This is a genomic window from Achromobacter ruhlandii (assembly GCF_002082135.1).
GTDB classification, from domain to species: domain Bacteria; phylum Pseudomonadota; class Gammaproteobacteria; order Burkholderiales; family Burkholderiaceae_B; genus Achromobacter; species Achromobacter ruhlandii.
Genome location: NZ_CP017433.1, coordinates 175,318 through 218,249, shown reverse-complemented (window position 1 = coordinate 218,249; position 42,932 = coordinate 175,318). Strand labels below are relative to the sequence as shown.

The window sequence follows — 42,932 nt, the reverse complement described above, 5'->3', positions numbered from 1 at the left end:
CAACCGGCGCCGGCGCCCGGCGCCCCGGCCGCCAGCGAGACCCCGCCGGCCAACAAGCCCGCCACGCCCTCCGGAACGACAACGTGACCCAGGACGCCTCCCAAGAAGACGGCCAGCAGGAAAGCTTCATCTCCCACCTGGTCGAACTGCGCACCCGCCTGCTGCGCGCCGTCGGCGCGGTGGTGGCGGTGTTCATCATCCTGTTCATCTACCCCGGCGCGTCCGCCATCTATGACGTGCTGGCCCAGCCCATGCTGGCCTCGTTGCCGCAAGGCACCCGCATGATCGCCACCGGCGTCATCACGCCCTTCATGGTGCCGGTCAAGGTCACCATGATGGCCGCCTTCATCGTCGCGTTGCCGGTGGTGCTGTACCAGGCCTGGGCCTTCGTCGCGCCCGGCCTGTACAAGCACGAGAAGCGCCTGGCGCTGCCGCTCATCATCTCCAGCACGCTGCTGTTCATAGCGGGCATGGCGTTCTGCTATTTCGTGGTGTTCCGCACGGTCTTCCACTTCATCGCCACCTTCGCGCCGCAATCGATCACGCCGGCGCCGGACATCGAGGCCTACCTGAGCTTCGTCATGACCATGTTCATGGCGTTCGGCATCACCTTCGAGGTGCCAGTGGCCGTGGTGCTGCTGGTGCGCATGGGCGTGGTGGAACTGTCCAAGCTCAAGAGCGCGCGCGGCTACGTGGTGGTCGGCGCCTTCATCATCGCCGCGGTGGTGACGCCGCCCGACGTGGTCAGCCAGTTCATGCTGGCGGTGCCGCTGTGCCTGCTGTACGAGCTGGGACTGATCTGCGCGCGCATGGTCACGCCCAAGCCGGGCGCCGACGAAGCCGTGAACGACGGCTCGCTGACCGAGCGCCACTGATCCCTCGCTGCCGACCCTGACGGGGCCCCTTGCGGGCCCCGTTGTCATTGCATTAACGGACCGTTTCCGCTTGTCCGGTGGCGACTGCAAACTTACATTGCAGCCATGTCGCTCGCCCTACGCCTGCGCACCCTGATGCGGTGGCGCGGCATCAAAAGCCAGAACCAGCTTGCCCGCATCTCCGGCGTGCCGCAGTCCTGCATCCACCGCATCCTCACCCGCGATGAACACTACGCGCCCACCCGCGCCACGCTGCAACGGCTGGCGCGGGCGCTGGATACGCAGATCCCCTGGCTGGCCGATGGCATGGTGGCGCAGGCCGCCGCCATGCCCGAGCCGCGCGAAGAAGAACGAACCGATGCCTATTGCGCCGAAATCTGCGCGCTGCTGCGGCACCAGCCCGAAACCACCCGCAAGCGCGTGCTGCAGGTCGTGCGCCTGGTGCTCGACACTCCATGCCGGCCACGCCGTCCCGGGCCGTCTCGGCAGTCCCGTTAGCCCTGCTATCCCGAAGCCCTGCTATCCCGAAGCCCTGCGGTCCCGTAGCGCGGCAGCGCCGTTAGCGCGGCAGCCCCGGCCGCGTTCCCACCATCACCGTCACCTCGGTCACCTTGCCGCCACGCAGCACGCCCAGCGTCGCGCGCTGGCCCGGCGTCAACTGCGCGATCGCGGCCAGCAGCCCGGAAGTATCCATCATCGGTTTGCCATTCACCGTCTGCACGATGTCGCCAACCCGCAGGCCGCCCTTGGCGGCGGGCCCGTCGCGCAGCACGCCGGCGATGATCACGCCGCGGGCTTCGCGGTCCATCTGGAAGGCGCGCGCCAGCTCCGGCGTCAGGTCCTGCGGCTCCACCCCCAGCCAGCCGCGCTTGACGCCGCCGGTCTTGACGATCTCGTCCATTACCTTGCGCGCGATGTCGATCGGCGTGGCGAAACCGATGCCCATCGAGCCGCCCGACTCGGAATAGATGGCCGTGTTGATGCCCACCAGGTTGCCCTGCGCGTCCACCAGCGCGCCGCCCGAATTGCCTGGATTGATCGCGGCATCGGTCTGGATGAAGTTCTCGTACGTATTCAGGCCCAGCCCGTTGCGGCCCAGCGCCGACACGATCCCCTGCGTGGTGGTCTGCCCCACGCCGAATGGATTGCCGATGGCCAGCACCACATCGCCCACCCGCAGGCCGCGGTCCGGCGCCAGCGTGGCCGCCGGCAGGTTGCGCAGCGTCGCCAGTTTCAGCACCGCCAGGTCGGTGTCCGGGTCCGCCCCCACCACCTTGGCCGAGTCCTTGCGCCCATCCGCCAGCACCACCTCGATGGCATCCGCGGCTTGCACCACGTGATAATTGGTCAGCACGTAGCCATCATGATTGACCACCACGCCCGAGCCCAGGCTGGTGCTGGCCTGCCGCCGGCTCACGCCCGGCACCTGGCCGAACAGCTGGCGCAGGATCGGATCGTCCGGCAGCGGCACCAGCGGCACATCCACGTGCTTGGTGGTGTAGACGTTGACTACCGACGGCGCGGCGCGCGCCACGCCATCGGCATAGGACACCGCCCCCGCCAGCGGCCTGGCGGGGGCCAGGACCGCCTGCGGCGTCGCCGCCGGCGCGGCGTCCGGCCCGACCAGCCGCAGCAGATCCGGCCGCAAGGTGGTGACGACGAATAGAATAGCCAGGCAGACCGTGACGGCCTGAGCGAAGATCAGCCAATATCGGCGCATGTTTCTGATAGGACTAGCAATGAGTAAAGTGGACTCCCACGTCCTGGCCGCCTGGCTGGACGACACCCTGCAAGCCGCCCGTTTCAAGGACTACTGCCCCAACGGGCTGCAGGTGGAAGGCCGATCCGAAGTCGGACACATTATCACCGGTGTCACCGCCAGCGAAGCGCTGTTGCGCATCGCCGTCGAACGCGGCGCCGACGCGGTGCTGGTCCACCACGGCTGGATGTGGCGCAACGAGGACCGCCGCGTCATCGGCACACGCCGCACCCGCATGGCGCTGGCGCTGAAAAATGACCTCAACCTTTTCGCCTACCACCTGCCCCTGGACGCCCATCCCACCCTGGGCAACAACGCCCAGCTGGCCCGCGTCCTCGGCCTCGAACCCGAACGCCGCGACGACGGCGCCCCGCGCACCTGTGGCCCCGACAACCTGGTCTGGCTCGGCGCCGCCCCCGACCTCGCCACGCTCGGCCAACTCGCCGCCCGCATCCAGCAACGCCTGGGCCGTCAGCCCCTGGTCGTCGGCAACCCCGACCAGCCCGTCGCCCGCATCGCCTGGTGCACCGGCGGCGCCCAGGGCATGCTCGCCGACGCCATTGACGCCGGCGCCACCGCCTACATCACCGGCGAAGCCTCCGAATCCACCTTCCACCTGGCGCAGGAAACCGGCGTCGCCTTCCTCGGCGCCGGCCACCACGCCACCGAACGCTACGGCGTCCAGGCCCTGGGCCAGGCCGTGGCCGAACGCTTCGGCATCAAGGTCGAATTCGTGGACCTGGACAACCCGGTGTGACGGCAGAAAACAGGGCATGGCCGCAACACTGATCCCGGGCGAACCCTTGCCCGCCGACGCGCGACGCCTGAACGCCCACGGCGGCCACCCACAACACCCACCGCCAGCGCGCAGCGTACACCCCCTCGCTCCCCAGAAGCACGTATGCCAAAACCGGCTGCCCGCGCAGCCGGTTTTGGCGGGCAACCCAAGCCTCTCCCATGCCCCTCGGTCCAGCAGCGCATGAAACCTCGAAACCGGTAGCCCGGCGCGGGTGGTCGCGGGCGGGGCGCGCCGTCAGATGCGCCCGGCGGAAGCCGAAGGCAGCCGCCGACAGGCGGCAACGAGGTTGACCTCGGGGCAGTCCGGAGCGAACGCTCCGGACCGCAATCGCAGGCGCGCCCCGCCCGCGACCACCCGCGCCGGGCGGCCTACGAAGCCCCCCCCGCAAGCAAACAACCCCACTGAACCAATAAAAAAGCGCCCCGCAGGGCGCTCTTCCATTCACCTCAAGGCTGCTTCTTCAGCAAATCCCGAATCTCGCGCAACAACGCCACATCCTCGGGCGTCGCGGCCGGAGCGGCCGGGGCCGGCGCTTCCTCGGCCTTGGTGCGCGCCTTGTAGATCGCCTTCACCATCCAGAAGATCACAAACGCCAGCAACACGAAGTTGATGATGATCGTGACGAAGTTCCCCCAGGCGAAAACGTTGGCCCCCGCCTTGGTCAGATCGGCATACGTCATCGGCCCGTTGTAACCGGCCGGCATCGACAGCACCAGGAACTTGTTCGAAAAATCGACGGATCCGCCAAGCACGAAGTTCACCAGCGGCATGACGATATCCTTGACCAGCGAGTCGACAATCTTCCCGAATGCCGCGCCGATGATCACACCAACCGCCAAATCAACCGCATTGCCTTTGACAGCGAAATCTCGGAATTCTTTGACGAAACCAGTCGCTTTGCTCATAAAAGCACTCCCTTCGTGATACGCCCACCAGTAGGCTGGCGCTATAATACGCGGTTGCTATGTTGTTACATATTCCCGCGAAGCCGATGCCGCAGAAGTGATGCTACTCGTAGAGCGGGCGCATCAACAAGGATAGGAAGATGAGTCAGGATACGCTGGTGCATGATGATGACGGTGCGGTTGATCCAAATCTGCCGCCCGATCCTTCGCGACGTTTCTGGGTAACCACCGCCTGTGCTGTGGGTGGCGTAGCAGGTGTCGCAACGGCAATACCGCTTGTGAGCACGTTTTCCCCTTCTGAAAAAGCCCGCGCGGCCGGCGCCCCCGTCGAAGTCGACATCGGCGATATTCCGGTCGGCACCATGAAAACCGTGGAATGGCGTGGCAAGCCGGTCTGGATCATCCACCGGTCTCCTGAACAGATCGCCGGCCTCAAGACCCAGGACGCGCTCCTGGCGGACCCTCAATCCAAACGCCCCGGCTTCACTCCCAAATACGCAGAAAACGAAGGTCGCTCGCGCAAGCCCGAGATCTTCGTCTGTGTTGGCATCTGTACCCATCTGGGCTGCTCGCCCACCTCGCACTTCGAAACAGGCGGCGGTGGCGGCATGGGCGCCTCCTGGCAAGGCGGATTCCTCTGTCCGTGCCATGGCTCCACGTTCGACCTGGCAGGCCGGGTCTACAAGAACAAGCCCGCTCCCGATAATCTCGAAGTCCCGCCGTACCAGTATCTCACCGACTCCCGCATCATCGTGGGCGTCGATGAAGACAACAAGGCCTGACGCTCGCGTCGCGCTTTTTTCCCGAATTACGTAAGTAAAACAAATACGCCACGTATTAGAGAAGGAGCCGTTACATGGCTGGCGAGAAAACCGTCGAGACGACAGGCCTGTTGGGCTGGCTGGATCGGCGCTTCCCGGTGACCTCCACCTGGAAAGCGCATCTGTCCGAATACTACGCACCGAAAAACTTCAACTTCTGGTATTTCTTCGGCTCACTGGCGCTGTTGGTGCTGGTGCTGCAGATCGTGACCGGCATCTTCCTGGTCATGCACTACAAGCCGGACGCCGAACGCGCGTTCCAATCCGTCGAATACATCATGCGCGAAGTCCCGTGGGGCTGGCTGGTGCGCTACATGCACTCGACCGGCGCCTCGATGTTCTTCGTCGTCGTCTACCTGCACATGCTGCGCGGCCTGCTCTACGGCTCGTACCGCAAGCCGCGTGAACTGGTCTGGATCTTCGGCGTCGCGATCTTCCTCTGTCTGATGGCCGAAGCATTCTTCGGCTACCTCCTGCCGTGGGGCCAGATGTCCTACTGGGGCGCACAGGTGATCGTGAACCTGTTCGCGGCCATCCCGTTCATCGGCCCCGAGCTGTCGATCTGGATCCGCGGCGACTACGTCGTCTCCGACGCCACGCTGAACCGCTTCTTCGCCTTCCACGTCATCGCCATTCCGCTGGTGCTGGTGGGCCTGGTGGCGGCCCACCTGGTGGCGCTGCACGAAGTCGGCTCGAACAACCCGGACGGCATCGAGATCAAGGAAGGCCCGAAGGACAAGTACGGTCGCCCGAAGGACGGCATTCCGTTCCATCCGTTCTACACGGTGCACGACCTGGTCGGCGTCGCGGGCTTCCTGCTGGTGTTCGCCTTCATCGTGTTCTTCGCGCCGGAAATGGGCGGGTACTTCCTGGAGTTCAACAACTTCATCCCGGCCGACTCGCTCAAGACGCCGCCGCACATCGCCCCGGTCTGGTACTTCACGCCGTTCTACTCGATGCTGCGCGCCACCACCGACGAGTTCACGTGGGTGCTGGCCGGCGCTTCGGTGCTGGGCGCCATCGCGCTGCTCGTCAAGAGCAACCTGAAGGGCTTCATGCGCATCGCCGTGCCCGGCATCCTGATCGTCGTGGCCGTGCTGCTGCGCGTGATCGACGCCAAGTTCTGGGGCGTGGTCGCCATGGGCGGCACCGTGGTCATCCTGTTCTTCCTGCCGTGGCTGGACCATTCCCCGGTCAAGTCGATCCGCTACCGCCCCACCTGGCACAAGTGGATCTACGGCATCTTCATGGTCAACTTCCTGGTGCTCGGCTACATCGGTACGCAGCCGCCCAGTCCGCCGTTGAACATCACGTCGCAGATCGGCACGCTGCTGTACCTGGCATTCTTCTTCCTGATGCCGGTCTGGAGCCGCCTGGGCACTTTCAAGAAAGTGCCTGACCGCGTGACGTTCCACGCCCACTGAGCCCCACGAAAATAACGGACTGACCATGATCAAGAAGCTGATTGGTGCCGTGGCGTTGATGCTGCTCACGTGTACCGCCACGTTCGCCGCCGAGGGCGGCTATCCGCTGGACAAGGCGCCTTACCGCGTCAACGACATGGCGTCGCTGCAAAACGGCGCCAAGCTGTTCGTCAACTACTGCCTGAACTGTCACAGCGCATCGTCGATGCGCTACAACAAGCTCAAGGACATTGGCCTGACCGACCAGCAAATCAAGGAAAGCCTGCTGTTCACCGGCGAGAAGGTCGGCGACATGATGAATGTCGCCATGACGCCCAAGGACGCCAAGAAGTGGTTTGGCACCACGCCCCCGGACCTGTCCGTGATCGCGCGCGCCAAATCCGTCAACGCCGGCCCCTCGGGTTCCGACTACATCTACACCTACCTGCGCACGTTCTACCGCGACACCTCGCGTGCCACGGGCTGGAACAACCTGGTGTTCCCGGCCGTCGGCATGCCGCACGCGCTGTGGGAACGGCAGGGTCCGCGCGAGCTGACCACGGTGGCGATGCACGAGGTCGAAGGCAAGGACGGCGCGCCGAAGTCGTGGGAACGGGTCACGACGGTGTACGATGCGCAAGGTTTTGCCACGGTCAAGGCCGAGCCGGTAGCCAGCTACCACGGCCATGCCACCTTCGAGGCCAAATTCAAGGCCGCCAACCCGGCCCAAACCGCAACATACGACAACGACGTCGCCGACCTGACCGCGTTCATGTCCTGGATGGCCGAGCCCGTCCAGACTTTCCGCGTCCAGCTGGGCGTCGGTGTCATGTTGTTCCTGCTCTTGTTCTTCCTGGTGATGTGGCGCCTGAACGCCTCTTACTGGAAACACGTGCGCTAACCGCAACGCCCCGCCAGGCTTATCCGCCCCCATTTTCTCCAGGGTGGATAATGGCGGGTTAGGGCTGTATGCCTACCCCCCGCCTGGCAATCGGGGCCAGCGCCTGCTAGATTAGGGCGCTGGCCTTTCGTTTTTCATAAAGGATTTTTCGCCATGATGGTGCTCTATTCCGGAACCACGTGTCCGTTTTCGCAACGCTGCCGCTTCGTGTTGTTCGAAAAGGGCATGGATTTCGAGATCCGCGACATCGACCTGTACAACAAGCCCGAAGACATCTCGGTGATGAATCCGTACGGTCAAGTGCCCATTCTGGTCGAGCGCGACCTGGTCCTGTACGAGTCGAACATCATCAACGAGTACATCGACGAGCGCTTCCCGCACCCGCAGCTCATGCCGGCCGACCCGGTCATGCGCGCGCGCACCCGCCTGTTCCTGTACAACTTCGAGAAAGAGCTGTTCGTCCACGTCTCGACGCTGGAAGACCGCAGCGCCAAGCCCGACGAGAAGAAGCTGGCCAACGCCCGCCAGAACATCCGCGACCGCCTGGCCCAGCTGGCCCCGATGCTGCTCAAGAACAAGTACATGCTGGGCGAGGAATTCTCCATGCTCGACGTGGCCGTGGCCCCGCTGCTGTGGCGCCTGGACCACTACGGCATCGAACTGCCCAAGAACGCGGCTCCGCTGCAAAAGTACGCCGAACGCATCTTCTCGCGCCCGGCCTACATCGAAGCGCTGACGCCTTCGGAAAAAGTGATGCGTCGCTAAGGTTGTTGCGTGATGGGTGAAACTTCGACCAAACCGTATCTGATCCGCGCGCTGCACGAATGGTGCACCGATAACGGCTACACGCCGTACATCACCGTGCAGGTCGACGAGCACACCATGGTGCCCGTCGCCCACGTGCGCGACGGCCAGATCACCCTGAACGTGGGCACGCTGGCCACCAACCGCCTGGTGCTGGGCAACGAATTCATCGAATTCCAGGCCCGCTTCAGCGGCGTGACCGAAAACGTCTACGTGCCGGTGGGCGCCGTCAGCGCCATCTATGCGCGCGAAACCGGCGCCGGCATGGGCTTCGAAGTGCAGCCCTACGAACCGCCGGCCCCGGGTACGCCGGGCGCGTCCGACCTCGCCACGACCGAAGCCGACGCGGACACCGCGCCGGGTGACGATGGCGGCGACGACGAGCCCAAGCGCCCGCGCCTGACAATCGTCAAATGACGCGCCGCGCGGGGACCGGGCTCTCTTGAACCGACAGGCCATCCCCGCGCACCGCTCCGGCCAGTCGCGCCGGCGCCACCTGGCCGATCTTGCACGCCCCTCCCGAGGGGCGTTTCTTCGTCCCTCATCGTCCTCGCCCAGCCGGGCGGACGGCGGGGCGCGACAGGCATTTCCGTCCGTTTTCGATGTCCGCCCTGATCGGAGAGAACGATGAGACACCTCCCGACCGCGTGGCTTTGCGTGGCGCTGGCGGGAGGCCTTCCTCCCGCCGTCATGGCGCAGGCCTCCCCGCGGCCGGTGCCCGCCGCCAACGCCGCGGACAGCGCCACGGCGCGGGCCGCGCTCGACGCCGTGACGGACGCGCAATGGGTGGCCATGCACAACGACATGCTGGCCCGGCTGGCCAACGCGGCGCCACTGGCCGACTATCGCGCGCTGGCGGAATCGGGCAATGCCCGGGCCCAGGCGCTGCTTGGTTTCATCTACGCCAGCGAACACAGCCTCGTGGCCGGTCTGGCGCAAGACCTGCCGCAAGCGGCAGGGTGGTTCCGGCGGGCCGTCGCGCAGGGTGACGTTCCCGCCCATGTCGGACTGGGTCTGCTCACGCTGCACGGCATGGGCGCGGCGCGCGACGATGCCGAGGCCGCCCGGCTGTTCCGTTACGCCGCCGATCGTGGCAGCAGCGCGGGCCAGGCCAACCTGGGCGATCTCCATATCGAAGGGCGCGGCGTCCCACAGGATCCGGCCGCGGCGGCGAGCCTGTATCGCCTTGCCGCCGAGCAGGGCCACATGAACGCCCAGACCAATCTTGCCGTGCTCTACGCGCGCGGCTGGGGCGTGCGCCAGGACGACGCCGAGGCACTGCGCCTGTACCGGTTGGCGGCAGCGCAGGGCGGTACGCAGGCCTATGTGGGACTGGGCGACCTGTATCGCACCGGGCAGGGCGTGCCCCAGGACTACGCCGAGGCGGCGCGGCTATACCGGCAGGCCGCCGACGGCAACGACGATCTCGGCAAACTCTACCTGGGCCATATCTACGCCGCGGGGCTTGGCGTGCCCCGCGACTACGCCGAGGCGGCCCGCTGGTATGAACTATCCGCCCGGCAGGGCAACCCGCAGGCGCTCGGCAACCTGGCCGAGCTGTATCTGCGGGGCTGGGGCGTGCCGCAGGATGCCGCCATGGGGCGCCAGTTGATGCAGGCGGCGGCCGAGCGCGGCCATGGCCCGGCCCGCGACTGGCTCGCGGCCAACCCCGCGCCATAGCCGCCTCGCGGCCGCGGATCCGGGTCGGAGCGGACCCGACGCGCTGGCTTTGAAACCTGGAACGATAGTGCGTATCATTTGCAAATATCGCGGTAGTCCGGTCTCATACGCCTGAACCCGGGCCCGCTGTCCCCGCGCAACACACCGCCCGGCCCGCCAGGAGCCGCCACAGACCCATGCCGTACCTGATCGGAATGCCCCCCGCCGGCGGCCCGTCGACGCAATTCGTCCCGCAAATCGACCGCCAATTGCTCGCCAAGCTGTGCCTCTTCGACGGCCTGTCCGAAGACGATCTGGCGCAGGTCCCGCGACAGATCCGCCTCACGCTGCGCGGCGCCAGCCGCGCGCCCGCGATCCTGGGTTGGGAAGACGGGCCGTTCGTGGTCAGCGCGAGGGTGCGCCACCTGATGGAAACGCTGGAGCCCGATACGCATCGCTTCCTGCCGATCGACGTCGAAACCATGCTCCCGGGCCGCAAGAGCCGGCCCTTCCGCACCTACCACCTGCTGCTGTGCCCGCCCCGCGTCGACGCCGTGATCATCGAAAAGACCGAATTCTCCAAGGGCATGGGCCGGGCCGGCTACGAAATCAGCGCCGGCTTCTCGTTCCTCAAGGGCACGCCGCTGGTGCTGGACCAGGCCGCCATCGCGAACCGCTGCTTCTGGCGGCTGCCGCGCCAATTCGGTGTCAGGCCGGCCTCTGCGCACAGCGGCATCAGCGGCTATTTCTGCTCGGACGAATTGTGGCGCGCCCTGCGCGCCGAACGCCTGCACGGCTGGGAAGCCAGGCGGCGCTGCGCCACGGCTACCCGGCAGGCATGACGATCCCGCACCCGTCCTGCATGCGCGCCAGGAGCCGGAAAGAATCTCCTTTTTTCATTACAATGCAGTCCCTGCGCGTGCCCCCGGGCGCGCCGTGCCGGTGTAGCTCAGTTGGTAGAGCAGCTCACTTGTAATGAGAAGGTCGAGGGTTCGATTCCTTTCACCGGCACCATCAGCATCCCCCGGGATCCTCCCTCAGCGCACAAGGTCAGGCCGAACGTCCCAGTTCGCCAATCACGCGATTGCGTCGCGTGCCGTGCCACCGGTAAATGATCGATTCGATGAAAGTCCGGCCATCCGGCCAGTCCGGCGTGGCTATACTTGTCCCGGTCCCGCGCACAGGGCCGAACGCCGCGGTAACACGATAGGCCATGGCAGCGAGGATCGCTTGCCTGTGAAGCACTTGATTTGGGAAATGCAGATCCATGTTCAGTCACATCACGGTCGGCGTCAGCGATCTGGCCCGCGCCTCGGTTTTCTACGATGCGATCCTCGCACCGCTTGGCCTGCGCCAACGGCAGGTCACACCCGACGGCGGGCCGGCATCGCTCTGCTGGGTGGTTCCCGGCGCCACGCTGCCTCGGTTCTACGCCTACGCGCCGTTTGATGGAAAGCCCTGCTCCGCGGGTAACGGCAGCATGGTGGCGTTCCTCGCCCCCGACGAGCAGGCGGTGAGGCACGCGCATGCCCTCGGGCTTGCCGCGGGAGGCGTGGACGAGGGGGCTCCGGGCCCGCGCCCCCACTATGGCAACGGCTACTATGGCGCCTACCTGCGCGACCCCGACGGCAACAAGATCCACCTCGTCTATCGAGGCGATTATCGTCCAGGACGGCGAGACGTCAACTACCGGCAGGGTGAATCCCTGATGCCAATGGCGCCCGAACACCTGTACCAGCTGCTGCTGGTTTACGCGACCTATCTGATCGCCACGGCGAGTCCCGGGCCGAGCAACATGGCCATCATGGGCGTGGCAATGAGCCTGGGCCGGGCATCGGCGCTGGCCCTGGCGCTTGGCGTCACGACGGGCAGCCTGTTCTGGGCGGTCCTCGCGGCAACGGGCGTTTCGGCGATCCTGGCGAGCTATGCCGAAGCCCTGTTCATCATCAAGGTCGCCGGCGGCCTGTATCTGCTCTATCTAGCCTGCAAGGCGGCCCGCTCGGCGCTCGCCCCGCGGCGCCCTGCGCCCGAGGCTGGCGGCGCGACCGCGAACGCATGGCAACTCTATCGCCGCGGCGTGCTGTTGCACCTGACCAACCCGAAGGCCGTGCTGGCCTGGATTGCCATCATGTCGCTCGGCCTGCGCGCCGACTCGCCCTCCTATACGTTCCCCGCCATCGTCATGGGTTGCGCCGTGCTCGGCCTTTTCGTGTTCGGTGGATACGCGGTGGTGTTTTCCACGCCGCTGATGGTGCGGGCCTACCAGAGATCACGGCGCTGGATAGAGGGCATTCTGTCTGCGGCCTTCGCCTATGCCGGCATCCGGCTGTTGCTATCGAAGACCTGATTTTCCCGCGCTTGCGCGTTGTCTGATGGAGCTCCGGCGTGCAGCCGACAAAAAAAAACGGCCATTCGGCCGTTTTTTTGCGTTTCCTTGCACACAGGCAGCGGCCGCATTCCGGCGCGCCCGTGCCGCGGCTCACCCCAGCGCCGGCAGCATGTTGAACAACAGCACCATGACCAGGCCGGCCACCGACACGATGGACTGCACCACCGAGATCGTCTTGGTGGCCTCGCCCATGGTCATGCCGAACGATTCCTTCACCATCCAGAAACCGGCGTGATTGGCGTAGTTGAAGAACAGCGAACCGCAGCCGATCGACAGCGCCAGCAGCGGCAGGTTTAGCGAGGGATCGGCGCCGGCCAGCGGCGCGAGCAGGCCCGCCGCGCCGACGATGCCGACGGTGGCCGAGCCGGTGGACACCGACAGCAGCATGGCGATCAGCCAGCCCAGCACCAGCGGCGGAAATGCGAACTGGTGGGTCAGGTGGACGATGGCGTCGCCGACCTTGGCGCTGGTCAGCACCTGCTGGAAGGCGCCGCCGCCGGCGATGATCAGCATGATGCCGGCAATGGGCTTGAGGCTCTTGCCGAGCGCGTCGCGCAGTTTCTCGGCGTCGCCGCCCCGCGCCAGCACCAGCGCCACGGCCGCGAACAGCACGCCCAGCAGCATGGCCACCAGCGGATTGCCCAGGAAGGCCGCCACGTGCATCAGGGGCGAGGCCTTGGGCAACAGCATCTCGGCCACCGCGTGCAGCAGCATCAGCAGCGCCGGCAGCAGGGCCGCCAGCACGCCCAGGCCGACGCCGGGCACCGAATGGCCGGCATCGGCCGCGCGGACGGCGGTGAATTGCTCGAGCAGCGCTTCGTCCGGGCGGGTCGTCATGCGCGGGGCGATGAAGGCGCCGTACAGCGGGCCGCCCAGGATCATGGCGGGCAGGGCCGCGAGAAAACCGTAGATCATGGTCGGCCCGACCGTGGTCTTCAGGCTCGCGATCGCCGTCAGCGGGCCAGGATGGGGCGGCACCATGCCGTGCATGGCGGCCAGGGCCGAGATCACCGGCACGCCCACGTACACGTAGGCCGAGCCCTTGAAGCGTTCCTGGCCTTCCAGCTTGCGGGCCACGCTGAAGATCAGCGGCAGCATCACCACCAGGCCCACTTCGAAGAACATCGGGATGCCGATGATGAACGCCACCAGCGTCATGGTCCACGGAATCAGGCGCGGCGAGGTGCGGGCCAGGATCGCATTGGCCAGCCGCTCGGTGGTGCCCGAATCCGCCAGGATCTTGCCGAGCATGGCGCCCAGCGCGATCACCACGCCCACCGCGCCCAGAGTCTTGCCCGCGCCGTCGGTCAGGTTCTTGACGATGGCGGTGGGCTCCATGCCGGTGGCGAAACCGACGCCGATGGACACGATCAGCAGCGCCAGCAGCGGATGCATGCGGATGCGCGAGACAATGAGTGCGACCAGCACCAGCACGCTTACCAGGGCGGTAAGCAACAATTGGATGTCGAACGAAGACATGTATGAAATCCGGAAAAAACGTGAGAGGTCGCGAACCTTCTGGTTGCCATGATAAGGGATCGCCCTGACGCCCAACCGTCATAACCCCTGCGGTCATCCGGGCCGTTTTGCATTCCCCGCGAAATTTGTGCATAATTCGCCCCCTCTACCTGTTCCCCGATAGCTCAGTCGGTAGAGCGACGGACTGTTAATCCGCAGGTCGCTGGTTCGAGCCCAGCTCGGGGAGCCAAGATTCGCAGGACAACCTTTACCTTGCAAGGTTGCCGCAGAAAAAACCCCCGCACGTAGGTGCGGGGGTTTTTTTGCGCCTGCTTTTTTGCGGTGCAAGGCAACACGCCTCATCATCCCGTACCGCGACCATGAAGCGCTTCGTGAACACACCCCGGCCCGACCTCGTCCCGGCCATGCGGCACCGATCGAATTGGGTGCAATCGTCAACTTAAAACAGTACATTGCTACATTTCGCCAAGGCTACGATCCTGCGAACGCAATCGCAATGTTGAAAGCTCGACCGAAGCCCGGAAAAAGGACTCTTTGTTACATGACTGCCACGAAAGCGGCTGACGCGGAGTCATTACGGCGCAGGCGACAATACGGAACCGACATCAACTGATTGACGATGTGGTAACCGGCATCGGAACAGTCAGGCAACTCACACCAGCTAAGAGCCATCTTTTCGCTGAGCGACAGCCCACATTGCGATCGCATTCGGATTACAAACTGCCCGATAGCGGATTAATGCACTCATGGAAAAGAAGGACAACCGCGAACGGACAAAAGTCCGCACGCACTGTGTTTTTGAAGGACAGGCATGCCTATATCGGAAGCGGAAATTCAACGAGCCCGAAAACGATTGCTCCAAATGCATTTCGAAAGCGGGGTAGGTCACATTGGCGGGAATATGTCCTGCCTAGACGCGCTGTTGCTGGTACAGCATGAATATCTGTCGGACATCGACAGGTTCATTCTGTCCAAAGGGCATTCTGCCGGCGCGCTCTATATTGCACTATGGAGCCTTGGACGTCTGTCAGACGATGCACTCAGGCAGTTCCACAAAGACAATACGCTGCTTGCAGGCCACCCTCCCGCCTCCGGCATTGCCGACATCCGTTTTGCCACGGGCAGCCTAGGCCATGGCCTATCGCTCGCGGCAGGCACCGCGCAGGCACTGAAAATCAAGGGACAGGCCGGACATGTATTCTGTCTGACCTCGGACGGAGAATGGCAGGAAGGCTCCACCTGGGAAGCGGCCATCTTCGCCGCCCACCATCGCCTGAACAACCTAACGGTCCTGGTAGATCACAACAACCTGCAAGGTTTCGGGCGAACCTCTGAAGTGGCATCCATGTCGCCGCTGAGCGAAAAGATCGCAGGCTTCGACCTCGACGTCCGACGTGTCAACGGACACGATCTAGCCGCGCTACGGACCGTGCTGGACCAGTCTTCCGACAAATGTAAGGTCGTGATCATGGACACGATAAAGGGGCGCGGCGTCCGGTTCATGGAAGACCGGATGGAATGGCATTATCTTCCGCTCAAGGAAGATCAGTATCGTCAGGCCTTGCTTGAGCTGGAGTCACAATGAGAAAACAACTCTGCGACGCATTAGTCGCGCGTGCCGCGAATCCAGATATGGTTTTCCTGACAGGCGATCTGGGATTCATGGCCCTGGAACCGTTGCAGCAAGCGCTCGGTACGCGCTTCATCAATGCCGGGGTCGCGGAACAAAACATGGTCTCCGTCGCCGCCACCATGGCGCGCGAAGGACTGGAGGCCTGGGCCTACAGCATTGCACCGTTCTGCTACGCACGGCCCTTCGAACAAATTCGTAATGACGTGGCATTCCATCATCTACCGGTCAAATTGATCGGCAATGGCGGCGGCTACGGCTATGGCGTCATGGGTCCGACCCACCACGCAATCGAAGACTACGGCATCCTGCTGACGCTGCCGCATTTGCGAGCATTCATTCCGGCTTTCGACGAGGATATCGATGGAACCCTGAACCAGGCTGCGGCCAGCGCCGACCCAGCCTATATCCGACTGGGTCGTGGTGAACCCCCACCCGGCTTTTCGGTTCCCGCCTATGCGCCGTGGCGCCAACTATTGGCCGGTCATGGCATGACCGTCATCGTCGTGGGCCCCTTAGTGGGCACTTACCTGGCAGCGCTGCAAACGTTGCCGGACGCGCTACGCCCCAACCTGTGGGTCGTGACTGAACTTCCGTTGGACAAGAACGAGCCACCGCCAGCGCTGCTCGAACAGCTCGCCAGCGGTCGGGGCGTCTGTGTCGCTGAAGAGCATGTGCGCCGGGGTAGCCTGGGATCGGAACTGGCCTTGCACCTGTTGGGACAGGGGATCGATCCGGGCGCGTTTCATCACCTTTTCGCGAAGGCACATCATTACGCCACCTATGGCTCGCAGCACTTCCTGCGAACGCAATCTGGCCTAGATTCCGCCAGTCTCTTGACCAAAGTCGCCCCCGGCCACTGAAGCATTTCCCATGAACGCGATTACGCATATCAAGGCCCTCAAGGGACCGATCCTAGTCACCGGCGCATCCGGCTTCATCGGTGCGAATCTGTTCAAGCTGCTGCTGGCGAACCGGCAGGACGTCTTTGCCTGCGTACGACGAGAAAAAGGCTGGCGCCTGGCAGACGTCGACGATGCCAATATTGTGGCAGTGGACCTGAATGATTCCGCCGCCACCAAGAATCTGGTGGATACGCTTGGACCGGCCACAGTTTTCGACTGTGCCTCTTACGGCGCCTATTCATTCGAAGAAGATCCGGCGCTGATTTACCAAACCAACTTCCAATCGCTGGTGAATCTGGTTGGCTTGCTGAACAGCACATCCATTTCGGCGTACATCCATGCGGGAAGTTCGTCCGAGTATGGTTCGAATTGCACGGCACCGGTGGAATCGGACCGATGCGAGCCCAACAGCCACTATGCCGTTTCCAAAGTGGCCGCCGCCTCATATCTGGAGTACATGGGCAAGCGTGGCTTTCCCGCCGTGAATCTCAGGCTGTATGCCATCTACGGCCCACTTGAGGACTCATCGCGGTTGATCCCGAACTTGGTACGCAAAGCCTTGGACGGCAAATTGCCGCCATTTGTGGACCCGACCACCTCGCGTGATTTTCTCTACGTCGACGATGTCTGCAGCGCCTTCATCATGGCAGCGACCAAAATGCAGCCTGACCTGTATGGCCAGAGCTTCAATATTGGATCCGGCACCAAAACCACAATTGCGGATCTTGCCGAGATCGCCCGCGACACGTTCGGTATCGAAGAGGCGCCCCAATATGGGCAGATGCAGGGCCGTGCATGGGATCTGGCCGATTGGTATTCCAACCCCGCCCGCGCCCGCGAGCAACTTGGCTGGGAACCGTCGTATGACCTGCCTACTGGCTTGCGCCTCACAGCACAATGGGTAAGCAGCCTGAGCGATGCCCAATTCAGTGCCGTCACGAAGAAGAATAGCGCCAACGCCAAGCGGAGTCTGTCCGCCATCATCGCCTGCTACAAGGATGCACAAGCCATCCCGATAATGTATCAACGGCTGACGGCGACATTCCAGAAGATCGGCATCGACTACGAGATCATCTTCGTTAACGACGGCAGCCCGGACAATAGCGCCGAGGTCATCCGCGAGATCAGCACCAAGGACAGCCGCGTCATCGGTATCTCGCATTCAAGGAACTTCGGATCGCAAATGGCGTTCCGTAGCGGAATGGAGCTCTCGACCAAACAAGGCGTCGTTCTGCTTGATGGCGACCTCCAGGACCCTCCCGAATTGATCGAGCAATTCCATGCGAAATGGGAAGAGGGCAATGACGTCGTCTATGGCCGTCGGGTCAAGCGAGACATGCCCTGGCATTGGGGGCTGCTCTACAAACTGTTCTATCGGGTATTCGCTGCGTTCAGCTACGTGAAAATTCCGCTTGATGCGGGCGATTTCTCGCTGATAGATAGCCGCGTAGTCGGTTGGATGCTCAAGTGCGGAGAGCGTGACCTGTTCATGCGCGGTTTGCGCGCTTATGTGGGATTCAAGCAGACAGGCGTCGACTACGTTCGTCCGGAGCGCATGTTCGGCGTCTCCACCAACAGTTTTGTCAAGAATCTGGACTGGGCCAAGAAGGGTATTTTCTCGTTCAGCAATACCCCGCTGACCATGCTGACCGCAGCGGGCATTGTCCTGCTTGGCGCTTCTGCCTTGCTGGCCCTGGTCGCCATATTTCTGCGCGTTTTCTTCCCTGAACTGGCACCTCGCGGCGCCACCACACTGCTGCTGGCCACCCTTGGGTTTGGATCGTTAAACCTGTTTGCAATAGGCCTGGTCGGAGAATACGTCGCCAAGATCATGGCGGAGGTGAAAGGACGCCCACGCCTGATCCGTTCTGCCCTGATACGCAACGGCCAGACCACGGAATTGCTGCCCGACGGCAAGGATTTACCGGCCTGACCACCGGCGTTCTTGATACAGCGAGACACGCTACCTTCGCCGCTCACATGATTCAGGATGAATGAATGCAGGACAAGCCGTACGTAATGCTCGTTTATGTTCTGCTCGGATTTTTGATTGCTGCGTGGCCAGCGCTGCAAGGAAAACCCGAGGCAAGCCAACGCTTGGCCTACGCCGCAATCCACCGCCAAACCCGGTGGTCGCCAGCAGATCTCATCTGGCTGTTCCCCATCCTGCTTCTCGTGACCTACAGCCATTTGTTATCGCCAGCGCCTTCTGTGGCGATGGCGGTAGTTGCATGCCTGCTCGCGTTCGACAAGAAACGGATCGAGCCCTCCACGATCCTGCCGACCTTCCTAGCACTGTGTATCGCTGCACTGCTCGTCTGGTGGCGTCGCCCCGAAGGCGTTCTAAAAGTCTCGACGATGGAGCTACTGGCCTGGGCAGGCTGCACCTGGCTTGTGACACTGGTTTTCCTGCATACCAAGCCTGCAGATCCAGGCGACGACCTGCGTACGCGCCACAATTTGCTCGTGTGGATTGCAGGCTATACGATCGTTGCCGGTTTTTTTAGCTTCTCGTCGGGCGTTTTGCAGGAAGATGCTGCCCTGATGACTCTCTGGCATCACTGGGGCGCATACATCGGCCCCGCTGAGTTGATGCAAGCCGGAGCAAAGGTCCTGCACGATATTCCGCTCCAGTACGGTTTTGGCCCTACCTCGTTGATTGCCGCCAACTGCGGCAACGACTGCTGGTCGGCCATGTATGCGATTGTCGGCGTCGTGACGCTGCTTTGGGCAGTCGGCATCGGGACAATCGCCTTACTCGTTACGTCCCCGCACTGGCTTTCGCGAATTGCCGTGTTGGCGATATGCCTGATCGCATGTTTTTTCTGGACCGCATACCCTCCCGCAGCAGCATCGCCTTTAACCACGCCTTCTGTAGCCGGCCTGCGCTTCCTGCCGGCGATCGTGCTGGCACTGTATCTTTGCGTCGTACCGGTCATCGAATCAAGCCGAGCCAAGCGCGTTGCGGGCCATTTGCTGTGGGCAATCGGCGCCATCTGGTCACCAGAATCAGCCTTTTACGTGACGCTGATTTGGTGGCCGTACTACCTGTTCATGCGCCGAGCCCATGGCCCCTTCGCCAAGCGGCTGCAGACTGCAATAGTCAATGCACTGACACTGGCGGTAATCGCGGCAGTGCTGGTAGCCATTTTCTACGGGTCTTTGCGGCTGGTTTACGGCGACGGGCCCACGCTGTATGCCTTCCTTGCCTACGCGATCAACCCGCCCGGCCCACTGCCTATCGATCCACGCGGCAACGTCTGGTATTTCGTAGCCGCCGTCATCCTGACAATCATCACGCTGACATCCTCATGGAAGCGAACCGGCGATACCCCTTCCCTGCGCTGCGGATTGGTCATTCTGCTGTTGTCGTACGGCTCGTTCACGTACTTCCTGGGCCGCAGCCATGACAACAACATCCTGAACATCCTGCCGCTTGTCATGCTGAGCCTGATGTATGTTGCCCACGCATCCCAGCAAGGCAATCTGACTCGAATTGCGGCCGTTATGGTCTCCGCGATTGTGGCGTGGACTCCTACCTTCGGATGGACTGGCTGGCAAGCGTCCATCAGCACCGGACATTTTTTCACGGCAGGTCCTTCCCTGTTGCTCCCCGCCGTGACCTTCAGTAACCCTGAAACCCAGCAGAAACTGCGGCACCGGCTCCCCGGTGGAAACGTAGGAGACCCGGCAGACGCGGGCCGGGCAATTCAAGCCATCAAAGCTCGCTCGTCCGATCCGATCACCGTCCTGGACAGCTCGATGGACATCGAGGGCGTATCACCGCCTGCAGCCTGGAGTGCGATTCACGGCCCGGCCAACTTATATTTCATTCCCTCCGACAAACGGCGTGAATTCCTGGCAGCCACGGCCAAAACATTGAACCGCTCCGGCTGGCTCGTCGCCGACAAACAGCTTCCCGGACTGGACCAATGGCTGTCGGACTACGACACCGTGTACAACCGGGACGAGTCCCTGGACTTTGGCAGCTATTCCGCGATCCATTACGTGCCAAAGCCTGCACCTTAGAATTCGTTGCGCCCCCACATCATGCGACAGAAAATCAATTCTTACCTGCAGGACAAGGAAGAGATGAAGCCGATTCCGGTCTCCCCGCCTGCCTCTCATCCGCTCATCTTCCGCTTGCGATGCATTTTTGATCTTCAACTCAAGACAATCGTCGATTTCCTGCGGCCCAAGCTCATAAAGTTGACGGGCAATGTGCTGGACGTGGGTGCGGGCAATGCCCCCTGGAAAAGCTATCTGCCCCCAGAGGTGGGGTACGTCGGGCTGGATGTGGACAAAGCCGCCGAATTCAATATGCAGCAGAACGCGGACATCGTGCACTACCCGGGCGGTGAATTTCCGTTCGGCGACTGCACGTTTTCCAACGTGCTTTGCATCGAGGTGCTCGAGCACGTTCCCGACACCCGTATGCTGCTGGCGCAGATTCATCGCTGCCTGACCCCTGGCGGACAACTGCTGATGACCGTGCCCTGGTCCGCGCGCAGACACCATATTCCGCACGACTACTTCCGCTTCACGCCGGAAGCGCTCGCAATGCTTTTGCATGAACTGGGCATGACGGAAGTCGAGATTACCGAGCGTGGCAATGACTACGCCGTGATCTTCAACAAGATCCTCTGTGTGTTTAAGAATCTTGTCCTGCCCACTAGCAAACGTTGGATGCCATTCACGTGGCTGACAGCTCTCCTCATCTTTCCCTGCTGGCTGCTGTTCCTTTTTGCGGCGCACGTATCTATGGCTCTAAGGCTAGGCTCACGTATAGATCCACTTGGCTATGCATTGACGGCGCGCAAGCCATTCAATCCCACTGTGCCCTCCACCTCGGCGACGGAGCCATCTTGATGTCCAATTCTCGCGACTGCCCGATTTGCGGCGCATCCTCAAGCGAAGCCAGGATCTTCCAGAAGGAAGACATTGACGAAAGTCGGATCTCGGGCTTCAGCTATGCCTCCAGAAAAGAGCCGGAATATATGTGCCATCAGCTGGTGCAATGCCCTGTCTGCGATCTGGTCTACGTCAGCAGCCCACCCGCCCAGGAAGAGTTGGCCCAGGCCTACCATGTGGCCGACTACGATAGTTCGGAGGAAGCGGCGGATGCTGCTCAAGCCTACATCAAAGCCATGGGCCCCATTCTTGATCGGCTTGCACGTCGCGACAGCGTACTGGAGATCGGCTCGGGCACCGGCGTGCTGCTTGATCTGCTGAAAAATCGGGGCTTCTCGGAATTGATCGGTGTCGAACCATCGTCCGCCGCGATCAATGCCGCGCCGGAACACCGCCGCGGGTGGTTGCGAGAAGGCATCTTCCAGGAAGACGATTTCGAACCGGCATCCTTTGACCTGATCTGCTGCTTCATGACCATGGATCATGTTCAGGATCCCATGGCAACCGCTCAGTCCGCAGCAAGGCTGTTACGCCCGGGCGGAGCCTTCGTGACCGTCACCCACGATTACCGAAGTTTCGTCAATCGGGCGATGGGAAAACGCTCGCCGATCATCGACATCGAGCACATGCAGCTTTTTTCCCAAACCAGCATTCGGGAACTGATGCAGCGTTGCGGTTTTGGCAATATTTCCGTGAGCCCGTTCGTCAATCGCTATGCCCTCAGCTACTGGATGCGGCTGGCTCCTTTGCCGGCAGGAATCAAGCGTGGCCTGAAACAGGCCACACAAGTGGTCGGGCTGGACAAAATAAAGATTGGATTGAACGTCGGCAACACCATTGCCGCGGGCTTCCGTACTATTTGATTGGGTTTCCCGTTGCACAACAAGAAGCGCATTCTCCGGTTCCTGCTGGTCGGCTGCCTGAATACCCTGTTCGGTTTTGCCATTTACACAGTGTTCGCCCTGACATCCCTGCCAACCTGGTTAGTCCTCATCATCTCCAATCTCATTACGCTGACATTCAACTTCGTGACGACGGGCAGTTTGGTGTTCCGTCAGCGGGACCCCAGGCTTATCCCACGGTTCCTGATCGCCTATGGCGTCGTATTCGGCATCTACCTGGGCCTTATCCATCTGCTCTCGCCGCTGGTCGGTGGCAGGATATGGGCCATGGCAATCATTGTGCTGCCGGTCGCAGCACTGACCTACGTAATCCAATCGACCTTCGTCTTCAGATCGCCTCGCGCATAGGGCAAGCGGCAGGGCGTTCAGAACCTGAACACGAGATAGCCGCCGCATTCGTGTGCCTTCTGGTCACGCATTGCTGCGACCCATTTGACTGGGTCATCAGGATTGACAACGTACCAGCGAATCCCTGTCGCACGCATGGCCGCCACGACCTCCGGGCCGGACTCGATGGCCTTGATCCGTGCCAATTCATCCAGCCGTGCATGTATGCCTGCCGGCAACCGCACGCCACCCGAATCCAGGGCATATGGCCTGCGCTGCGACAGTCCAGTAAAGCGATATTGGGGGTCATTGAGCGAATCCTGGACCACGTCGCCCGGTTGGCTGTGCATTTCGATATATCGTGCGACTTCCACCAGGCAGGCGGGCATAACAGGATAACTGGTCTGCCAGGTCTTGAAGGTCTGGATTCGCTGGCCAAAATGCGCAGGCACAGCCAGCAGCAACACCGTGCACAACAAAGCAATGCGCGCCGACCGCCAGACTGGCGGTGCATCGCCGAAGGTGCGGGCATATAGCGTCGCGCCAAAGAAAACCACCACGACAAAGTATGCCCACACGAATGGTCGATGCAGCAATTCCTCCATCGTGCCGACGCGCCGTTCATCCAATGCCAGGCACGTCGCCATCACGAGATAAACGGCCACAACCAACAACGGAAATACCCGCGCCAAGCGGCTCGCGCCCGTCCATGGGCGGCGCAGCATGACGAGATAGGCAGGCAGGTAAACGCCAAACGTACACACGAGGAGCAGCAAGGAAAACACCAGGGCTTTAAGTGGCCAGCTTTGCCCCGCGGCCCCCAACAGACCCTTGAATACTTGATTGAGGAGGCCATCGTCCTGATGGCTGAGGATCGCGCCAAAATAGGGACCTAACCCCGAGCCATCCAAGCGCAAGGTAGGTACGCTGGTGGACAGTTGGGAAATCGCCGCGGCACTGAAATAGATAACTACGGCCGCCACCAGCAAAGGGAAGCGATAGCGCGATAAGCGACCTTGAAGGAAAAGCAGCGGCAACAACAGCGCAAGCAGGGAAATCGCGACGAATATCTGCGCCTTGTACAGCAGCGTCACCAGCACGAAGAAATAGCCGAACAGCATCGGAGCCAATCGGCCGCTACGGCTTGCCTCCAACAGGCAGGCGAACACGACGGCTGCGCTAGCAACGCCATACATCAGCGAAGGCGCGATTAACTGCAGCCAGTAGTACCCCAGAAACGGATTCCCGAATCCTTGCTGGGCAGCATCCGGCAGGAGAATCAGCGCAAGCGCGCCAGCAAGTGCCGGCCATTTTCCAAATGCAACTTCACCCAACATATACGCGCCAAGCACCGTCGCAAACAGACCCAGCGGCAACATCAGGCTGGCGTAGACTGCATACGACGAGATACCTGTGGCGTCGAACATGGCGGCCGCCAAGATGTAGCTTGCCATGTGATACGGCTGCATGGGCGCGCCTGCCATCTGCACATCGAACAAGGTACTCGCACCGCGGGAATACCCGAACGACGAGATCTGACTGAGATGGTAATAAATATCCTGCCACGCACGAATGACGGCGCCATTGCCAGTGATTTCTATGGGGCGCAATGTATCCCAACACCAGATCGTGACAGCCACGGCCGCCAAGGGAAACAGAATCTGCTCCGACACATGTGGCCGGTCAAACGCCAATACCAGGCCCATCCGCCGGGCAGCCATCCAAAGCAGCAGCATGATGACCAACAGCGCCATCGAATTGATGGCCAGCCCAAAGGGCAGCAGTATTGCGCTCAAGAACAGGATCAGGTTGGACACCAGTATTCCGATGAGCAACCGCGCCGAAAAAGCGTGCAGCGAGATGCATTGGCGCAATGCGGTCGAACAGACGAGGTCGCCAATTAGCATCGCCGTAGCGATAATCAGCAGCAGCCAGCCTGAGGTGACAGTTGACACTTGCCCCGTTGCCCGGTATTGCCACCCGAGCAGCATGAGAAATGTGACGATCAACGGCATAAAACGCAATGCACGAGATTTGTTACAAATTAGCTTGAGTTGGTCCATCAGCGTATCGAGTTGAATCCGATCAACGGCTTGCTACCTCGAGCGGGGAGTCATCCTCGCGAGGCGTGACGTAGACGGTCGGGATGCGAGACGGCGGCATCGGGCAGGGAAATGAATGGCGGCGACAAGGATACAGGCTCCCACGACATATGGCGCATTGAGTGATTGGCCTGTGTAAACGGGCCTGGCGCCCGACAGAAGAGCTGGTATTCATATTTTGATAGAAGCAAGTATTTATTGATCTCTCGATGAAGTAGCCGATAGCATCGCAACTCCTCATCACTATTCTGGTGTGCTCGATATGACCCGTACGATCTCCGGCCGCGTGGCCGAACTCGGCCTTGCGCTGGAAGCGGCGGCCGCGCCCGCCGCCAATTACGTTCCCTTCGTCCAGGAGGGCAACCTGCTGTACATCTCCGGCCAGATTTCACGCGCGGGGGGCAAGCCGGCATTCCTGGGCCAGCTGGGCAACCAGGTCTCCGAGGCCGACGGCGTCGCCGCCGCGCGCCTGTCGGCGCTGGGCCTCCTGGCGCAGATCGCCGCCGCCACCGGCGACCGTCTCGACCGCGTGGCACGGGTGGTGCGCTTGGGCGTGTTCGTCGCCAGCACCCCGGATTTCAACCGCCAGAGCGCGGTCGCCAACGGCGCTTCGGACCTGATGGTGGAAGTGTTCGGCGACGCCGGCCGCCACGCGCGCAGCGCGGTCGGCGTGGCCTCGCTGCCGCAGGGCGTGGCGGTGGAAGTGGAAGCGGTCGTCGCTCTAACGCCCGCCTGATGCCCCTCTGGCGCCGGGCCACGCCCGGCGCGCCCTTCCTGGAATCGCCATGACCGCCGCCATCCTGACACCCGCCGCCCTCGACGCGTTGCGCGCCGCCGCACCCGGCACGCGCACCACCGTCCACTTCAACCATGCCGGCGCGTCGCTGCCGTCCACGGCCACGCTCGAGGCCATTCAGGCCCACCTGCGGCGCGAAGCCGAACAAGGGCCGATGGAAGCGGGTGTCGCCGCGCGCGCGCAGACCGACCAGGCGCGCCAACTGGCCGCGCGCCTGCTCAATGCCCAACCCGACGAAATCGCCCTGACCGGCGGCAACTCGCCCGGTTGGGGCGCGGCGTTCGCGGCGCTCGGGCCTTGGCGCGCCGGCGATCGCATCCTGGTGGGCCGCCATGAATGGGGCGGCAATCTCGCTGCCATGCGGCTGGCCACGCAACACACCGGCGCCACGATCGAGACAATTCCGTCGGACGACAGCGGCTGTGTCGATCCGGCCGCGCTCCAGGCCATGCTGGACGAACGGGTGCGGCTGGTGGCCCTGACCTGGCTGCCCGCCAATGGCGGCCTGATCAACCCGGCCGCCGCCATCGGCCGCGTCACGCGCGCGGCCGGCGTGCCGTATTTCATCGACGCGGCGCAAGCGGTGGGGCAATTGCCGGTGGACGTGGCCGAGGTGGGCTGCGACGTGCTCAGCGGCGCCGGCCGCAAGGCCTTGCGCGGCCCGCGTGGCACCGGCCTGCTGTATGTGCGGCGTGATTTCCTGCCGCGCTTGGCGCCTGCCTTCGTCGACACCTATTCCGCGCCGCTGGGCGCCGATGGCCAGCCGCAACTGCGCGGCGACGCGGCGCGCTTCGAATCGGCCGAAGCCTCGCTGGCGTTGCGCGCCGGCCTGGCCAATGCGTTGCGCGAGGCGCTCGATATCGGGCTGGACGCCATCCGCGCGCGCATCGATACGGTGGCGCAAGCCTTGCGCGCCGAACTGACCGCCATCGACGGCATCGAGGTGCTGGACCAGGGCCGCGAACGCTCCGGCCTGGTGTCGTTCAATCTTGCCGGACGGGAAGCCGGCGCCGTCCAACGCGCCCTCGCGGCGCAAGGCATCACTATCGGCAGCAACGGCGTGCCGTACACGCCGCTCGACATGCAGGCGCGCGGCCTGGCGCAGATCGCGCGCGCCTCGGTCAGCTACCTGACCCGCGACGACGAGATCGAGCGCCTGCTCGATGCCTTGCGCACCCTGGCGCGGCAAGCGCGTTGATCCCTATGCCGCCAACCGCCGCGTGAACGGCGACCACCTGGTGAAGACCAGCAGGTTGCCGAACATCACCAGCCCCAGGCCCAGCAGCGCGGCCGGCGTCCACTGGTAGCCCTCGGCGAAGGTGGACACGCTCAGCGCCACCACCGGAAACAGCACCGTGCAGTAGGCGGCGCGCGCCGGGCCCATGCGCCCGACCAGCGTGAGGTAGGCGGTGAAGCCAATGACCGATCCGGGAATCGCCAGGTAGAGCAGGGCGCCGACATAGGCCGACGAGGTATCGAAGCGGAACGGCACGCCTGCCGCCGCGCAGCCGGCCAGCAACACCGCGGCACCGTACAGCATGCTGTAGGCGTTGCCCGTCAGCGGCCGGATGCCCGCGCGCTGCTGCAGCGACGACAGCATGTTGCCGGTGGAAAAACAGAACGTGCCCAGCAACGCGAAGCCCAGCCCGAGCAACGTCTCGTGGCTGGCCTCCTGGCCGGACAGCTCGGGCCAGAACAGCAACACCAGCCCGGAAAAGCCCACCGCGCCAGCGACCATGACGCGCGGCGCGATCCGCGTACCGAACCACAGCCGCGCGTTCAACGCGTTCCACAGCGTGGCGGCGGAAAACACCACCGATACCAGGCCACTGGGAATCCACTGTGTGGCCGTGTAGAAGCAGAGGAAATTCAGGCAGAACAGGCACAGCCCCTGGCCCAGGCATAACAGGTGCCCGCGACGATCCAGGCGCTGCAGTTTGCGGGTCAGCAGCAACGCGGCGAACAGCACAAGGCCGGCCAGCGCGAAACGGTAGAAGATGGACACGGGAATCGCCACGACCCCAAGCTGCAGCTTGATGGCGATCCAGGTGGTGCCCCAGATGATGACGGTCAGGAAATACAGGAAGAGATTCACTTTGGGACGCTCGGCAGGGCCAAAAAGGACATGACATCCAGGACCGCGAAAATCGCGGGCTCCGGCGCCCAGTCTGCGCCTGCCGCGGACGGAAAAATTGCCGGTTCTTGCGGTTTTTCCGCACCTGCGCCTGCCACGCGCGCGGGGATCGCAGGAGCATTTCGGTTCCATGGGCACCACCGCTTCGGCTCCGTCCGACTTCTCCGTTTTTCGCACGCTGTCCGCGTCCAGTGCGACGCTGGCACGGGCCGCTTCGCTGGGCGATGGCATCGCCATTTCGCAGTGGGGCCGCAGCGCCCACGAAACGCTGGGCTATGACACGCCCGGACACCACACGCTGTCGCTTTACCTGCATGGCGGCGAGAAATCATTCCGGATCGGCAATCCGCTGCATGGCGGCGCCGGCAAGTTCTGCGTGCTGCCCGCCGAACACCATTCGCGCTGGTGCATGAACGACACGGTGCATTTCCTGCACCTGTACATCGCGCCCGAACGCCTGGCGCGCGAGGCCGTGCTGCGGCTCGACTGCGAACCGCGTGCGCTGGAACTGCGCGACCGCACCTATATCCATGACGCCTCGCTGACCGATGTCTGCCGGGCCCTGCTGGACACCGACTGGAACGCGCCCGCCGACCGCCTGGCGGCCAGCAGCGCGGCCGAGACGGTGCTGCACCACCTGTTGCGCCAGGGCGTGTCGCGCAAGGCCGCGACGCCCGCGCGCGGGGGCCTGGCGCCGGCGGTGCGGCGTCGGATCATGGACTACATCGACGCGCACCTCGCCGAGCCCCTGACGCTGGACCAGTTGGCCAGCGTTGCGGCGCTGTCCACTTACCACTTCGCCCGCATGTTCCACACCTCGTTCGGCGAGCCGCCGCACGCCTGGGTCCGCGCCCGGCGCCTGGCCCACGCGCGCGGCCTGCTGGCCAGCGGCAAGGGCGATCTGGCCGGCGTCGCGCAGGCGGCCGGCTTCGGCAACGCCAGCCACCTGTCGCGGGTGTTCCGCGACGCCATCGGCGTCACGCCCGGCCAGTACCGCGCCGCCCACCGCCGGCAGTAAGCGCGCGGGCCGCGCGGTCTACAATGGCGCATCGCCCTTCGCGGCCTGATCGCCTGCCCCGCCCGCGATGCCATCGCCGACTTCCCGCGACGTTTCCATCCCCCTCGATGCCGCCGGCCAGACGCCGCTGCGCGCCCATTGGCTGGCCGAACTGGTCCGATTGCGCGAAGCGCACTGGGGACCGCTGGAAGACAGCGGCGTGGTGCGCCAGGTGCGCCAGCTCGACGTCCCCCTGCCGCAACGCATCCTGGCCCGCGCCCAATTGCTGGCGCAACGCGAGCAGTTGACGCCGCTGGTCGACGGCTGGCGCCGCAGCGCCGCCGCCGTGCTGGTCGTGCTGGTGCTGCTGGCCCTGCTGTCGGGCGCTGGCGTGGCCGCCGGCGCCCTGGGCGACGGCAGCCGTCCGGTCAATGTGCTGTGGGCGCTGGGCGCGCTGCTGGGCCTGCACGCCATCACCTTCCTGCTGTGGCTGGCCAGCTTCCTGCTGCGGCCGGCGGCCATGACGCCATTGGGACGGCTCTGGCTCTGGGCGACGCGCAAGCTGGCGCGCGGCCCCGACGGCGCCCTGGTGCCGCAGGCGTTCCTCAACCTGCTCGGCCGCGCCGGCGCGTTGCGCTGGCTGTTCGGTTCGGTCAGCCATGGCCTCTGGCTGGCCGGGCTGGGCGCGGCGCTGGCCACCCTGCTGGCGCTGCTGACCACCGCCAGCTACCGCTTCGTCTGGGCCACCACGCTGCTGGCGCCCGACACCTTTGTCTGGTTGACGCACGCCATGGGCTGGCTGCCGGCGCAACTGGGCTTTCCGCTGCCCGACGCCGCCATGGTGCGGGCCAGCGACGGCAGCCAGGCCCTGGCCGCCGATGCCCAGGTGCAATGGTCGCTATGGTTGATCGGCGTGCTGGTGACCTACGGCATCCTGCCTCGGCTGGCGGCCTGGCTCGCCTGCATGGCCGCCGCCCGGCGCGCGCTGCGCGCCATCGCCATCGATCCCACGCTGGCCGGCCATGCCGCCTTGCGCGACCGGCTCGATCCGCCCGCGCAGTCCACCGGCATCGATCGTCCGGTCGACCCGCTGCATCAGCCCCGCGTGGCCTCATCGGCGCCGCAGGGCCTGGGGGGCCAGCCCGTGCTGCTGGGCCTGGAACTGCCCGCGGACCTGTCCTGGCCGCCGCCCGACCTGCCCGCCTCGGTCCGCATGGCGGGCACGCTGGATACCCGTGAGCAGCGCAATCAGCTGCTCGATGCGCTGTCGCGCGCGGCCGCCTCGCGCCTCGTGATCGCCTGCGACGCGCGCCAGACGCCCGATCGCGGCACGCTGGCGCTGATCGCCGAGCTGGCCGCGCATGCCGCGCTGACGCGGGTTTGGTTACTGGCGCCGGCCGGCGCGGACACGCGCGAGCCGCTCTGGCGCGAGCGGCTGGCGGCCCTGGGAATGGATGCCCAGGCCGTCATTGGCGCCCAAGGCGCCGCGCTGGCGTGGTTGGAGCACGGCCATGACTGAACGCCTCATCAACATTGCGGTGGTGGGCCACACCAACACCGGCAAGACCTCGCTGCTGCGAACGCTGACCCGCGATACCCGTTTCGGCGAGGTCGCCGACCAGCCCGGCACCACCCGCCACGTCGAGGGCGCGCGCCTGCGGCTCGACGGGCGCGCCGTGCTGGAATGGTTCGACACGCCCGGCATGGAAGACAGCATCGCGCTGCTCGAATACCTGGAACGGCTGGAAGCGCCGGGCGAGCGGCTGGACGGGCCGGCCCGGATCCGGCGCTTTCTCGACACGCCCGAAGCGCACGGCCGCTACGAGCAGGAAGCCCGAGTCCTGAAGAAGATGCTGGACTGCGACGCCGCGCTGTACGTGATCGATGCGCGCGATCCGGTGCTGGGCAAGCATCGCGACGAACTCGCCATCCTGGCGGCCTGCGGCCGGCCCTTGCTGCCGGTGCTGAATTTCGTCAATGCGCCAGCGCATCGCGCCGCCGAGTGGCGCGAGGCGCTGGCGCGGCTGGGCCTGCACGCCGCCGTCGAGTTCGATACCGTCGCGCCGCCGCTCGATGGCGAACAACAGCTGTATGCCAAGCTCGGCGTGCTGCTGGACCGCCACGCCGACACCTTGGCGCGCCTGGCCGACAATCTGGCGCGCCAACGCCGCGAGCGCCACGCCGCCGCCTGCGAACTGCTGGCCGACCTGCTGGTCGATGTCGCCGCGCTGCATATCGCCAGCGCCAGCGACGAAGCCGCGCTGGCGGCCGCGGCGCGGCAACTGCGTGAGCAAGTGCGCCAGCGCGAGCAGGCCTGCGTCACCGCGTTGCTGGCGCTGTACAACTTCCGCGCGTCGGATTACGACGATGATGCGCTGCCGCTGCAAGGCGAACGCTGGGGCATGGACCTGTTCCACCCGCAGGCCCTCAAGGACATGGGCGTGCAGGTCGGCATGGGCGCCGCGGCCGGCGCCATGGCGGGCGCGGCGGTGGACCTGCTCAGCGCCGGCCTCAGCCTGGGCACCGGCATGCTGATCGGGGCCGCCGCCGGCGGACTGTGGCAGGGCGTGGAAAAGCTTGGCAAACGCGTTGCCGGCAAACTGCGCGGCTGGCGCGAGATCAGCGTCGACGACGCGGTGCTGCGCCTGTTGGCGCTGCGCCAGCGGCAGCTGATCGACGCACTGGAACGCCGCGGCCACGCCGCCCGCGCGCCGCTGCGGCTCGACCGTCCCGACGACGAGGCGCTGCGCCGCGGCCCATTGCCCGAGGCCCTGAAGGAAGCGCGCAGCCGGCCCGAATGGTCGGCGCTGGCCAAGGGCCACGAAGACAGCGAACGGCGCAAGCAGATCGTGCGCGAATTGGCGCGGACCCTGGCCGCCGATCCCGCGCCCAAGGCCTGAGGCCGGCCGGCCGATGGCGCGCCAAACCCACCATTCGCAACGCGAAGCAAGCAAGTACTAACCCCAATCCAAACCGATTGACGCTTAAACGAATCGATCTATAAGATTCGTTCTGCATCGGTGCGGTCCATCCCGCCATGACAATCACAAGGGGTTGGATCTACCGTGAACCGCCTTTCGTCGTAAGCAGCAACGCCATGCCCCGGCTCCCCGTGGGGCCAGGGCCCTATCACTTCTGTCGCGCTATCCGCGCATTACGGAGCATGAGGGCTATGCGTACTTTCCCCCACCTGAAACAAGCGGCGCTGGCGGCTGCGCTGACTGCCTCATTGGCATTCAGCGCCGGCGCGGCCGCCAAGACCTTCCATTGGTCATACCAGGGCGACGCCACGTCGATGGACCCGATGGCGCTGAACGAAACCTTCACGCTGGGCTTCCAGGGCAACATCTACGAAACGCTGGCCGGCTATGACGGCAACCTGAAACTGACGCCGCTGCTGGCCGAGAGCTGGGAAAACCCGGAGCCCACCAAATGGGTCTTCAAGCTGCGCAAGGGCGTGAAGTTCCACGACGGCTCGCCGTTCACCGCCGATGACGTGATCTTCTCCTGGAAGCGCAGCCTGACGCCGGGCTCCGACATGAAGGGCTACGGCGCCAAGGCCTCCGACATCAAGAAGATCGACGACTACACCATCGAGGTCACCACCCCCACGCCCAACCCGATCCTGCCGCGCGAATGGGTGTTCCTCTACATCATGAGCAAGACGTGGTCGGAGAAGAACAAGACCACCGAAGCCACCAACGTCAAGGGCGACAACCAGGGCAACTACGCCAACCTCAACGCCAACGGCACCGGCCCGTTCATGCTGGTGTCGCGCCAGCCGGACGTAAAGACCGTGCTCAAGCGCTACGACGGCTACTGGAACAAGAACATCAAGACCAACGTCGATGAGGTCATCTTCCAGCCGATCACGCAGGAAGCCACGCGCGTGGCCGCGCTGATCTCTGGCGAGATGGACCTGGTGCAGCCGGTGCCGGTGCAGGACTGGAAGCGCCTGGAAGACGCCAAGGGCGTCAAGCCGCTGACCGCGCCCGAGGCCCGCGCCATCTTCATCGGCATGGACCAGGACCGCGACGAACTGCTGTTCTCGGACGTGAAGGGCAAGAACCCCTTCAAGGACCCGAAGGTGCGCGAAGCGGTGGTGCTGGCCGTGGACACCAAGGCCATCAATGAAAAGATCATGCGCAACGCGGCCAAGCCGCTGGGTTCGCTGATCGCCACCGCCATCAACGGCTACGACGAATCGTTCGGCGCGCCCTACAAGCCGGATCCGGAACGCGCCAAGAAGCTGCTGGCCGAGGCCGGTTATCCGAAGGGCTTCACCGTCACCATGGACTGCCCCAACGACCGCTACGTCAATGACGAAAAGGTCTGCCAGGCGGTGGCCGGCATGCTGGCGCGCGTCGGCATCAAGATCAACCTGCTGGCGCAGACCAAGTCCAAGTACTTCGGCAAGATCCTGCTGCAGGCCGGCAACCAGACCAGCATGTACATGCTCGGATGGACGCCCAGCTCGACGGACGCGCACAACACGCTGCTGAACCTGGCCGCGTGCCGCGACGCCAAGACGGCGGCGGGCCAGTTCAACCTGGGCGGCTACTGCAACAAGAAGGTCGACGAGCTCACCGCCAAGATCGGCGTCGAGACCGACCAGGCCAAGCGCAACGCGATGATCAAGGAAGCCTTCGGCATCGTGCGCAGCGACTTCGGCTACCTGCCGCTGCACCAGCAGCCGATGTCGTGGGGCGTGAAGGACAACATCAAGGTCATCCAGCGCGCCGACGACGTGCTCGACCTGCGCGACGTGGTCCTGCCGTAGTCCCCGGGCGCCGCGCCACGCCGCAGGGCGTGCGCGGCGCCATGTTGATGCGACCCCCGCGACGGCGCCAGTCGTCCGGGCGCGCCCGGCCCAGCCCCGCTTGCCTCGACCGGCAACGCGCGGCCCGGCGTTATCCGACCAAGAGGGCATCCAACCATGCTTTCCTTTATTGCGCAGCGGCTGATCCAGTCGGTGCTGGTGATGTTGACGGTGGCGCTGATCGCGTTCTCCATGTTCCGGTATGTCGGCGACCCGATCGCCAGCATGGTGGGGCAGGACACCACGCCCGAACAGCGCGAACAGCTGCGTGAACAGTTGGGCCTGAACGATCCCTTCGTGGTGCAGTACGCGCATTTCGTCGCCAACGCGGTGCGCGGCGACTTCGGCATTTCCTACCGCCACCGCCGGCCGGTCAGCGAACTGCTGGAAGAACGCCTGCCAGCCACGCTGGAGCTGTCGTTCGTCTCCGCCGTGATGGCGCTGGCGCTCGGCATCCCCATGGGCATCTACACCGCGCTCAAGCGCCACGGCGTGCTGTCCAAGACCTTCATGGCGATCTCGCTGGCCGGCATCTCGCTGCCCACCTTCCTCATCGGCATCCTGCTGATCCTGTTCTTCGGCGTGCAGTTGCGATGGCTGCCCAGCTTCGGGCGCGGCGACGTGGTCGGGCTGGGCTGGTGGACCACGGGCTTTCTGACCAAGTCCGGCCTGCTGGCGCTGATCATGCCGGCCATCACGCTGGCGCTGTTCCAGATGACCCTGATCATGCGGCTGGTGCGCGCCGAGATGCTGGAAGTGCTGCGCGCCGACTTCATCAAGTTCGCGCGCGCTCGCGGCCTGCCGGAGCGGCTGATCAATTTCCGCCATGCGCTCAAGAACACCATGGTGCCGGTCATTACCATCACCGGCCTGCAACTGGGCTCCATCATCGCCTTCGCCATCATCACCGAGACGGTGTTCCAGTGGCCCGGCATGGGCCTGCTGTTCATCCAGGCCATCAGCATGGTGGACATCCCGGTGATGGCCGCCTACCTGGTGCTGATCGCCTTCATGTTCGTCGTCATCAACCTGGTGGTCGATCTGCTGTATTTCGCCGTCGACCCGCGCCTGCGCGTGCAGAGCAAATAAGGGAACCGCCTCATGAACGCCCGCATCGCTCCCTTCTTCGCGCGCGCCGCCGACAGCGACCTCTGGCACAGCTTCAAGCGCTCGCCCGGCGCCATCATCGCCGCCGTGGTCACATTGGCCATCCTGCTGGGCGCGCTGTTCGCGCCGGTGATCGCGCCGCACAACCCCTTCGACCTGGCTTCCCTGAACATCATGGACGCCAATACCCCGCCAGCGTGGCAGGAGGGCGGCAGCCCCGACTTCCTGCTCGGCACCGATGACCAGGGCCGCGACATCCTCTCGGCCGTGCTGTACGGCTCGCGCGTGTCGCTGCTGGTGGGCTTCGCCTCGGTGCTGTTCTCGATGGTCCTGGGCGTCACGCTGGGTCTCATCAGCGGCTACGTCGGCGGCCGCGTCGACAGCTTCATCATGCGCATCGCCGACGTGCAGCTGTCGTTCCCCGCCATCCTGGTGGCGCTGCTGATCGACGGCGTGGCGCGCGGCCTGCTGCCGCGCGACATGCACGACCAGCTGGCCCTGTACGTGCTGATCTTCGCCATCGGCATCTCGGGCTGGGTGCAGTACGCGCGCACCGTGCGCGGCTCGACGCTGGTGGAACGCAACAAGGAATACGTGCAAGCGGCAAGGCTGATCGGCATCGGCCCGGTCACCATCCTGCGCCGCCACATCCTGCCCAACGTCATGGGGCCGGTGCTGGTGATCGCCACCATCCACCTGGCGATCGCCATCATCACCGAAGCCACGCTGTCATTCCTGGGCGTGGGCGTGCCGCCCACCGCGCCGTCGCTGGGCACGCTGATCCGCATCGGCAACAGCTATCTGTTCTCGGGCATGTGGTGGATCTCGATCTTCCCCGGCATCGCGCTGGTCGCGCTGGTGCTGTCGGTCAACCTGCTGGGCGACTGGCTGCGCGACGCGCTCAACCCCAAGCTGCGCTGAGGATGCCATGGCCCTGTTGAACATCGAAGACATCCGCATTGAATTCCCCAGCCGCCGCGGCACGCTGGTGGCGGTGGACGGCGTGTCGCTGTCGCTGGAGAAAGGCGAGATCCTGGGCGTGGTTGGCGAATCCGGCGCCGGCAAGTCGACCATCGGCAACGCCGTGATCGGCCTGCTCGAAGCGCCCGGCCGTCTGGCCGGCGGCGCGGTGCTGCTCGACGGCGAACGCATCGACACCCTTACCCCGGCGCAGAAGCGCAAGGTGCGCGGACGCCGCATCGGCATGATCTTCCAGGATCCGCTGACCTCGCTCGACCCGCTGCAGACCGTGGAAAGCCAGCTGGTCGAAACCATGCTGGTGCACCTGGACCTGACGCACGACCAGGCCAGGCAGCGCGCGGTGCAATTGCTGGCGCAGGTCGGCATCGACCAGCCCGAACTGCGCGTTCAACAGTATCCACATCAGTTCTCGGGCGGCATGCGGCAGCGCGTGGTGATCGCGCTGGCGCTGTGCTGCGAACCCGAGGTCATCATTGCCGACGAACCCACCACCGCGCTCGACGTGTCGATCCAGGCGCAGATCCTGGAGCTGCTGAAAAAGCTCTGCCGCCAGGAGCAGGTCGGCATGATCATCATCACCCACGACATGGGCGTGATCGCGGACGTCACCGACCGGGTGGCGGTGCTGTACCACGGCAAGCTGGTCGAGCAGGGGCCCACCGCCAAGATCCTGGGCGATCCCGATCATCCCTACACCCGCAGCCTGATCTCGGCCGTGCCGCGCCCGGACATCAAGCTCAAGCGCTTTCCGCTGGTCACCTACATCGAGGACGTCAAGACGCCGGCCCAGCCGCTCGACCTGGCCACCCACTGGCTCGGCCAGCGGCGCGACTTCGGCGCACGCGGCGAAGGCCCGCTGGTGCAGGTCCGGGACCTGAGCATGCGCTTCGTGCTCAAGAGCGCCTTGTTCAAGCGCAACCAGCGCACGCTGGATGCCGTCAAGCGCGTCAACTTCTCGATCGGCGAAGGCGAGGTGTTCGGCCTGGTGGGCGAATCCGGCTCGGGCAAGTCGACCGTGGCGCGGCTGATCTCGGGCCTGTACACGCCCAGCGGCGGTTCGGTCACGTTCGGCGGCACCGACCTGACCGCGCTCAAGGGCGAAAAGCAGCTCAACCCGTTCCGGCGCCAGATCCAGATGATCTTCCAGGATCCGTTCTCGTCGCTCAATCCGCGCATGCGCGTGCTGGACATCGTGGCCGAGCCGATCCGCTTTCACAAGCTGGCGGCCAGCGAGGCCGAGACGCGCCGCGTGGTGGCCGACCTGCTCGACGTGGTCGGGCTGGGCGAGCGCGCCGCCGAGCGCTTCCCGCACGAGTTTTCCGGCGGCCAGCGCCAGCGCATCTGCATCGCGCGGGCGCTGGCCACGCGGCCGCGTTTTCTGATCTGCGACGAACCGACCTCGGCGCTGGACGTGTCGATCCAGGCGCAGATCCTGAACCTGCTCAAGGACCTGCAGGAACAGCTGGGCCTGACGATGCTGTTCATCAGCCACGACCTGCCCGTGATCCGCCAGATGTGCGACCGCGTCGGCGTGATGCGCTACGGCGAACTGCTGGAGGTGGCGGACACCGAGGCGCTGTTCGAGCATCCACAACATCCCTACAGCCAGCACCTGCTGGGGCTGATGCCCCGCTTGCAATCCATGTCCCGCGAGGGACTGGAGGTGGAAGGCTGAGCCCCACCCACACGACAAGGAGCGAGACATGAGTGCGTTGCCACAGACCCTGTTCATCGGCGGCAAGGTGTTCGACGGACATGGCGCAATCCTGCCGGGCCATGCCGTGCTGGTCGAGGGCAAGCAGGTCACGCGGGTGGCGCCGGCCGCCGAATTCAACGGCTTCGCCGGGCGGCGCATCGACACCACGGGCATGACGCTGATGCCCGGCATGGCCGACTGCCACGTGCACCTGGTCTACACCGGCGGCGCCGACCCGCAGACGCAGATGTCGAAACAAGGCCCGGCCCAGATTACGCTGACCGCGCTGGAGAACGCGCAGGCCGCGCTGCGCGGCGGCTTCACGGCGCTGCGCGATTGCGGCGGCAAGGACTACCTGGAGTTCGGCGTGCGCGACGCCATCGCGCGCGGCGTGTTCCCGGGCCCGACCATCAAGGCCTCGGGCCGCATCATCTGCATGACGGGGGGCCACGGCAACCGCATCGGCCGTGTCGCCGACGGCTGCGAAGAGGTGGTCAAGGCCGTGCGCGAGCAGGTCCACGCCGGTTGCGACCTGGTCAAGATCATGGCCACCGGCGGCGTCATGACGCCGGGCGTGAGCCCGATGGATGCGCACTACAGCTTCGACGAAATGAAGGCGGGCGTGCACGAAGCCAAGCGCTTTCGCAAGAGCACCGCCAGCCATGCGCAAGGCACGCAGGGCATCCTGAACGCGGTGCGCGCCGGCATCGACTCGATCGAGCACGGCATCTTCATGGACGAACAGTGCCTGGAGGAAATGCTGGCGGCCGAAACCTACCTGGTGCCGACCATCGCGGCCGTGCGCAACATCGTCGCCAACGCCGACAACGGCATACCCGCCTATGCCGTGGAAAAGGCGCGCGCGGTGGAGCAGCGCCATCGCGAATCGATCCAGATGTACTACAAGGCGGGAGGGCGCATCGCGCTGGGCACGGATGCCGGCACGCCGTTCAACCTGCATGGCGAGAACGCGATGGAGCTGGCCTACATGGTGGAATTCGGCATGACGCCGGTCGACGCCCTGATCGCCGCCACCTCGCGCGGCCATGACCTGATGGGCATGGCCGGTCACGGCGTGGTGGAGGCGGGCGCCGTGGCGGACCTGCTGCTGGTGCGCGGCGACCCGACCGAGGACATCATGCGGGCCGCCGACAAGCGCTTCCATGTGGCGGTGCTGCGCAATGGCGAAGTCATGGCCGGCGCGTTGCCGGCCTGAACGGCAACGCGCGCCGGCGCCTTACTTCACGCCACGCGCCATCAGCCAGCTCAGGAAACTCTCGACCGGCATGCGTTCGCCATTGATGTCCACCTGGCCGCCCTCATAGTTCAGGCTCGCGACCAGCTTGCCGTCCTCCAGGCGCCCCCACTGGCCGCGCAGGAAGCGATCGCGCATCTCGTCGGCCCGCCGGCCAGCCGCCTCGCGCGCGGCGGCCTCGGGCATGCCTTCGGCCTGCATCCGCACCGCGATCAGGTCGGCCAGGCTGACGACCGGCACCGACATCCGCGCATCGAGCTTGCGCACGGTTTCCTTGACGACCGCGCCGGGCGAGTGGTTCCACAGCGTGGGCGCGCTCAGGTCGAGATCCAGCCGCAGGGTCGCGGAACCGTTGGCGGTATCCACCTGCAGCGGCGACAGCGAAAAGCCCGGCTGGGCCAGCAGGAACTTCATCAGGTGGCCCACGCCCACCATCTTGTCGCCCAGGCTGGCGTTCCCGCGGGTCGCCTCCACCGACGCCTGGAATGCGCGGAACGACACGATGTCGAAGTTGCGCGCCTCGGCGGCCAGGCGCAGGTTGGCCGCCTGGCCGGCCCGCGTGTCGATGCCCGCGACTTGCACGGCCAGCTTGGCGTTCATCGCGCTCTCGGCGCCCCTGGCGTCGGCGGTCACGGCGACATCGCGCAGCGTGACCGGTTCGCCGTCGATCTCGATGGTCCATTGCTTGAGGTTCGCGCGGGTAGCCGCGGTCCCCGCCTCATCGGCGGCGCGGCTCGCGTCGTACCTGATCGCCAGATCGCGCATGGCCAGGCGCCGCGTATGGCGCTGACCGTCCTCGGTGTAGGGTTCGAACAGGTCGGCGCGGTCGGCGCGGATGTCCACCGCGGCGTGCTTGCCGCCGGCGGCCACGTCGGCCTGGAGCTTCAGGCCCGAAAAGCTGAAGCGCGACTCGTCGCGCGCGCGCTCGACCGGCGCCAGTTCCAGCGTGGCGCGGATGTCGCGGCCATAGCCCGCCACGGCCTCGGCGGTCATGGGCACGGCGCCCCCGGCTGCCATGAACCAGGTTTCGACCGACGGCGTCTGCGCCAGGTCGGCGCGGGCCGCCACCATCGCCGGGAACAGCTGTCCGCGCGCCAGGCGATACAGGGGGAAGGGGCCGTGGTCCAGGCGCACCACCACCTCGAAATCGCGCCCTGCCGCGCCGGGGCCGTCCTTGGGCGACGGCGTCGCCTTCAGGCGGTAGCGCCCCCGCGACGTGAAGACGCCGCGTTCGTACGACAGCTGCTCGAACGACAGCGTTTCGCCCAGCTTCGCGCCGATCAGCCGCGCCTGTTCGGCGGCGCTTTCGGCCAACTGCGCCATGCCGGTCTCCAGCTGCCTGCCGGTGTACCAGGCCGTCCCCGTCCAGATAACGCCCAACGCCAGCACGGTGCAACCCGCCGCTACCCATTTCCGCATGATGTCCGTCCCGCCCCTGCATCCGTGCGGCCCCCCATGGGCCGGCTCCGCAAGCATACGCCCCGCATGAAAAACGGGCTGCCACGCCCGATGGCGCCGCAGCCCGCGTTGGGCGCCGGCATCATACCGGCGCCAGGGTGTCGTCCGCGCCTCAGCGCATGCCGCCCATCGCGCCGCTCATGACCATCATCACGAACTGCTGCAGCGGCATCTTCTTGCCATTGAAGTCGACCTGGCCGTCGGCGTAGTTCAGGTAGGAAACGATGTTGTCGTTTTCCGCCTTGGCCACGCCCATCGCCACCGCCATGGTGCCGACCATTTCGGCCTGGCCCTTGGCGGTCTGGGCCGCGCGGTCGGCCGGCACGCCACGCATCTGCGGCTCGATCGCCATCAGGTCGGCCAGATTGGCCTTGGACAGCACCAGCTTGGCGTTGAGCTTGCGGATGGCTTCCATGGCCACATCGCTGGCCGGCTTGTCGGTCGAGGCCGGCTTGGCCAGGTCCACGTCCAGGTTGAAGGTCGAGGTGCCGTTGGCGGTGCGCACCTGCAGCGGCGACACCGACAGGCTGGGGTTGCCGGCCAGCAGCAGTTCGACGTTGGTCTTCAGGATCTGCTGCTCTTCGGGCGTGAACTCGGGCTTGGCTTCGTCGTCGCCGCTTTGCATCATGCGGCGCGAGGACGCCTCATAGACGTCATTCAGCGCCTTGAGCGCCTTGGGGTCCATGTTCTTCATGCCGATGGCCAGCTGCAGGCCCGCCATGTCCTTTTCCCGGACATTGATCATGCCGAAATCCAGCACCATCTTGGCGTTCACGCCGGTGTCGGCCTCGGCCAGGTCCACGGCGATGCTGGTGTCCTTGAACAGCACCGGCGGCTGGGTCTTGGACGTGATGCTCCATTCCTTGAAGACCAGCTTCTGGCTGCCCATGGCCATATCGCTCTTGCCCGGCGTCAGGTCGCTGTTGAGCGTGATGCCCTTGACCGCCATGCCGACGATATCGCTCTCGCCGGCCGGACCGTCCAGCGCCAGGCTGTCGCTCTTGAGCGCCAGGACGCCATGCTTGGTGTTGGTGTCGAAGTCGACATCGCCGGTCATGCCGGAGAAGGTCAGCTTGGTCTGGTTGCTGGAGGCTTCGGCCGGCGCCAGATTGAAGCTGCCGGTGACCTGCTTGCCGTAGCTGACGCTATAGGCGCCGGACAGCGGCGTGGCGCCCTTGGTGGCCGTGAACCAGCCCTTGATCGCCGGGGTTTCCTCGATCTGGAAGCGGCTCGCGACCATGGCCGGAGCCAGCTTGCCCGAGGCCAGGTTCGAGAACGGGAAGGGGCCGTGCGACAGGTGTTCGACGAACTGCAGCTCGCGCTCCTCCGCCGGCTTGCCATCCTTGGCGGGCAGGGTGAACTTGACGCGATAGCGCTCGGTCGACGAGAACACGCCGCGCTCGAACGACATCAGTTCGATCACGGGCGTCACGCCCCACTTTTCACCGAATTTGCGCAGTTCGACGTTGCCGTCTTCGATCGACTGCTTGACGAACGCCTCGGCCTTCTGGCCGGTGTACCAGGCCGTGCCGGTCCAGATTGCGCCCAGTGCAACGACCAGACCCGCTATTGCCGCCTTTTTCATAGCAACCCTTGATTCTTTTGGTGGAGGTAAGCCGACGGATTATAGGGAGGGCAGCCTAGGGATTACACTAATTTCGTGCGATTGTTATGCAAATTGTTACCCTGCAATACCATGCCCGGCGGCCCATGCGTGCCGCAGCGCCGCATCGGCTACAATCGCTTCGCGTGCTTTGCCAATCCGCACGCGTCCGCTAGGCACTTCGCCGCCAAGCTTCGCCCTCAGGGGCGCTTCCCTTTTCTCCTTATTCGTCCGCCTGGATTGGAGTCTCTCAACTTGAGCGACGGGCTGCCGCTGGAGTTGTTTTGACTACCTCTTCCTCTTTCGCCGACCTCGGGCTGGCCGATTCCCTGTTGCGCGCCATTGCCGATACCGGCTACACCGCGCCCACCCCCATCCAGGCCCAGGCGATTCCGCAGGTCCTCAAGGGCGGCGACCTGCTGGCCGCCGCCCAGACCGGCACCGGCAAGACCGCCGGCTTCACGCTGCCCATCCTGCATCTGCTGATGCAGCGCAAGCCGGAAGCCCGCAAGGCCGGCCGCCCGCGCTGCCTGATCCTGACCCCGACGCGCGAACTGACCGCGCAGGTGGCCGAATCGGTGCAGACCTACGGCAAGCACACCTCGCTGACGTCCATGGTGATGTTCGGCGGCGTCAACATCAACCCCCAGATCTCCGCCCTGCGCAAGCCGCTGGACATTCTGGTGGCCACTCCCGGCCGCCTGCTGGACCACTGCGGCCAGAAGACGGTCGACCTGTCCGGCGTCGAGATCCTGGTGCTGGACGAAGCCGACCGCATGCTGGACATGGGCTTCATCCGCGACATCCGCAAGATCCTGGCCCTGCTGCCCAAGCAGCGCCAGAACCTGCTGTTCTCGGCCACCTTCTCGGATGAGATCCGTTCGCTGGCGCGCGGCGTGCTGAACAACCCGGGTGAAGTCTCGGTCACCCCGCGCAACACCGCCACCGAACTGGTCACCCAGACCGTGCACCTGGTCGAACAGCACCACAAGCGCGACCTCATCAGCCACATCATCCGCGAAAGCGGTTGGCACCAGGTGCTGGTGTTCACGCGCACCAAGCACGGCGCCAACCGCCTGGCCGAAAAGCTGGTCAAGGACGGCCTGACCGCCGCCGCGATCCACGGCAACAAGAGCCAGTCGGCCCGCACCCGCGCGCTGGCCGGCTTCAAGGACGGCACCGTGACGGTGCTGGTGGCCACCGACATCGCCGCCCGCGGCCTGGACATCGACCAGTTGCCCCAGGTGGTGAACTTCGAACTGCCCAACGTGCCGGAAGACTACGTGCACCGCATCGGCCGCACCGGCCGCGCCGGCGCGACCGGCGCCGCGGTCTCGCTGGTGGACAACAGCGAAATCAAGCTGCTCAAGGACATCGAGCGCCTGATCAAGAAGACCATCGAGCGCAAGCCGGTGGCCGACTGGACCCCGCCCGCCACCAGCGCCGCCGCCTTCGAACGCCAGGAACGCGACGAAGACTCGCGCCAGCCGCGTGGCGGTGGCGGCCGTAACGGCG

At 64.8% G+C, this 42,932-nt stretch carries 37 protein-coding genes, 2 tRNA genes and 1 pseudogene; 32 read left to right on the top strand and 8 right to left on the bottom strand.

Annotated elements, in window-relative coordinates; all coding sequences use genetic code 11:
- Nucleotides 1-83: 83 nt before the first annotated feature.
- Together tatC and AruCF_RS00930 are read left to right on the top strand one after the other, a co-directional pair.
- Nucleotides 84-875 carry a twin-arginine translocase subunit TatC gene (gene tatC, locus AruCF_RS00935; RefSeq protein ID WP_049070557.1) on the top strand — a complete coding sequence of 264 codons (792 nt, stop codon included), beginning with the start codon at nucleotides 84-86 and terminating at the stop codon, nucleotides 873-875.
- A gap of 105 nt (nucleotides 876-980) precedes the next feature.
- Nucleotides 981-1,373 (top strand): helix-turn-helix domain-containing protein, encoded by a 393-nt coding sequence (locus AruCF_RS00930; RefSeq protein WP_049070555.1) that lies wholly within the window; start codon nucleotides 981-983, stop codon nucleotides 1,371-1,373.
- Between the two features lie 61 nt (nucleotides 1,374-1,434).
- Here the strand turns inward: AruCF_RS00930 and AruCF_RS00925 are convergent, their stop codons facing one another.
- A complete protein-coding gene (locus AruCF_RS00925; protein WP_083036494.1) occupies nucleotides 1,435-2,595 on the bottom strand; it encodes a trypsin-like peptidase domain-containing protein in 1,161 nt (386 codons plus the stop codon).
- Between the two features lie 19 nt (nucleotides 2,596-2,614).
- Between AruCF_RS00925 and AruCF_RS00920 the strand changes: the two genes are divergently transcribed.
- A complete protein-coding gene (locus tag AruCF_RS00920) occupies nucleotides 2,615-3,391 on the top strand; it encodes a Nif3-like dinuclear metal center hexameric protein (protein ID WP_049070551.1) in 777 nt (258 codons plus the stop codon).
- A 488-nt stretch (nucleotides 3,392-3,879) separates the two neighbouring features.
- Here AruCF_RS00920 and mscL read toward each other — a convergent pair whose 3' ends face one another.
- Nucleotides 3,880-4,338, bottom strand: coding sequence for a large conductance mechanosensitive channel protein MscL (gene mscL / locus AruCF_RS00915; protein ID WP_020925624.1), 459 nt, complete (start codon nucleotides 4,336-4,338; stop codon nucleotides 3,880-3,882).
- Between the two features lie 140 nt (nucleotides 4,339-4,478).
- Between mscL and petA the strand changes: the two genes are divergently transcribed.
- The 8 genes from petA to AruCF_RS00875 all read left to right on the top strand — a co-directional run bounded on the left by petA (nucleotide 4,479) and on the right by AruCF_RS00875 (nucleotide 10,940).
- Nucleotides 4,479-5,120 carry a ubiquinol-cytochrome c reductase iron-sulfur subunit gene (petA, locus tag AruCF_RS00910; RefSeq protein ID WP_006388042.1) on the top strand — a complete coding sequence of 214 codons (642 nt, stop codon included), beginning with the start codon at nucleotides 4,479-4,481 and terminating at the stop codon, nucleotides 5,118-5,120.
- A gap of 74 nt (nucleotides 5,121-5,194) precedes the next feature.
- Nucleotides 5,195-6,583, top strand: a complete 1,389-nt coding sequence (locus tag AruCF_RS00905) for a cytochrome b (RefSeq protein WP_049070550.1) — start codon at nucleotides 5,195-5,197, stop codon at nucleotides 6,581-6,583.
- A 25-nt stretch (nucleotides 6,584-6,608) separates the two neighbouring features.
- Complete coding sequence (locus tag AruCF_RS00900) at nucleotides 6,609-7,463, top strand: cytochrome c1 (RefSeq protein ID WP_049070548.1); 855 nt, start codon at nucleotides 6,609-6,611, stop codon at nucleotides 7,461-7,463.
- A 153-nt stretch (nucleotides 7,464-7,616) separates the two neighbouring features.
- Complete coding sequence (locus tag AruCF_RS00895) at nucleotides 7,617-8,228, top strand: glutathione S-transferase N-terminal domain-containing protein (RefSeq protein ID WP_006388039.1); 612 nt, start codon at nucleotides 7,617-7,619, stop codon at nucleotides 8,226-8,228.
- Between the two features lie 12 nt (nucleotides 8,229-8,240).
- Nucleotides 8,241-8,684, top strand: a complete 444-nt coding sequence (locus AruCF_RS00890; protein ID WP_049070547.1) for a ClpXP protease specificity-enhancing factor — start codon at nucleotides 8,241-8,243, stop codon at nucleotides 8,682-8,684.
- Between the two features lie 210 nt (nucleotides 8,685-8,894).
- Nucleotides 8,895-9,947 (top strand): tetratricopeptide repeat protein, encoded by a 1,053-nt coding sequence (locus AruCF_RS00885; RefSeq protein ID WP_080977290.1) that lies wholly within the window; start codon nucleotides 8,895-8,897, stop codon nucleotides 9,945-9,947.
- Between the two features lie 176 nt (nucleotides 9,948-10,123).
- Nucleotides 10,124-10,768 carry an imm11 family protein gene (locus AruCF_RS00880; protein WP_049070543.1) on the top strand — a complete coding sequence of 215 codons (645 nt, stop codon included), beginning with the start codon at nucleotides 10,124-10,126 and terminating at the stop codon, nucleotides 10,766-10,768.
- A gap of 96 nt (nucleotides 10,769-10,864) precedes the next feature.
- Nucleotides 10,865-10,940 (top strand) — tRNA-Thr (locus AruCF_RS00875).
- A gap of 36 nt (nucleotides 10,941-10,976) precedes the next feature.
- Here AruCF_RS00875 and AruCF_RS28965 read toward each other — a convergent pair.
- Nucleotides 10,977-11,195: a hypothetical protein gene (locus tag AruCF_RS28965; protein ID WP_144419065.1), complete on the bottom strand. Its 219-nt coding sequence runs from the start codon at nucleotides 11,193-11,195 to the stop codon at nucleotides 10,977-10,979.
- Here AruCF_RS28965 and AruCF_RS00870 point away from each other — a divergent pair.
- Together AruCF_RS00870 and AruCF_RS00865 are read left to right on the top strand one after the other, a co-directional pair.
- Nucleotides 11,194-11,580: pseudogene (locus tag AruCF_RS00870) on the top strand (VOC family protein); the annotation flags it as partial. The gene AruCF_RS28965 and the pseudogene AruCF_RS00870 overlap by 2 nt on opposite strands.
- Before the next feature lie 54 nt (nucleotides 11,581-11,634).
- Nucleotides 11,635-12,273 (top strand): LysE family translocator, encoded by a 639-nt coding sequence (locus AruCF_RS00865; RefSeq protein ID WP_049077368.1) that lies wholly within the window; start codon nucleotides 11,635-11,637, stop codon nucleotides 12,271-12,273.
- A 132-nt stretch (nucleotides 12,274-12,405) separates the two neighbouring features.
- Here AruCF_RS00865 and AruCF_RS00860 read toward each other — a convergent pair whose 3' ends face one another.
- Nucleotides 12,406-13,794 (bottom strand): GntP family permease, encoded by a 1,389-nt coding sequence (locus tag AruCF_RS00860; protein WP_049070542.1) that lies wholly within the window; start codon nucleotides 13,792-13,794, stop codon nucleotides 12,406-12,408.
- A 153-nt stretch (nucleotides 13,795-13,947) separates the two neighbouring features.
- Here AruCF_RS00860 and AruCF_RS00855 point away from each other — a divergent pair.
- The 8 genes from AruCF_RS00855 (at nucleotide 13,948) to AruCF_RS00820 (ending at nucleotide 22,490) form a co-directional block, all read left to right on the top strand.
- Nucleotides 13,948-14,023: transfer RNA gene (locus tag AruCF_RS00855), tRNA-Asn, on the top strand.
- A gap of 633 nt (nucleotides 14,024-14,656) precedes the next feature.
- Nucleotides 14,657-15,379 (top strand): transketolase, encoded by a 723-nt coding sequence (locus tag AruCF_RS00850; protein ID WP_080977289.1) that lies wholly within the window; start codon nucleotides 14,657-14,659, stop codon nucleotides 15,377-15,379.
- Entirely contained in the window at nucleotides 15,376-16,287 is a 912-nt protein-coding gene (locus AruCF_RS00845) for a transketolase family protein (protein WP_083036492.1), read from the top strand. The genes AruCF_RS00850 and AruCF_RS00845 overlap by 4 nt, the downstream gene beginning before the upstream one ends.
- A 10-nt stretch (nucleotides 16,288-16,297) precedes the next feature.
- Nucleotides 16,298-18,262, top strand: coding sequence for an NAD-dependent epimerase/dehydratase family protein (locus AruCF_RS00840; protein ID WP_049070535.1), 1,965 nt, complete (start codon nucleotides 16,298-16,300; stop codon nucleotides 18,260-18,262).
- 65 nt (nucleotides 18,263-18,327) lie between these two features.
- Nucleotides 18,328-20,358, top strand: a complete 2,031-nt coding sequence (locus tag AruCF_RS00835) for a hypothetical protein (RefSeq protein ID WP_049070534.1) — start codon at nucleotides 18,328-18,330, stop codon at nucleotides 20,356-20,358.
- Nucleotides 20,359-20,379: 21 nt separating this feature from the next.
- Entirely contained in the window at nucleotides 20,380-21,198 is an 819-nt protein-coding gene (locus AruCF_RS00830; RefSeq protein WP_049070531.1) for a class I SAM-dependent methyltransferase, read from the top strand.
- Nucleotides 21,198-22,103 (top strand): class I SAM-dependent methyltransferase, encoded by a 906-nt coding sequence (locus AruCF_RS00825; protein ID WP_254431162.1) that lies wholly within the window; start codon nucleotides 21,198-21,200, stop codon nucleotides 22,101-22,103. The genes AruCF_RS00830 and AruCF_RS00825 overlap by 1 nt, the downstream gene beginning before the upstream one ends.
- Nucleotides 22,104-22,115: 12 nt before the next feature.
- Entirely contained in the window at nucleotides 22,116-22,490 is a 375-nt protein-coding gene (locus tag AruCF_RS00820; protein ID WP_158324570.1) for a GtrA family protein, read from the top strand.
- A gap of 17 nt (nucleotides 22,491-22,507) precedes the next feature.
- Here AruCF_RS00820 and AruCF_RS00815 read toward each other — a convergent pair whose 3' ends face one another.
- A complete protein-coding gene (locus AruCF_RS00815; protein WP_144419064.1) occupies nucleotides 22,508-24,532 on the bottom strand; it encodes a hypothetical protein in 2,025 nt (674 codons plus the stop codon).
- A gap of 301 nt (nucleotides 24,533-24,833) precedes the next feature.
- Here AruCF_RS00815 and AruCF_RS00810 point away from each other — a divergent pair, with 301 nt between their 5' ends.
- Together AruCF_RS00810 and AruCF_RS00805 are read left to right on the top strand one after the other, a co-directional pair.
- Entirely contained in the window at nucleotides 24,834-25,307 is a 474-nt protein-coding gene (locus tag AruCF_RS00810; protein ID WP_049070525.1) for a RidA family protein, read from the top strand.
- 49 nt (nucleotides 25,308-25,356) lie between these two features.
- On the top strand, nucleotides 25,357-26,565 hold the full coding sequence (locus AruCF_RS00805) for an aminotransferase class V-fold PLP-dependent enzyme (protein WP_049070522.1): 1,209 nt from the start codon (nucleotides 25,357-25,359) through the stop codon (nucleotides 26,563-26,565).
- Nucleotides 26,566-26,568: 3 nt separating this feature from the next.
- Here the strand turns inward: AruCF_RS00805 and AruCF_RS00800 are convergent, their stop codons facing one another.
- The gene (locus AruCF_RS00800) at nucleotides 26,569-27,462 is read right to left on the bottom strand and encodes a DMT family transporter (protein WP_049070520.1); all 894 of its coding nucleotides are present in this window, start codon (nucleotides 27,460-27,462) and stop codon (nucleotides 26,569-26,571) included.
- 169 nt (nucleotides 27,463-27,631) lie between these two features.
- Here AruCF_RS00800 and AruCF_RS00795 point away from each other — a divergent pair, with 169 nt between their 5' ends.
- The 8 genes from AruCF_RS00795 (at nucleotide 27,632) to AruCF_RS00760 (ending at nucleotide 38,317) form a co-directional block, all read left to right on the top strand.
- The gene (locus AruCF_RS00795; protein ID WP_049070519.1) at nucleotides 27,632-28,519 is read left to right on the top strand and encodes a helix-turn-helix domain-containing protein; all 888 of its coding nucleotides are present in this window, start codon (nucleotides 27,632-27,634) and stop codon (nucleotides 28,517-28,519) included.
- 67 nt (nucleotides 28,520-28,586) lie between these two features.
- Complete coding sequence (locus tag AruCF_RS00790) at nucleotides 28,587-30,017, top strand: DUF2868 domain-containing protein (RefSeq protein ID WP_049070518.1); 1,431 nt, start codon at nucleotides 28,587-28,589, stop codon at nucleotides 30,015-30,017.
- Nucleotides 30,010-31,398, top strand: a complete 1,389-nt coding sequence (locus tag AruCF_RS00785) for a GTPase/DUF3482 domain-containing protein (RefSeq protein ID WP_049070517.1) — start codon at nucleotides 30,010-30,012, stop codon at nucleotides 31,396-31,398. Before AruCF_RS00790 ends, AruCF_RS00785 begins: the two co-directional genes overlap by 8 nt.
- Before the next feature lie 272 nt (nucleotides 31,399-31,670).
- The gene (locus tag AruCF_RS00780; protein WP_049070516.1) at nucleotides 31,671-33,278 is read left to right on the top strand and encodes an ABC transporter substrate-binding protein; all 1,608 of its coding nucleotides are present in this window, start codon (nucleotides 31,671-31,673) and stop codon (nucleotides 33,276-33,278) included.
- Between the two features lie 156 nt (nucleotides 33,279-33,434).
- The gene (locus AruCF_RS00775) at nucleotides 33,435-34,406 is read left to right on the top strand and encodes an ABC transporter permease (protein ID WP_024067408.1); all 972 of its coding nucleotides are present in this window, start codon (nucleotides 33,435-33,437) and stop codon (nucleotides 34,404-34,406) included.
- A gap of 12 nt (nucleotides 34,407-34,418) precedes the next feature.
- The gene (locus AruCF_RS00770) at nucleotides 34,419-35,345 is read left to right on the top strand and encodes an ABC transporter permease (RefSeq protein WP_049070515.1); all 927 of its coding nucleotides are present in this window, start codon (nucleotides 34,419-34,421) and stop codon (nucleotides 35,343-35,345) included.
- 7 nt (nucleotides 35,346-35,352) lie between these two features.
- On the top strand, nucleotides 35,353-37,080 hold the full coding sequence (locus AruCF_RS00765) for an ABC transporter ATP-binding protein (protein WP_049070514.1): 1,728 nt from the start codon (nucleotides 35,353-35,355) through the stop codon (nucleotides 37,078-37,080).
- Between the two features lie 28 nt (nucleotides 37,081-37,108).
- The gene (locus tag AruCF_RS00760) at nucleotides 37,109-38,317 is read left to right on the top strand and encodes a metal-dependent hydrolase family protein (protein WP_049070513.1); all 1,209 of its coding nucleotides are present in this window, start codon (nucleotides 37,109-37,111) and stop codon (nucleotides 38,315-38,317) included.
- A 21-nt stretch (nucleotides 38,318-38,338) separates the two neighbouring features.
- Here AruCF_RS00760 and AruCF_RS00755 read toward each other — a convergent pair whose 3' ends face one another.
- Nucleotides 38,339-39,775, bottom strand: a complete 1,437-nt coding sequence (locus AruCF_RS00755; protein WP_235432724.1) for a YdgA family protein — start codon at nucleotides 39,773-39,775, stop codon at nucleotides 38,339-38,341.
- 151 nt (nucleotides 39,776-39,926) lie between these two features.
- Nucleotides 39,927-41,399, bottom strand: coding sequence for a YdgA family protein (locus AruCF_RS00750; protein WP_049070510.1), 1,473 nt, complete (start codon nucleotides 41,397-41,399; stop codon nucleotides 39,927-39,929).
- A gap of 302 nt (nucleotides 41,400-41,701) precedes the next feature.
- Between AruCF_RS00750 and AruCF_RS00745 the strand changes: the two genes are divergently transcribed.
- A partial coding sequence (locus AruCF_RS00745) for a DEAD/DEAH box helicase (protein WP_254431161.1) occupies nucleotides 41,702-42,932 on the top strand: 1,231 nt, incomplete at its 3' end.

What these genes read in the sequence shown, in the direction of transcription:
- AruCF_RS00930 (WP_049070555.1), top strand. Translation starts at nt 981, where the DNA reads ATGTCGCTCGCCCTACGCCTGCGCACCCTGATGCGGTGGCGCGGCATC.
- AruCF_RS00925 (WP_083036494.1), bottom strand. Translation starts at nt 2,595, where the DNA reads ATGCGCCGATATTGGCTGATCTTCGCTCAGGCCGTCACGGTCTGCCTG.
- AruCF_RS00920 (WP_049070551.1), top strand. Translation starts at nt 2,615, where the DNA reads ATGAGTAAAGTGGACTCCCACGTCCTGGCCGCCTGGCTGGACGACACC.
- mscL (WP_020925624.1), bottom strand. Translation starts at nt 4,338, where the DNA reads ATGAGCAAAGCGACTGGTTTCGTCAAAGAATTCCGAGATTTCGCTGTC.
- petA (WP_006388042.1), top strand. Translation starts at nt 4,479, where the DNA reads ATGAGTCAGGATACGCTGGTGCATGATGATGACGGTGCGGTTGATCCA.
- AruCF_RS00905 (WP_049070550.1), top strand. Translation starts at nt 5,195, where the DNA reads ATGGCTGGCGAGAAAACCGTCGAGACGACAGGCCTGTTGGGCTGGCTG.
- AruCF_RS00900 (WP_049070548.1), top strand. Translation starts at nt 6,609, where the DNA reads ATGATCAAGAAGCTGATTGGTGCCGTGGCGTTGATGCTGCTCACGTGT.
- AruCF_RS00895 (WP_006388039.1), top strand. Translation starts at nt 7,617, where the DNA reads ATGATGGTGCTCTATTCCGGAACCACGTGTCCGTTTTCGCAACGCTGC.
- AruCF_RS00890 (WP_049070547.1), top strand. Translation starts at nt 8,241, where the DNA reads ATGGGTGAAACTTCGACCAAACCGTATCTGATCCGCGCGCTGCACGAA.
- AruCF_RS00885 (WP_080977290.1), top strand. Translation starts at nt 8,895, where the DNA reads ATGAGACACCTCCCGACCGCGTGGCTTTGCGTGGCGCTGGCGGGAGGC.
- AruCF_RS00880 (WP_049070543.1), top strand. Translation starts at nt 10,124, where the DNA reads ATGCCGTACCTGATCGGAATGCCCCCCGCCGGCGGCCCGTCGACGCAA.
- AruCF_RS28965 (WP_144419065.1), bottom strand. Translation starts at nt 11,195, where the DNA reads ATGGATCTGCATTTCCCAAATCAAGTGCTTCACAGGCAAGCGATCCTC.
- AruCF_RS00865 (WP_049077368.1), top strand. Translation starts at nt 11,635, where the DNA reads ATGCCAATGGCGCCCGAACACCTGTACCAGCTGCTGCTGGTTTACGCG.
- AruCF_RS00860 (WP_049070542.1), bottom strand. Translation starts at nt 13,794, where the DNA reads ATGTCTTCGTTCGACATCCAATTGTTGCTTACCGCCCTGGTAAGCGTG.
- AruCF_RS00850 (WP_080977289.1), top strand. Translation starts at nt 14,657, where the DNA reads ATGCATTTCGAAAGCGGGGTAGGTCACATTGGCGGGAATATGTCCTGC.
- AruCF_RS00845 (WP_083036492.1), top strand. Translation starts at nt 15,376, where the DNA reads ATGAGAAAACAACTCTGCGACGCATTAGTCGCGCGTGCCGCGAATCCA.
- AruCF_RS00840 (WP_049070535.1), top strand. Translation starts at nt 16,298, where the DNA reads ATGAACGCGATTACGCATATCAAGGCCCTCAAGGGACCGATCCTAGTC.
- AruCF_RS00835 (WP_049070534.1), top strand. Translation starts at nt 18,328, where the DNA reads ATGCAGGACAAGCCGTACGTAATGCTCGTTTATGTTCTGCTCGGATTT.
- AruCF_RS00830 (WP_049070531.1), top strand. Translation starts at nt 20,380, where the DNA reads ATGCGACAGAAAATCAATTCTTACCTGCAGGACAAGGAAGAGATGAAG.
- AruCF_RS00825 (WP_254431162.1), top strand. Translation starts at nt 21,198, where the DNA reads ATGTCCAATTCTCGCGACTGCCCGATTTGCGGCGCATCCTCAAGCGAA.
- AruCF_RS00815 (WP_144419064.1), bottom strand. Translation starts at nt 24,532, where the DNA reads ATGGACCAACTCAAGCTAATTTGTAACAAATCTCGTGCATTGCGTTTT.
- AruCF_RS00810 (WP_049070525.1), top strand. Translation starts at nt 24,834, where the DNA reads ATGACCCGTACGATCTCCGGCCGCGTGGCCGAACTCGGCCTTGCGCTG.
- AruCF_RS00805 (WP_049070522.1), top strand. Translation starts at nt 25,357, where the DNA reads ATGACCGCCGCCATCCTGACACCCGCCGCCCTCGACGCGTTGCGCGCC.
- AruCF_RS00795 (WP_049070519.1), top strand. Translation starts at nt 27,632, where the DNA reads ATGGGCACCACCGCTTCGGCTCCGTCCGACTTCTCCGTTTTTCGCACG.
- AruCF_RS00790 (WP_049070518.1), top strand. Translation starts at nt 28,587, where the DNA reads ATGCCATCGCCGACTTCCCGCGACGTTTCCATCCCCCTCGATGCCGCC.
- AruCF_RS00785 (WP_049070517.1), top strand. Translation starts at nt 30,010, where the DNA reads ATGACTGAACGCCTCATCAACATTGCGGTGGTGGGCCACACCAACACC.
- AruCF_RS00780 (WP_049070516.1), top strand. Translation starts at nt 31,671, where the DNA reads ATGCGTACTTTCCCCCACCTGAAACAAGCGGCGCTGGCGGCTGCGCTG.
- AruCF_RS00775 (WP_024067408.1), top strand. Translation starts at nt 33,435, where the DNA reads ATGCTTTCCTTTATTGCGCAGCGGCTGATCCAGTCGGTGCTGGTGATG.
- AruCF_RS00770 (WP_049070515.1), top strand. Translation starts at nt 34,419, where the DNA reads ATGAACGCCCGCATCGCTCCCTTCTTCGCGCGCGCCGCCGACAGCGAC.
- AruCF_RS00765 (WP_049070514.1), top strand. Translation starts at nt 35,353, where the DNA reads ATGGCCCTGTTGAACATCGAAGACATCCGCATTGAATTCCCCAGCCGC.
- AruCF_RS00760 (WP_049070513.1), top strand. Translation starts at nt 37,109, where the DNA reads ATGAGTGCGTTGCCACAGACCCTGTTCATCGGCGGCAAGGTGTTCGAC.
- AruCF_RS00755 (WP_235432724.1), bottom strand. Translation starts at nt 39,775, where the DNA reads ATGCGGAAATGGGTAGCGGCGGGTTGCACCGTGCTGGCGTTGGGCGTT.
- AruCF_RS00750 (WP_049070510.1), bottom strand. Translation starts at nt 41,399, where the DNA reads ATGAAAAAGGCGGCAATAGCGGGTCTGGTCGTTGCACTGGGCGCAATC.